This window comes from Actinopolymorpha sp. B17G11 (assembly GCF_040196095.1).
In the GTDB taxonomy this organism is placed as follows: domain Bacteria; phylum Actinomycetota; class Actinomycetes; order Propionibacteriales; family Actinopolymorphaceae; genus Thermasporomyces.
This window is the reverse complement of sequence record NZ_JBEFTW010000025.1, coordinates 57672-114270: the sequence shown is the minus strand read 5'-3', so window position 1 is coordinate 114270 and position 56599 is coordinate 57672. Positions and strand designations below refer to the sequence as shown.

The following is a 56599-nucleotide window of genomic DNA, read 5'->3' as shown; positions in this document are numbered from 1 at the left end:
GCGGCCGACCTAGCCCGGTATATCCGCACTTCATTGAGCGGCGGTTTCTTGAACACCTGCGGGCGCCGGACGTTCTCTGAAGGTCGACGGGCACTGGATCGCACCTGGCACGCATCTTGCACGGCACGGCCCCGGAGGTGAGGCTCATGGACGGGCAGACGTCCGATTCCGATGGTGGGTTGTCCGAGGCTGAGCACCGCGAGCTGCTGGCGCTGCTGCATCGCTACTGCTCGTACGATCTCGACCAGTGGGAGGCATGGCGGATGCAAACCGATCATGGCGAGGTCTATATCCACATCAGCCGACACCCGGCACCAGGCTCGTCACCTCAGTCATACGACGAGCTCCCATCGCCGACGTAATGACGCGTGCAGGGCGCCAGCTTGGAAGATGTGCGCTCACACCCAGCGTGGCTGAGTCGCGCTCACGAAGCAGGCGAGATGACCGCTGTTGACCGATGAGCGCCGAGACGTAGCCGCCACGTATGGCACGTATGTGGCACGCCGGTGCTCGACCGGCGGAAGCGGCAACAGGCGGCTGGCAAGGACCGCTCGGGGGGCACATCAGAGGTACGCCCCCGACGACTTCACCATGCGCTGCAGCTACGGTCGGTTCATGCGGCTTCTGGGAGGTTCCGCGAGTCCGATCGGCTGGTCGGTTCAGTATCTTGATGCATCCGTAGATGTTGTGCTCGACGCCGTGCGAGAGGTGCGCTCCGACCATCGCGTGAGCATCTGTCCGGCTCGGCCGTATCCGAGTGTGCTCGACCACCTTCCTCCATTCGAGTCGCCGTGGACGCGAGAGCTTGTGATGCCATGTGGAAACTGGTCCGCGTACCTCAACAACGACATCAACGGCGGCGACCCGACAGCGATCGGGCCCGCTGTTGCCCGCCGGCTCGGCGTTCGCTGCGTGGTAGTCCAACATGCGCCTCGATACGGCCCCGGCCACGAGGGAACCCAGCTATGGGTATCGGGTCCCGAGGGCGAACCGCCATTGATGTATGAGCGGACCATCGAAGCGGTGGCTACCGACGGCCGATGGGAGTGGCACACATCGGGACAGCCGTTCCCCTTCGAAGACGTGTCGCGCTATCGCTCGCGCCGAATCCGTGACCGGTTCGATCGACCGCTCTTGATCGAATATCTGCATCATCTCGGAATCCCCGCAGATGACGAAGCGGCGTACGGTCCCGGCATCGTCGTCCAGCAGCTGGTGGACTGGCCACGCCGGACAGTCTCCCTCGATCGAGCCCGAAGCGAGATCGGCCCATGACGACGCGCGAAGTCCCGGCGCCCAAGGATCGCGAACCCCGACTCACATATCCGTAGAGGCAGGCATCCTGATCCCGACCTGCGCGCCTGCGCTCGGACGCTCGTCGACCAGGTGCTCATCGTCGCTCGCCGGTGCAGGTCGTTGGGGTCACACTGGGGTCAACCTTGCCCGCTATCGCGGATGGCGCCGGAGATTCTGGTGCCTGTGCCAGTGCCGTACGGCGGCGGCGGTCTGACTCGCCCGCTGTTGAACAACAGGGCCGGGGGTGGAGCGCCTGGTGATCGACTCAGGGATGGATTGCCACCGGTACGGGTTCACCGCGAACGGCGTCGAGAACGGTGCGGCCCTTCAACGGCTCATCCAGTTGGGCGGTGGCTGTGCGATAGGCACCGACGGCCGTGCAAGCGACGCCCTTGGGTGGATCGGGCGCACGATCCTCGACGACGATCACCACAACCGCTGTGGTCGACTCCACCGCATCGGCGGTGTAGTCAGCTCCGCACGGCTGGTCGGCACCGCCGGGTGAGCCCGTGAAGAACACCTTCAGCCGGGTGTCGCTTACGGCGATCGACGCCGCCTCTGTCGACGGACCTCCTGGCCGTTTCCGTTCGGTCCAGCCCGGCGGGCTGACTGTGACGTCGGGGGTGGGATCCAGGGCCGGGCGGGTGAACCGGGCCGCGGTGCCAGCCAGCTGGTATTCCCACGCTGGAACGGTCGCGTCGCCTCGGCTGGTCTGGATCTGCGCCGTGACAGCGTGGGCACCGGTCACCTCCAACGGTTCACACGGGCGGAGATTCGCCCGGGCGGCCGTGGCCAGCAGCTCGAGAGTCTTGGTCGCTGACAGTCTTGGAACCCGCTGGCTGCCTCCCGTCCACCGGATCTCTGTCACGGGATGCGTGGTTGTCGGAAGCGACCCAGGTGCAGCGACCGTCACGCAGCCCGAGGTGATCTTGTCGAACACTTTCGGCTTCTGGTCGCCCCACTCACCGCTTGTCCCGGTCAGGTCGCCGACCGGCACGAAGCGCCGACCCCCGGAAGCGGCGACCGCCTTGTCCCACCGCGCCAGGAGCTTGTGAGCCTGCTGCAACGGTCGCTCGTCGACGGCCCGTCGAGGAGCGTCCGCCGAGGCCGAGCTGGTGTCATCCTGAACCCCACAGCCGGCCGCGACGCCGACGAGCAACACCACCATCGCCGCCATGGCAATGCATACGCCTCTACGTCTGAGCACGCCGGCTTACCTCCGCTGTTACGACGCTCTCCAGACGCACCGTCGCCTGGACAGGTTGCCTCGCTACGCATGGGTGGACAATCCGGCGCATCGTGGCAGCCCGATTGCGGCGACCACAGGTTCCCGCCGTCCTCGCAACTAGCCAGATTGAAGGCCGGAACGAAGCGGGTCAAGGGTCGAAGATCGCGCAGCGACGCCAACGGCGCCCTTGACGCGCGCAGTGGAGGCCCGAGACTGGCGTGCGAGGAAGGCGGGGCGGTCACGTCGGAGTGTTGCTCAGCCCAAAGCTGCCCACTCTGACGCTTCCGTTTCTCCCGCCCGGCGAGCCCGAGGACGGCCGCCCACGGCCGCCCGCAGGGCGGCAGCCGGGCGGTGCGCCGCGGCAGCGGCGCCTTGACCCTGTACAGCCAGAACCAGCAACACAGCCACTGGGCGCGTGGATAGCCGGGCGTTCGACCCCGCGTATTCCCCGCAACTACCCGTTTGTGGCCGCAAGTTACTGCACACGGCTGGACTCGTAGACGATCACTGCCGACGTCGGGACGGCCCAGCAGACCGGCCCTGACCTGCGGAAACGCTGGTGAGCGGAGGGCGTGGGATTCGAACCCACGTGGCGGGGGGTTACCCCGCCTAGCGGTTTTCAAGACCGCCGCACTAGGCCACTATGCGAGCCCTCCTGACCTGCGGATTTATCCCGAGAGCCTGGCTCCTCCCCGCCCCTCTGCCCGTGATCTGCCCGCAGTTGCGCCTCCACCCCGGGGCAGAGGCTCCGCTCGTCATTCTCCCATCTGACGGGTTCGGCTCCGGTACGTGGTCGATGGTCAAGGTGGGGTGATCCGGCGGCCGCTCCATCAACGCGTTCTTGGTCACCTCCGCACTGTCGATGCAGTTGGCATACACCGACCACATGATTCCGCGTCAAAGGGGAGGCGCCAGGTCGTCACCCAGCGCAGCGACTCGTGTCCGCCGCCGGATCTGGCCTGCATGGACTCCACCCGTTCCCGCTCGGGTGCGGGTCCCCATCGGCCTCACCCGTCCGCGGCAACGTTGCGTCCTCATGAAGAGCCGCGCTGGCGATAGACCCTCTGATCCAGGGAAACCTTCGCAGGTGAGCACCCCACCGAGCTGATCATCCGGGTGACACTCGCCGTACTCGCTCTTGTCGATCCGTTCACCCGAGCAGTGTTCTTCCGGATCCTGACCGAGCACGAGCCCAAGCGGTCCGGGAGTACGTCATCAAGATCATCGGCGCAGTGGCGATCGTTCTAGGCGGATCGGCTCTGATCGGTTGTATGGTCCTGGACCTGTTGGGCATCAGCTTGGCCGCGTACGGCGTCGCGGGAGGCATCGTGCTCGATCCGCAGCCGTTGAGTGCCGAAGACGCCATTCTGGTGCCCTAGGCCATCCCATTCATGGCGGCCCTACGTCAGCCACTGGCGCGTTTCATTTCCAGACCGCCGGATGCGGACCCCGCGCCTCATCTGACACGGCTGTTAGCCTCCGCAGCCGAGGGCGATGAAACCTTCGTCCGTACGCACGAAGGAGGACGATGACGAACCCGGCCCCAGCTACCGCACCAGGCACGTCCGCCCCCACCACGAACCCTGCGAGCCTTGACGCACTGCGCCGGCCGTCCGGAGGCTTCGCCATGGTGGCGCTCGACCAGCGCGAGTCGATGCGGGCGATGTTCGCCGAGCATCAGGACGGCAAGGTCAGCGACGCGCAGGTGACCGAGTTCAAGCTGACCGCCGGCCGCATCCTCGGGCCGCACGCCTCTGCGGTTCTGGTCGACCGGCAGTTCGCCCTCGACCGCTACCTCGACGACGGCATCCTCGGCCCGGACACCGCCCTCATTGCCGCCGGCGACAAGCTGACCGCCCGCAGTGACGAGATCGTCGGCGAAGCCGCGATCGACGAGGACATCGACCTACCCGACTACCGGGCCAGGGGCGTCACGGCGATGAAGCTGCTGGTGCTCTACCGCCCCGACGACGAGCCCGCGGCCCGCCTCGCGATGGTCGACCGGTTCGTCGAACGCTGCCGGAACGCCGGACTGCTGAGCATCATCGAACCGGTCTCCCGCCCGCCCCGAAGTCGCACGAACCCCTCGCGAACACACGATGGCATCCTCGCTGCGGCAGCTGAGCTGGGTGCCCGCGGCGCGGGCCTGTACAAGGCCGAGGTACCGCTGCATGGTGAGGGCTCCGACGATGACATCCGCCGCATGTGCGGCGCGCTGACGAGCCTGATCGCCTCGCCCTGGGTGGTCCTGTCCTCGGGCGTACGCCAGGACCGCTTCCCACGCGCTGTCGAGCTCGCGTGCAGCGAGGGCGCGTCGGGGTTCCTCGCCGGCCGGGCAGTCTGGCGGTCGTGCATCGGCCAACCGGACGTGGAGGCCGCCCTGCGAAACGACGCGGCCCCACGGCTCCAGCATCTCGCCGAGGTCGTCGACGCGGCCGTCACGAAGGGGTGACAGCCGGGCCCGCCAGCGAGGTCAGGGCGCTCACACGTCGAGCGCGATCCGGAGCATGGAGCCGATGCGTTCCATGACGTCATCCTCGACGACGTCGACCTGCTCGAGGCACGAACGCCGATACAACGCGTCGAGATGCTGCGGCGCCACCCATCCGTGCCGCGGCAGCTCCACGGCCAGCAGATGGCCGGGGTCGTCCGGGCTGACCTCCACGGCGAGGAACCAGCCCTGGTCAGGGGCGGCGTTGACGGCATCGGTGCTGACGACGACGATCAGCCGTTCGCGGTTCAGGCCCTTGGAGACGTACCGCCAGACCTCACCCCGCCGCACGGTAGGCGGCTTCCTCCGCCGAACGGTCCTCTTCGTCGCGCAGCTGCCGGTCGTCGCTGACCGGGCTCGGCGACTGCCACAGGGCGTAGTGGCAGGCGGCCCGGGACAGCCAGGCGGACAACGACATGTCGGCCTGCACCGCGGCCTTCTCCGCGAGCCACAGGGCGTCACCCGACATGCTCACGGTGATCTTCTTCGTCGTTGCCATATCCGGGACCATACCGATCGCCATACCCGACCGCCATCCCCGACATACGTCCGTACGCCTGAAAAGCGCAGAACCCTACTGCTTCGGCGTACTACAGTCCGCCCTCGCCGCGCGGAAGGCAGCCTCGGCGTCGTGGAAAGCATCGATGTTGACCGGGGCCTTCTCGTACGCCGCCAGCCAGAGCGTCGTCGCGGCGCCCGGGTCGAGATGACCGGAGCGCCGGTGAGCCATCGCGGCGAGGTGCGCCTTCCATTCGGCGACCGCGTTCCGGGCGGCCGAGAGCGCCTTGTCCGTCTCCTCGCCGAGCACCCGACACCCGTCGATGGCGCCCTGCTGTTCGGCCGTCATGTCCACCGCGTCGACGTCGGCGCACACCGCACGGACGTCCTGGTAGTCGGCAGCCGCCTGCTCGAAGAGCGTGACCCGGCCCGGCCCCGCGGTCCGCGTCTCGGTCCAGATCGCCTTGGTCTCGGCCTCGGTGTTCCTGCCCGCCTCGAGGTCGGCCATCGCCTGGATGTGCGCCGCCCAGTCGTCGACGGAATCATCGGCCGCCTCGACCGCGTCGACACCCACCCGGGCGGCCGATCGACACTTCTCGACTGCTTTGGCCGACGGACTCTCGACAATCGTCGCGTCCACGTCGCCACGAGACGTTTCGCGTGGTGCGGATCTGGTTGCCGTCGGACTCACCGTCGCTCCGGCATTTTCGGCCGCCCACGTGCCGATGCCGATTCGAGGTGCGAGGAGAAGCCAGCCCAATCCAGTCGCACCTGCCACAATCAGGACGCTGATCCCAATTGCCAGCCCTCTGCCCCGTTTGCGATGAATCGCTTTCCTACGCCCGCCTGCCACCAGATTTCCCTTTGCCCTGAAGCCGCTCCCGTGCTTGGGCAGATTAGAGGCTCATTAGGCCGGACAGAAGCCTGTAGGTCACGATAATGAGACGACGAAGCTTCGATTTCGTACCAAACCTGATCGTTATGGAATGTGGTTTTTACCAATAACCCGGCGAGCCTAAAGGCGATCAGCCCGGTTAAGGAAATTCCGAGGCAAATGACCGGAATTTCCTTAACCGCACGGAAACACGCAGGATCAGCGGCGGACGAGAAGATCCACGAACAACGGCAGGTGGTCCGACGCGTCGGTGGGCACGACCTCGGCGTGGCGGAAGACCAGGTCGCGGGAACCGAGTACGTAGTCGATCCGGCTCACCGGGTTCTCCACCGGGTACGTCGGGCCGGCACCCTCGCCGACCTCCGCCCACGCGTCGGCGAACACGTTCGTCAACGTCGCGATCTCCGGCGTATCCGGAAGGGCGTTGAGGTCTCCGGTGAGGAGGGTGCGCCGCGGGTCACTACCGAGCAGTTCGACGATCGCGGCCGCCTGCGCCTCCCGTTCGAGGTTGTCGTTGTGCTGAAGGTGGGTGTTGGCGACCCGCATCGCAACGCCACGGATCTTGAGGTTCGCGACGAGCAGACCGCGCTGCTCATGGTTACCGAACTTCGGAAGGTACGTGTTGCTCCACGAGGTGATCGGGGAGCGGGACAGGATCGCGGTGCCGTACTGACGGCGCTCCTGACCGGGCTCTGCCGGGTCGAGGTCGAGGTTGGCGCCGTAGACGGCGTACATGTCCAGTCGCTCGGCGAGCTCTCGCGCCTGGTCGGCGAAGTCGCTCCGCTCGCCCCAGTGCCGGTCGACCTCCTGCAGACCGATCACGTCGGCGTGCATCGAGGAGAGGACCTTCGCCGTGTGCGCGACGTCGAGAACGTCGTCAGGCCCGGCGGCGTGGTGGATGTTGTAGGTGGCGACGCGGATCTTCACCAGGTCGGAGTCCGTGTCTTGCGCGGCCGCCGATCCGGCGACAGGGCCGAGCGCGCCGGCGGCACCCGCGGCCATCACACCCACCATGGCGAGAACGCGCCTCCGGCGCAGCGTACGTCGTAGCACGAACGGCTCCCTTCACGAGCACGAGATGCGAGCGCCATCTCACCGCCCCCGCGAAGACACGACCTGAACGAACAAGTAACACTTCCTGACGAACAGCGCTCGGATTCCGGCACAAACTAACGACACCACGCAGGCGACGCGCGACACCTCGCAGACCAGGCCGGAGTTGGTCATCCGCGCCGCGCCCGCAGCAACCATGCCCGCCCCCGGGAATGATCACGCATGCCTGATCATTCCCCACGAGACCCCACGAGACCCGGCGAACCTGGCGTGCATCGTGGGGAATTGCCGAGCACGCGTGATCATTCCGCGCGGCGGGCCCCTGGGCACGGCGGCGCGCTACGACACGGCACTGGTCCGCCCGTGGGTGGTCACGGCGACAACGGTGTAGCTGTACGACGCATGTGGCAACGCGGTGGCGTCGCGGAAGACCTGACAGTCGGCGGGTACGTAGGTGAGGTAGGTGTCCGGGCCTGGCGGAAGGCCCTGCGTGGCCCCGCGGTAGATCCGGTACGCCACGACCGGACCGCTCGCAGGCTCCCAGGTGACGACCCGCGCGCGGGTGTCGTCGACGGTGACGGTGACGTTCTGCGGCACGCCCACCGGCGGGTCCGGCTGCGGCAGGACCGTCACCGACCGCGGCACGCCCGAGGGCGCCACCGTCTCGTGACGACCGTCGCTCGCGACCACGACGTACTCCACACCGCGCTCGGTCAGCGCCCACGCCGGCATCGCCGCGACGAAGGTCCGCGCCCGGCCGCGGACGTTGGGACACATCGCGACCTTGTGCCAGTCACGTTCGCCGATGATGCGGTAGCGCAGGTGTGCGCTGAGCTCACTCGCACCAACCCACCCAGCCCGGGCAGGTCGCGCACCATGTCCTGGTAGGCGACGATCGCCTCCCGGAACCCGCTCCCGTGCAGGTCCGCCCACGTCCTCGCGCCTGGCACGATCGCCCGCGCGGTCCAGTACGACTCCAGCCACCGCAGGAACGCCAACCAGTACGCCAGTTCGTCGTTGCCTTCCGCGCCGCCTGGCACGAGCGCGGCCAGGCGTTCGAACTCCGTGCGTACACGGGCGTAGCGTTCGGCGTACTCGCTCGCCCCCGGTTCACCGGCGAAGCCCCAGCCGTGGAACTCCGAGGTCTTCATGCCACCGCCCGCGAACCCGTAGACACCTGCGGCCTCCAGTGCCGACAGCGCCGCGGCGCCGGCATCCGCCACGTCGGCGGAGGCCGCCTCGGTCCCGGCCAGCGTCGCCGCCGCGAAGTCGCGGTAGAACCCCTCCGCCGGAACCACCGTGCCGGGTGCCTGCCACAGATCCCTTGCCAGGTAGGCGACATTGGCATCGGCCGCGCGTTCGCGCCACAGGATCCCGATCACGCCGTGCACGCCAGTCGCCCGCAGCTCCGGCAGCCGGCGCTCCATCAGCTCGACGGCCAGCTGTGGTTCGGACAGTCCGCCGTCGAACTCCAGCCACGGCACCGCCCACGCCTCCCGGTCGGCGGCGACCTGTGCCCACTCCGGTCGTACGGTCATGTCGTGCGGCATCAGCGTGGAGAACACCACGTCGCCCGGCACCGCCGCCGCCAGTTCCGGGAAGCGTTCCTCCTGGAACCACGACCCGGTGACCAGCCGCACCTGCGGTGCGCGCTCCGCCAGATGATCGCGGACGATCGTGTACGCCTTGGCGCCGTCGGCGGTCGTGACCTCGTTGACCTCGCTGAAGTAGAGCTGGACATGGCTCAGGTCGGGATAGGTGTCGAGGATGTCGTCCACCCGTCCGGTCAGCACGGCCGGATCCAGCGGGTCCATCTCGTCGCGCAACGCCTCCGGCACGATGTCGAAGTCGGTGCCGAGCACGACCTCGACCCCGCGTTCGCCGGCGTAAGCGATCACCTGCCGCAGCATCGTGGCCGCCTTGGCGTAGGCATGGTCGCGCGCGTCCGGCTGGCTCGCCACGTCGCGCGCGGCGTCTGAACCGAGGACGTCGAAGGGCAGCAGATCCCCCGCCCCGAACGCCAGGTCGTCGGCCCGGCTCGCCGCGAGTCCCCACCGCTGGTGGTCGACCGAGGTGTCCAGCCATGCGTCGTAGCGGGCGTGACCGTCCTCGTCGCGCGCCGCGCAGGCGAACGGCTCGTTGATGTCCTCGCCGGTGTAGCCGCCCTGGTAGCAGTGCAGGACCAGAGTGTTCATCCGGAGCTTCACCAGCTGGTTGACGTACCGCTGGAAATCCTCGAGGGAGTACGCCGACGGCCCGTTGAGAAAGTCGTGCCAGGGCAGCAGGCCACGCCTCTCCACCGCCGGCTGCTCGGTGAGGTCGAGGTCGCGCACGACGAACGCCTCCGGACGCACCGCCTCCGCCCCGGGCTGGCCAGCGCGGCCTGCGCTGTCAGCGCGGTCCGGGCGGTCCGGGCGGTCTGCGGCGACGTCCGGGTCGTCTGCGGCGACGTCCGGGTCGGCCGGCACCCGCGGCGGCAGGACGTCGCGGCTCAGCAGGAAGCGGACGCCGTACTCCTCCAGCAGCCGGTACGCACCATAGAACGTGCCCAGCGGGCTCCCGCCCATCACGGCGATCACCGGGCGCGGGCCCGCCAGCGTGGCGGTCCGGATGACGTAGCCCTCCGGCGCGGGTGCCTCCGGTGGCAGCGCACCCGCCTCGACGAGAGCCGCGATCACGGCGTTGGAGTTCCGGTCGCCGACCGCGAGCACGGGATCGGTCCCGTCGTCCGGATAGGGCCCGATCTCCATCGCCTGGCCGGTCAGGTGGTACAGGTAGCGCCGCAGCTCCGCCGCCGCCAAGCGCTCGCGCTCATGAGCGTGTTCGCCGACCACGATCACCGCTTCGGTCCCCTCCCTGGTGACGTACATGGGACAGACAGTGCTGTGCCTTGGGCAGTGCTGTGCCTCGGAGCCCCTCCCGGGTTCAGCGCAACGACGCCGGATCCACCGGTGTACCGAGGCGGGCCGACTCCCCGCCGGCCAGGGCGAGGGTCAGCGCCACCAACCCGTCCTCGGCGGTGACCCGCGACTCGGCGCGCCCCTCGAAGGCGGCGACGAACTCCGCCAACTGCTCGGCGTACGGATCGACCGCACCGTCGTCGGCGTAGACCACGTCACCCGCGCCGTCGGTCACCACTGCCGACGGCTTCGAGTCGAACCGCAGCACGCCTTCGTCGCCCTCGATCTCGAACGTCGACCGCAGCTCGGTGCCGGGTACGTCCCAGATCCCCGTCACCTCCGACTCCACCCCGCTCGCGTGGGTGAGCGTGGCAGAGGCGTGGACGTACTCGTCGGGGCCCGCGCCTGGCTCCGACGTCGTGAGGGGCTCGGACCGGCCGACCACGTGGGTCACCTCGCCCGCCACCCAGCGGGCGAAGTCGAGGTCATGGATGGCGAGGTCGACCAGCACGCCGCCGGACCGTGCGACGTCGACGAACCAGGTCCCGCGACCCGGGCTCGCATTGATCCGGAAGAACCTCAGCTTGCGGAGCGCGCCGATCCGGCCGGAGAGTACTGCCTCGCGGGTGCGTACGTACGCCGGGAAGAAGCGCAGCACCTGCGCGGGAAACAGTCCCACTCCCGCCGACCGGCAGGTCTCGATCATCGCCCGCCCCTCGGCCGGCGTCCGCGCGAGTGGCTTCTCGCAGATCACGTGCCGGCCCTTGGCCGCCGCCTCGAATGCCCACTCGGCATGGGTGTCGGTCGGCGTGCAGATGTCGACGATGCTCACCCGGTCCAGCAACTCCGCCAAATCGGCGACCGCGGTGATCCCGTGCTCGGCCGCGAACGCCTCCCCACGGCCCCTGTCACGGGAATGCACGACGACCGGGATGCCGAGTCGCTGCCACGCGACCGTGTGCTGGTTGCCCATCAGGCCGGTACCGACCAGCCCGACGCACGGCGTGGTTTCCGTCATGCGGCCTCAGCTTAGATGAGTGATTCCGCTCCGAATCAGTCCTCCGGAGTGCCGGGCAGCGGTCATCGGCCAGCACCGGCGGCGCCGGCGTGCGCCGGTCCCGGGCCGTGAGGCAGTTCGTCGTCGACGAACCTCGGCCGCGCGGCCAGCAGCCCCGCGGCCATCTGCGGAAGGACCAGTACCAGGAGGAACCCGATCGGGATCGTCCACCCGCCGGTCACCTCGAACAGTGCCCCGAGGGCGAGCGGACCGATGGCGGCGATGAGGTACCCGATGCTCTGTGTGAACGCCGACAGCGGGCCTGTCACGTCGTACGACCGCGACCGCAGCCCGATCATCGTGAGCGTCAGCGGGAACGCGCCGCCGCCCAGCCCGAGCAGCACCACCCACGCCACCGCACCGGCCCGGGGCGCGAGCAGGAGTCCGGCGTAACCCACGAGGAACGCCACCCCGCACGCCCACACGAGAATGCGCTGGTCAGGGAGCCTGGCCGCGATCGTCGGGAACGCCAGCGAGAGCGGGATCCCCATCAGCGGCAGGACCGCCAACAGCAGACCCGCCGACGCCGCCGAGACACCGGAATCACGGAAGATCTGCGCCAACCAACCGAACGCGGCGTACGCCTGAAGGGACTGCAGACCGAAGTAGAGCGCCAGCGACCACGCCAACGGCGAGTGCCGGAGGTCGGCGAAGCCGCGCTTCCTTCCGTTCCTACGACGGGAGTCGCGGTGGCCACGCGCTCCACCGAACACCAGCAGCCAGCCGACCAGCGCGACACCGGCTATGACCGCCCAGACGCCGAGACCGGACCGCCAGCCACCGAGCGTCGCGGCGAGCGGCACCGTCAGCGCCGCCGCAATCGCTGCCCCCGCCGCCATCGACGTCGTGTAGGCGGCCGTGGCGAGGCCGACCCGCCGCGGGAAGTACTCCTTGACGAACGCCGGCAGCACGACGTTGCCGACCGCCATGCCTGCCAGGGCGAGCGTCGTGGCCAGCAGGAACACAGTGCTCCACGGCACCACGGCCCGGACCGCCTGGCCCACCACCACGACCGTCAGCGCGACCGTGAGGACGTTGCGGGCGCCGAACCGGCGCGCCCACCCGGCCGCCACCGCACCGAACGCCGCGAAGCACACCAGCGGCAGGGTGGTGAGCACACCCGCGACTGTCGGCGTCAGGTGGAGGCCGCCGCGGATGTCGGCAAGAAGGGCACCGACACTGACGACCGCCGAACGAAGATTGAACGCCAGCAGAACGACCGCCGCGAGGAGCAGCCAGCCCGGCCACGCCTTCACACTCCCGGCGGGACGAACGCCCGCCGCGGGGACGCCATCCCCTGCGGCGTCTGGGGATTGAGCGGCGTCTGCCGCGTCAGCGGCACCTGCCGCGTCAGCGGCACCTGCCGCGTCAGCGGCGTCGTCCGCCTCCGGGGCGGAGTTCACTTGTGCTGGCAGGGAGGGTGCGGGGACTCGCGGCGATAGTGACACGTGGTCCCACCCTATGGCGTCACTCCAACCCAGCAGGTGGCGGCCGCATCCTCGGACAAACGCGTTGGCGGTGCCGCAGACCCGGAACGGGTGGTCAGGAACGTCGCGCCACGCGGGACAGCCGGAGCCGACGTACGACGTCGCGGACGACGAGGGCGATGAACCGGGTGTTGGTCACGGCGTACCGCCCGAAGAGCCGGCGCGGCTCCTGCGCCAGCCGGAACAACCACTCCATCCCCAGCCGCTGCACGGTCACCGGAGCGCGCCGGAGCTCACCCGCCAGGACGTCGAAGCTGCCGCCCACGCCGATGCAGACGGGTACGCCGGTGGACTCCGGTCCGGCGACGACGACGCGTTCCTTCGCCGGTGTCGGCATCCCGACGAACAGCACGTCCGCGGCGCTACGGCGGATCTCGGCGAGGATCGCCGGCTCCTCCTCGGGTGCGTAGTAGCCGTTCCGGAGCCCGGCGACCTGCACGCCTTCAGCACGGAGACGTTCGCCGAGGCGGGTGACGACGTGTTCGCGGCCGCCGAGCAGATAGATGCGCCAGCCCGCGTCGCGCGCCAGCCGCAGCACCTGCTCCATCAGGTCGATGCCGGCGACGCGTCCGGGTAGTGGCTGCCCCAGCATCCGCGCCGCCCAGACGAACGGCTGCCCGTCCGACCCGACGAGATCGCCGCGTTCGAGGAGGGCGAGATAGTCGGGGTCGTCGTTCGCGCGTACGACATTGGCCGCGTTGACGCACAGATGCGTGCCCGGCCCACGTGCGGCGATCCGTTCCTCGACCCAGGCGAGGGTCTCGTGCATGTCGACGGCGTCGACCGGAACACCGAGGATCCGCATCCTGCGTCCCTCGCTGACCAGTGCCATCCTCGCCGCCCTTGCCTGTCGCGCGCCCGCGGACACCCTAGATGTACCGGTCGACGACGGCGAACCGGCGGTGGGAAAGCGTGGGATTACGCTGGCGTACGGCTTCCACCCGGGCCGCGTCGATCTCGCCGACGCAGCTGCCTGGCTCCTCGCCCAGGCTCGCGACCACCACGCCCATCGGGTCGACGACCATGCTCCGCCCGCAGTACGCCGGCGGGGACTGGGCCGCCGCCGCGACGTAGCAGGTGTTCTCGATCGCCCGGGCCCGCAGGAGGGTCGACCAGTGGTCCTCCTTGAGCGGCCCGCGCATCCACGCCGCCGGGACCACGAGGACGTCGGCACCGTCATCGGCGAGTGCGCGGGTGAGCTCGGGAAACCGCAGGTCATAGCAGGTGAGCAGGCCGAGCCGATGGCCCCCGAGGGGGACGATGACCCGCTCGCTGCCGCCCGACACCAGCCGGTCGGACTCGCGGTAGCCGAACGCGTCGTAGAGGTGGATCTTGCGGTACGTGCCCATCAGCGAACCGTCGGGCCCCAGCGCGACCAGGGTGTTGTACGCCCGCGCGCGATCATCGTCACAGGTCTCGAACATGCCGGCGATCACCGCGGCGCCGAGGTCCTTCGCGAGCCCGCCAAGCGCCTGGACGAACGGACCGTCGACCGGCTCCGCGGCGTCGCCGAGCGACGTGTCCGGCGTCCCGAAGTCGTACATGCTCGCCTCCGGGCACACCACCACATCTGGCGCCGCCCACGCCGTGGCCCGGGCGAGGCGTCGGATCTCCGCGAGGTTCTCGGCCTTGTCGAGGCTGGCACGGAACTGCAACAGGGCAATACGCACGTACGCCAGTCTGCCCGGTGAGGGTGAAAGACTCGACCCGTGGGCGACCAGGGAACCGCGGACTTCGACGTCGTCGTTCTCGCCGGTGGGACGGCGCGACGGTTCGGCGGCGCGGACAAGGTCCTGCTGCCCGTGGCTGGCCGGCCGATGCTGGAGCGGGTGATCGGTGCCGGTGCGGCGGCGCGGACGGTCGTGGTCGTCGGACCGCAGCGCCCGCTCCCCACTGGCGCGCCGACCGTGCGGTGGACCCGGGAACGGCCGGCCGACTCCGGCCCCCTCGCGGCCGTGGCCGCCGGCCTCGAACTCTGCGGTTCGGCGATCGTCGTCATCCTGGCGGGCGACATGCCGTTGCTCGACTCCACCGTCGTACGCCAGCTGGTTCAGGCCGCGCGCGAGGCGTCGGATGTCGACGGGGCCGTCCTCGGCGACGCGGAGGGGCGGCGGCAGCTCCTGGCCGGTGCGTACGTCCGCGACTCGCTGCGTCGCGCCCTAGCCGCCATCGGCGATCCGCGCGACCTGCCGATGCGCCTGCTGCTGGACGAGCTCCGTCTCGCCACCGTCCGCGACCCTCGCGCGGCCCTCGACTGCGACACCCCCGAGAACCTCGCCCGCGCCGACGAGATGGCCACCAATCCCCTGTCCGCTCCGCGCCGGTGGGAATGATCACGTATGCGTGATCATTCCCCACAACACGCGGCACATTCGCCGTGCATCGTGGGCAATTGCCACGCATGGTGAAGGCTTCCCACCGGCGGGACGGCTGAGATCGAACGAAAGGGTTGACCGTGCTCACCGACTGGGTCCAGGAACTGTCCACGGCTCTGGATATCACTCCGCCATCCGGCCCGCCCGACCCGTCCCACCCGTCCGACCCGGACGCCGACCTCGTGAACCTCGTCCTCGACCTTGCCCGAGACGCGGCGCATGCGGTCGACCGGCCGGCGGCGCCCTTGACGACGTTCCTCGTCGGCTATGCGGCTGCCCAACGTGGCGGCGGGTCCACGAGTCTCGCCGCCTGCGCCGCCGTCGCCCGCGACCTCGCGGCCACCTGGGAACACCGGGCGGTGGGTGGCACCACGGAGTCCTGACCTCGGCTACTGTCGTCCCGCCATGTCCACATCCCGCCTGTCCAGCGTGTCGTCCGCGTCGGCCCGCCTGCCGGACGTTCGGCTTCCAGCCGCCTACGTGTCGCCGCTGCGTCAGATCGGGACCAGGATCGTCGCCGCCCTCGTCCTGCTGATGCTCGTGGTTCTCGTCGTCTACCTCGGCCGTGACGGCTACCGGGACAGCGGCGACCCCGAAGGTCAGCTCAGCCTGCTCGACGCGTTGTACTACGCAACGGTCAGCCTCACCACCACCGGCTACGGCGACATCACGCCGGTGACCCCCGGCGCGCGTCTCGTCAACATCCTGCTCGTCACGCCGCTGCGGGTCGCGTTCCTGATCGTCCTGGTCGGGACCACACTGGAGGTGCTGGCGACGCGGAGCCGCGAGCAGTGGCGCATCTCGCGATGGAGGAGTCGGTTGCGCGATCACACAATCGTCGTCGGATTCGGTACGAAGGGCCGCAGCGCGGTCGACACCCTGGTCAACGGCGGAATACCGCCCGAGCAGATCGTCATCGTCGACCCGCAGCAGTCCGCCATCAACGAGGCCAACGCCGCCGGGCTCGGCGGCATCGTCGGCGACGCCACCCGTGCCGACGTCCTGCGCCGGGTCGAGACGCAGACGGCGAGCCGGGTCATCGTCACCACCCACCGCGACGACGCCGCCGTCCTGGTCACCCTCACCGCCCGCCAGCTCAACCCCGACGCCACGGTCGTGGTCGCGGTCCGCGAGGCAGAGAACATCCCGCTGCTCCGGCAGAGCGGCGCCGACATCACCGTCACGTCCTCGGACGCGGTCGGCCGGATCATGGGCCTGTCGACGGTGAGTCCGGCACTCGGCGCCGTGCTCGAGGACCTGCTCACCTACGGCGACGGCCTCGAAGTGGCCGAGCGCGCGGTGCTGCCCCGCGAGGAGGGCTGCTCGCCGCGCCAACTCGACGACGTCGCGGTGGCCGTCGTCCGAGACGGCGAGGTCTACCGCTACTACGACCCCACCGTCTCCCAACTGCTGCGCGGCGACCACGTGGTCGTCGTACGCCCGGCCCAGGAACTGCCCTGGGCGCCGCGACCAGGCGCCAACGGCGACGACGACGCGATCGCGCCCGACGAGGAGGGGGATGGTCCGGGCCGGCCGGGTTCGTCGACCGACGACCGTCCCAGTCCGGGGAGCTGATCGATGATGCGGGCAGTCGTGGCGACCGGCACAGGCGGTCCGGAGGTCCTCACCGTCGCCGAGGTGCCAGATCCTGCACCCCCAGGCCCCGGCGAGGTCGCGATCGCGGTCACGGCGGCCGGCGTCAACCGCCCCGACCTGGTGCAGCGTCAGGGCAACTATCCGCCGCCGCCCGGCGCGTCCGAGATCCTCGGCCTGGAGTGCTCCGGCCGGGTCGCCGAGGTCGGCCCAGACGTGCAGAACCTCGCACCTGGTGCCGAGGTGTGCGCCCTGCTGGCGGGCGGCGGCTACGCCGAGCGGGTCGTCGCATCCGCCGGTCTGGTCCTCCCCCGCCCCGAGGGCGTCTCGCTGGTCGAGGCCGCGGCACTTCCCGAAACCGTCTGCACCGTCTGGTCCAACGTCTTCATGCTGGCCGGCCTGCGTCCCGACGAGACGCTGCTGGTCCACGGTGGCGCGAGCGGGATCGGTACGACGGCGATCCAGCTCGGGCGCGCCCTCGGTGCCCGGGTGCTCGCCACTGTCGGCGGTGCGGAGAAGGCCGCACGCTGCCTGGAGCTCGGCGCCTCGGCGGTCGCCAGCTACCGCCAGGAGGACTTCGTCGAGTTCGTCCGGCGTGAGACCGATGGCCACGGTGCCGACGTGATCCTCGACATCGTGGGAGCTCCGTACCTTGCCCGCAACCTTGACGCGCTGGCCACCGCGGGACGGCTGGTCGTCATCGGGCTGCAGGGCGGTCGCCGGGGCGACATCGACCTCGGCACGCTGCTCGCCAAGCGGGGCGCGGTCCTTGCGACCACGCTGCGTGGACGCCCGCTCCCGGAGAAGGCCGCGATCGTGGCCAGCGTCGCCGAGCACGTCTGGCCGCTGGTCGCGGACGGCCACCTCCGCCCGGTGATCGACCGGGTTCTTCCGCTCGACGAAGCCGCCGAAGCCCACCGCGTCCTGGAGGCGAGCGAGCACGTCGGCAAGGTCCTTCTCGCCGTCGCGGCAGGCTGAGTGCGCGCTCGGACCGGATGATCCAGTCTGGGTGGCTTGTCGGAATTCGGTCAGATTCTGGTGGCCTCGGGGAAACCGTTCGGGCGGTTCGCCGCGTCGTAGCCAGATAGCCATGGCACGCCGTGCCACTCCCGTCGCGCGCGGTGTGGCCGCACGGGACGCGTACGCGATGCCAGGTAGTTCGGCAATGAGGGAGGCAGGCGACCGATGAACATCGACCACGCACTGAGGGAACGCCGGCTCGCCCGCATCCGGATCCGCGCCGAGGTGGCCCGCAGGCGTTCCGAACGCATGCGCACCGGACAGCGAGCGGGCGGCCGGTCCGCTGGATCGGTCCGTACCTACACACCCGGTGGTTCTCCGGGATCGGGCTCCTGACCTGGGCAGGCGTCAGCTCTGACCTGGGCAGTTCCTACCGTGGCGTCCTCGTCGAGGGGGCCGTCCTCGCATTGCGTACGACATGGGGTAAGGATGGGGCCATGACCGATGCTCCCCAGAGCCCTGGCGTCCCCCACGACGAGGACAGCGACGGGCAGGACAAGCAACGCCGCGACGAGTCTCCCCGCGTCATGATCGTCGGTCCGGACGGCATGGCGGTGGAGGGTCCGCCCGCCAAGGAGTCCGACGGCGACGACGAGGAACGCTCGGTCACCGACCTTGTCGAACAGCCGGCCAAGGTGATGCGGATCGGCAGCATGATCAAGCAACTGCTCGACGAAGTGAAGGCCGCCCCGCTCGACGAGGCGAGCCGGCAGCGGCTACGCCAGATCCACAAGTCGTCCATCTCCGAACTCGAGAAGGGCCTCGCCCCCGAGTTGGTGGAGGAGCTGGAGCGGCTGTCGCTACCGTTCGACGAGGGTACGGTGCCGAGCGAAGCGGAGCTTCGGGTCGCGCAGGCGCAGCTGGTCGGTTGGCTCGAAGGCCTCTTCCACGGGATCCAGACCGCGTTGTTCGCGCAACAGATGGCGGCGCGGGCACAGCTCGAGCAGATGCGGCGGACGCTGCCGCCGGGTACCCCGATCCCCCCGCAGATGCAGCCGCCGGCCGACCACGACCGCCCGGGCGGCATGTACCTCTAGACGGTACGCAGAGGCTGAGGCCTCGCTCATACCGTCGAGAAGCCGAACAGCTTGTCGAGGACGGCTGCGACGCCATCGTCGTCGTTGCCGGGGCACCGGCGCTCGACCGCTGCCAGCACGTCGGGGTGCGCGCCGGCCATGGCATAGGCCGTGCCTGCCCATGACAGCATCGCCAGGTCGTTGGGCATGTCACCGAACGCCACCACCTCCTCCGCCGAGACACCCCGCTCGGCGCAGAACGCGGCAAGGGTGGTCGCCTTCGACACCCCGGGCGCGGAGATCTCGAGCAGTCCGGCACCTCCGGAGTACGTCAGCTCGGCCAGGTCTCCGGCGACCTCACTGGCCTTGGCGAACAGCACGTCCGCGTCATGCCCGTTGTGCTTGGCCAGCAGTTTGACGGCCGGCTGGCTGCCGAACAGTTCCGTGACCTCTCCGACAAAGGTCTGGCTGGCGAAGTCGCCGAGTGGTTCGTACGTCTGCTCGTGACCGAACGTCTCACCGAACTCCACCCCGAAGCTCACCCCGGGTATCGCCGCCCGAATGGCGTCGACGACCGCGAGCCCGATCTCGGGAGCGAGAGGATAGCTGTCGACGACGCTCTCCTTGTGCAGGTCGTAGACAAGGGCTCCGTTGGAGCAGACCGCGATGCCGCGGTGTCCGGTGGCGTCGGCGATGTGGCGGAGCCACCGGGGCGGCCTGCCGGTGGCGAACACCACCGTGGTGCCGGAATCCTCGACGCGGGCGAGGGTACGGCGGGTCCTGGGCGACACCGTTCCGTCCGTACGCAGAAGAGTGCCGTCGAGGTCGCTCGCCACCAGCCGAGGCCGACCGGCGCTCGGGGGGCGGTGCGGGCGCAGAGGTGGCGACGACATACCCCCATCCTGTCAAGTACGGAAACCCGCTCCGTCCCGGACCTGGCCGCGGGAGATCACAGCTACCGTTGCCGGCGTGGGATTCGAAGGGTCATACCTGTGGCGGCTGCGGCAGAAGGTCGGCAACGAGCTCCTCCTCCTTCCGGGTGCTGAGGTCCTGGCCTTCGACGACGCTGAACGCTTGCTGCTGATGCGGCGTGCGGATACCGGGCGATGGTCGGTGCCAGGCGGTTGCGCTGAGCCTGGTTCTACGTTCGCGCAGACGGCGATCCGTGAACTCGAGGAGGAGACCGGCCTTCGCGCCGATCCTTCTGGTCTCGAGCCGTTCGCCAGTGTTTCCGATTCGACGACGACGTACCCGAACGGTGACAAGGTGCAGGCGTTCGTCATGTGTTTCGCTGTCTTCAGGTGGACCGGCGCGCTGACGCCGTGCGATGGTGAGGCGCTGGAGCTGAGCTTCTTCGCGCCGCAGGAACTGCCCGACGATCGGAACCCGTACGTCGACGAGGCGCTCTCCCTATGGAACGCGTACCGGAAGAACGGACGGTTCCAGGCCTGCTGAGCTGGCAGCGCGTCAGCTGACGGCCCGCTCCAATCGGGCGGCTGCCTTCGGCGCCACCTCGTCGGCGACCTCGCGTGCCTCGTCCTCGCTGGTCGACCAGACGTAGACGGCACTGACCAGGTCGCCCCTGCGCTGGTAGACCGCAAGGTAGGAGTAGTCGGTACCGCTCTTCCGGCTGTCCTGACCACGCCACGCGAACGCGTCGCCGAGGGTACCGGTCGGCGGATCGACCACCTCGACGTCCGCCATCTCGCCCTGGCTGTGCTCCCAACCGTCGCAGCCCCCGACCGCCTTCTTGATCTCCGCGAACGCCGCCTTGCCCTTGCCGGGCTGGTAGGCGACCGCTTCGTTGCTCACCACGAGCTCGGCCACGTTCGCCGACTTCCAGAAGAAGTCCTGGTTGCGGGCGAGCCGGTCACCATCGGCCGCCGACTTCCGCGCGCAGATGTCGTTGGTCGGTGCGTCGAGGGAGTCGTCCTGGTCCTGGACCTCCACCTCGCGGCCGACGTCACCTTCGCCCAGCACGATGACACCTATCGCGGCCTTCAGCTCCGCCGCGGTCATCTTCCGTTCGGGCTTCGGCTTGTCACCGACCGGCTTCGCCGCTGGCTTGTCGGACCGGGAGGCGGTCTCGGGAGACCCCTGCTCGTCCGAGCTGCAGCCGGCCAGCATCACCACACCGACCGCGAGCACGGAAAGGACATATCGGGTTCTAGGCACGGGTCGGCACTCTAACGAAGATCCGCCGAGCGCCGACAGGCCCGGGCCGCCCGCGGTGCAAATGACCACGCTACCCATGCCTGTGCAAGCCGGAACAGGTGTCGGTACCTGTCCAACGACCAAAGGCATACCCAGCGTGGTCATTCGCGGCTCTCCTGCGAAGCGCGTACGCACTGTCACGGTGAGCCATGGGCCTCCACACGAGGAAACACGGGCTCGGGCGTCGGCAGTTCCCCGCCCGGACCGACGATCCTGGTCTGCGCCACCAGGCGTCCGGCGATCTCCGGCGTGAACGGTTGGAGTTCGACGGCGAGGGCCCGAAGCGCCGCCACCAGAACTCCGAGCACCGTGTCGAGCCGTAGTCCCGCGTCGCCGTCGCCGCCGCGTTCGGCTTTGGCCAGCAGCCACGGTGCGGCCTGCTCGACGTACCGGTTGGCCGCATTGACCACCGTGGTCACCGCAGCGGCCGCACCGCGCAGGTCGAACCGCTCCAGCGCGGCGTCGATCCGCGCCGGTAGTTCGGTACACGCGGACAGCAGCGGCTTCGCGTCGGTGTCGGCGTACCCGCCCTCAGGAGGCGGCGGGACGACCCCCTGCCGGTAGCGGTGCACCATGCTCACCACCCGCTGGGAAAGGTTGCCGATCCCGCCCGCCAGGTCGCGGTTGGCAGCGTCGACCAGGCGTTGAACCGTGAAGTCGGTGTCGCCGACCTTCGGCACCTTCGCGACGAGCCACCAGCGCACCGCATCCGTACCGAAGTCGGCGGCGAGCTGCGCGGGGTCGACGATGTTGCCGAGCGTCTTGCTGAGCCGGCGCCCGTTCGCGGTGAGGAAGTCGTGGACGAAGATCTCGTGCGGCAGCGGCAGTCCGGCCGACAGCAGCATCGCCGGCCAGTAGACCGCGTGGAAGCGCAGGATGTTCTTGCCGATCACGTGGACGCGCCGGTCGCTCTCGCGCCACCAGGTACGAAACGCGTCCGCGTCGGGACCGGTGCCGTAGTCGAGCGAGGTGATGTAGTTGCCGAGCGCGTCCCACCAGACGTACATCACCTGGGTCGGATCGTCGGGCACCGGAACGCCCCAGCCACGGGTGCGTTCGGCCGAACGCGAGATCGAGAAGTCCTCCAGACCGGCGGCGACGAACGCCCTGACCTCGTTGGCGCGCACGGCTGGCTCGATGCGGAGCCGCCCGCTGCCGAGGAGATCCGCCAGCTGGTCCTGGTAGCGGGACAGGCGGAAGAACCAGTTCTCCTCGCTGACCAGCTGGGGCGCGCGCTCATGGTCGGGGCAAAGGCCGTCGACCAGTTCGTCGGGCGTGTAGAACTGCTCGCAGCCGACGCAGTAGAGCCCTTCGTAGTGGCGCCGGTAGAGATCGCCCGCCTCCGCACACGCCCGCCACAGCCGCTCGGCGCCGGGACGATGACGCGGGTCGCGGCTGGTACGGATGAAGTCGTCGTACGACAGGTTCAGGGCATCGCGAAGCGACTCGAACACCGCCGCGTGGTCGTCGACGAACTCCTGCACGGGCACGCCGGCCTGCTCGGCAGCCTGGACGTTCTTGAGGGCGTTGTCGTCGGTCCCGGACTGGAGCCGGACCTGCTCACCGCGCAGGCGGCGATGTCGAGCGAGGACGTCCGCCTGGACCAGCTCCAGGGCGTGCCCGAGATGCGGGTCGGCATTGACGTAAGGAATCGACGTGGTGACGTAGTACCGCTTCGGTGCGGTGGACATCGGGCTTCCTTTCACGGGTGGTGCTCGCGAGAGGGCGCCGGCCACAGACTTTGCGGTGACATGAGAAAAGGCCCCTCCGCGAGGGGCCTTCGGGCAGTGAGTACGGCACGTAGGCGGCCCCTAGCGGGGCCGCATCATCTCCTCGGCGCCGGCGATGCGCGCCGGGCGTGGACTGTGGTGCCGGATGGTCATGGGGTGAGAATACCAGCCGGCTGAGGGTTCGCCCGCTGGTCCAGCGGACGGAGCGAGGACATGGGGACGGAGCGAGGGTGAGGGCGAGGGCGAGGGGACGGCGACCCAGCGCCCGTACTGCGTCACGCCAGCGATCGGGCGAGGTCGGCCAACCAACGCTTGGAGTCCGCCGCCGAGCGCAGTCGCACGACCCGCACCCCGGACGCGCTGAGCTCCGACAGCCGGCCCGGCAGTTCACGGCGATGCCGGCGGTGTGACTTGACCGCCCACACCAGAAGCGAGTTCCGGCCGAACAGGGCGGCCCAGTGCTCCCGGTTGCCGTTCCACAGCTCGGTCCGGCGAACGATGCGTACGACCGTCCGCCGGACGATTCTGGGGACGATCACCCACAGCGGCAGGTCCAGCCAGACCACGACGTCGGCCTGGGGCCACAGGCTTCCGCTCACCCGATCGATGTAGTTGCCGTCGAACACCCATCGCGGCCGCCGGGCGAGCTCCTCGACCGCGCTGGTGAACTCCTCAACCGGCCGCGGTGACCAGTTCGGTCCGTGAGCGAGACTGTCCAGCTCGACATGATCGGCGCCGATGAGTGGGGCGACCTCACCGGCAAGTGTGGACTTCCCGGTACCGGTGGTGCCCAACACCACCACCCGGCGCGGGGACTGCGGCTCCGCAGCCTCGTCCGCCTCCCGCCGACCCACCGCCATCGCTTGTGCTCTCCTCGCTCTCCTCGCCCCACCGGTGCCGTACGTGCCTCCTCGAGAGGAGCGTACGGGCCGTCAGGAGCGCGACGTTCCGGCACTTGCGGCAGCGAGGAGCTCCAGGGCGTGCCGCGCGTGCGCGGACAGGGTCACTCCACCGAGGTCATCCGGGGCGACCCAGGTCGCTCCGTCGGTGCTGGCGTCCCCCTGCTCGGCCCGGAGTGTCCCGCCGACGATCGTCACCTGGTAGAGCAGACGTACGCCATGGATCGAGACCCCGTCGCTGTCGTAGACGTTGGCATGGACGCCGAGCAGGGCCTCGACCCGTCCGGTGAGACCGGTCTCCTCGGCCAGCTCCCGGAGTACCGCGTCGCCCGGGTCCTCACCGTGCTGGACCCCGCCGCCGGGGAGGGTCAGAGTGCCGGGCGTACGCGACCGTCGCGACATCCGGCACAACAGCACGCGCCCCGTTTCGTCGATGGACAGGGCGTACGCACCGACCCGCTGCCGCCGCGCAGACATGGGGTCACCTATCCCCGTCACTCGCTCCGGTCACCTTTGCCGTGCGACGGGTGTTCGGCGACGAAGACTCCGCGCTGCGGCACAATGATCACCAGCCCGTCGTCCGCGAGAAGGCGGACCGCCTTCCGCACGGTGTCTCGGGCGAGGCCGAACTCCTGCACCAGCCTGGCCTCCGAGGGGATCGCACGGCCCGGCCGATAGTCCCCGCGGTCGATCCGCGCCCGCAGGATCGATGCAAGCTGTCGGTACGGCGGCACCATGTGGCCATGGTCGATCTCGGCGTCCGGTCCGAAATCCATGCCTGCAGAAGTTAGGCGTCTGGCCACGATGCTCCCCCTCCATCCACGTGCCTAGACGTGGCTAGCTCAGCTCAGCTTACGGTGCTCGCTATCGGTGCGGCGGCTGGTTGACCTGCCCGACCCCGACGCCGGCCCTCGGTCCCGGCCGCCGTACCGACCTACACCGCGAGGAGGCCGAGCAGTGCGCTGGAAGCTGGCGACATTCCTGACCTACGCCGGCCGCCAGGGGCGACCATGATCATGCGCGGACAAGCGGGCGGTTCAGGCGACGAAATTCCCCGACTTCCCGCGCATGATCATGGTTCAGCTACGCCGACATCTGGTCCGCCTCAGGCCCCTGGGAGGCCGAAGCCCTTCACGCTTCAGGGAGTGGGGACGTCGGCGAACCAACGGCGCAGCTCGACGGCCACTCCGTCCTCGTCCAGGGGCGCGGTCACGTGGTCGGCGGCCGCCAACGCCTCGGTCGCGGCGTTGCCCATCGCCACCCCGCGCCCGGCCCATCGCAGCATCTCGACGTCGTTCGTCCCGTCGCCGATGGCGAGCACGTCCTCGCGCCGGACCCCGAGCCGTTCGGCCACCTTCGCAAGGCCCGTCGCCTTGCTGACACCCTCGGGCGCGAGGTCGAGCCAGGCCGTGAAGCCGATGTAGTACGCCACACCGTGGACGCCGACCCGTTCGATCACCTCGAGGAAGTGCTCGGCCTCGATCGACGGCTCCCGCAGGATCACGCGGGTCACCGGGTCGGCAATCAGGCGTTCCAGAGGTTCGACGCTGAGCTCACCGGTGAGTTCACCCGGCGGGAACGGCGCGTTGACCCGGTATCCCACGCCCAGCTCCTCGACGGCCACCAGCACGTCCGGGAGGTGGGAGAGCAGCATCCGCAGGACCGGCGCCGCGTCGAAGGTCACGACGTCGACGAGTTCGACGTCCGGGCCGGCGGCCAGGCCCGGGTTGCCCCGCTCGATCGGGTGAGGGCGCCCATCGGGCCCGGCAGCGGGAGCGCCGTCCGGGTGCAGACGTACCGTCACCGCACCGTTGCTGCACACGAGGTACGGCAGCGACAGGTCGAAGTGCAGCGCGAGCGGCCTCGTCGCCGTGAGCCCGCGCCCGGTCGACAGAACGACGTACGCACCAGCCTCGGCCGCATGACGTACGGCAGCGTCGACGGCGGGCGTGATCTGATCCTGCACGTCGACGAGCGTCCCGTCGATGTCGAGCGCCACCAGGCGCGGTCGCCACGCCCAGGGCGGGTGGTCCGGGTCACGGTCGCTCGTCACGCGGGCCGTCACGCGAGCGGCTCCAGGTGGCTCCGCCCACCGAGGAACGGCTGCAGCGCCTTCGGGACGCGGACGCCTCCGTCGGCGTCCTGGTGGTTCTCCAGGATCGCCACGATCGTCCGGGTGGTCGCCATCGCGGTGCCGTTGAGCGTCGCCACGTGCCGGGTGCCGTCGTCGGTACGGAACCGGACGCCGAGCCGACGGGCCTGGAACTCCGTGCAGTTCGACGTCGACGTGACCTCGCGGTACCTGCCCTGTGTCGGGATCCACGCCTCGATGTCGAACTTGCGGGCGGCACTCGCGCCGAGATCGCCGGCGGCGGTGTCGATGACGCGGTAGGGCACCTCGAGCCTGTCCCAGAACTCGCGTTCCCAGGCGAGGATCCGCTGGTGCTCGGCACGTGCCTCGTCGGGATGGACGAACGAGAACATCTCGACCTTGTCGAACCAGTGCACGCGGATGATGCCCCGGGTGTCCTTGCCGTGGGACCCAGCCTCACGACGGAACGACGGGCTGAAACCCGCGTAACGCAGCGGGAGCTGGTCGGCGGCGAGGATCTCGTCCATGTGGTACGCCGCCAGCGGGACCTCCGACGTGCCGACGAGATACAGGTCGTCGCGTTCGAGCTTGTAGACGTCCTCGGCGGCCTGGCCGAGGTAGCCGGTGCCCTGCATCGCCCGCGGCTTCACCAGGGACGGCGGGATCATCGGCGTACACCCGTAGCTCATGGCCTGGTCGACCGCCATGTTGATCAGGGCCAGCTCGAGGAGGGCACCGACGCCGGTGAGGTAGTAGAACCGCGAGCCCGATACCTTCGCGCCGCGTTCGATGTCGATCGCGCCCAGCACCCGCCCCAGCTCCACGTGGTCCCGCGGCTCGAACCCCTCCGCGGTGAAGTCGCGCGGCTGGCCGACCTCGTCGAGCACGACGTAGTCGTCCTCGCCGCCGGCCGGCACCTCCGGTTCGACAAGGTTGTCGATCTGGAGCATGAGTCGGTCGTACGCCAGGGCGGCCTCGTCCTGCGCGGCCTCGGCCGCCTTCACTTCGGCGGCGAGCTGCTTCGCGCGCGCCAGCAGGGCCTGCTTCTCCTCACCGGCAGCCCGCGGGATCTGTTTGCCGAGTGTTTTCTGTTCGGACCGGAGCTGCTCGAACGCGGCGATCGACGACCGCCGGCGCTCCTCCGCGGCGAGCACCTCGTCGACCAGCTCGACGGAGGCGCCACGGCGCCGCTGACTCTCGCGTACGCGGTCAGGGTCTTCACGGAGCACCTTGGGGTCGATCACGCCTCGAGATTAACCGGGAGTACGGGAGGGTCCGCCACCGGTTTCCTCTCCGCGTGGCGACGGGCGGGTACACCTGGTGCGACCCGGCGTGGCGGCACTGCCTACCGGACGGTAGACATTGCTTCCGTGGACGCGGGTGTCGGACGTCGCGGTGGCTGGGAGAGGTCATGAGACCGCCGCATGTCGCGACTCATCGCCGTGGCCCGACTCGCCATGGCTTGTCCGGCATTGACCTGGCCGGCGGTGGCCTGAGCGGCATCGGTGCGCCGGTGGCGATCTGTGTGGGCGGCGTCGGTTTCGTCGTCCTCCTGGTCCTCGTGCAGTCCGGCTGGGCGCCGCTCGTGGGGATGGACCGGAATGTCGCGTCCGAGCTGCCCGCCGATCTCGCCGCGAATCCCGCGCTTGTCGGGCTGTTCATCGTGGTCCAGGAGCTGACGCAGCCGTGGGTGCTGCGCGGAACCGTCGTGATCGTGGCCGCACTCCTCATCCGGCGAGGGCGCGCCCACCAGGACACCATCGACCGGGGCCTCACCCCGCAGGCCTTCGTCCGGCAGGACCTCATCCGGCTCGGCTGGTGGCTCGTCGCCGTCGTCATCGCCGGCGCCGGTGCGGAGTACGTCTTCAAGTCCGCCGTCGCGCGTCCACGCCCGCAGGTCTCCGACCGACTCGTCGAGATCGACGGGCACGGCTTCCCGTCCGGGCATGCGCTGGGTTCGGCACTGTTGGTCGGCGCACTCCTCATCGTCGTGTCGCAGCTCAACGTGACCCGCCGCCTGCTGATCACCCTCTGGACCTCGGGCGCCTGCGTGGTCGTCCTCGTCGGCTTCGACCGCGTGGTCCTGGGTGTCCATCACGTCTCCGACGTCCTGGCGGGTTGGTGCCTGGCGGCGGCTCTGCTGGGGGCGACGACCGCGGCGTTCGGGATCGGCCGGGCCCGTACGCGGATCACGCGCCGGCGCGGACGCTCGCGACAGCGGGTCGCCGTGATCGTCAACCCGTCCAAGATCGACGACGCCGCGGCCTTCCGCGCACAGGTCGAACGCCACGCCACCCGCGAAGGATGGGCGACACCGCTGTGGTTCGAGACCACCCGCGACGACCCGGGCCAGGAGATGATCCGCGCCGCCGTCGACGCCGACGTCAAGCTGGTGATCGCGGCGGGCGGCGACGGGACGGTCCGCGTGGTGTGCGCCGGGCTCGCAGGTACCGGCGTACCCCTCGGGATCGTGCCGGTCGGCACCGGCAACCTGCTCGTCCGCAACCTCGGCCTGCCGCTGGACCGAGCGGCCGCGCTCCGGGTGGCGTTCACCGGGCAGGACCGGCCGCTGGACCTGGTCCGCGTCGAAGGCGACGGCGTACCGGCCGACCGGTTCGCGGTGATGGCCGGGCTCGGCCTCGACGCCGCGGTCGTGGGTGAGGCACCGCCGAAACTCAAGGCGCGGATGGGGTGGGGGGCCTACGTCGTGTCGATCGCGCGGAACCTGTCGTTCCCCGCGGTGCGCGCGGAGATCTCCGTCGATGACGAGTCGCCGGTCCGGCTCCGGGTCCGTACGGTCCTGATCGGCAACGTCGGCACCTTGCATGCCGGGCTGTCGCTGCTGCCCGACGCCCGGCCGGACGACGGGATGCTCGACGTGGTGGCCGTGGCGCCTCGCCGGCTGACCGACTGGCCGGGGCTCGCGTGGCGCGTCGTCTCCAGGTCAGCCGCCCAGGACGACCGGCTGCGCACCTGGCGCGGTGAACGGGTCGTCGTACGTTCGGTCGAAGCGTGTCCGCGGCAGCTGGACGGAGACGTCATCTCGACCGGTCACGAGCTGCGCTGCGAGGTGGAACCCGGCGTCCTCCTGGTCCGAGTTCCCAGGCGCGCAAACTTCTAGGGATCCCGCAGGACCTGCCGAGCCTCGTCGTACGCGGACTCGGTGAGGAGCTCGGCCAGGCGGTCGGGCTCGAGGAGGATCACCGTCAGCGCGTGCCGCTGGTCCCAACGGGCGGCGGCGTGGGCGAGGGCGCGGGCGAGACCTTCGCCTGTCGCGGCGTGGGCGGCCCCGCCTTCGTCGACCCACCAGTCGACCTCCTGGCCGTCGACCCGGAGGTCGTCGTGTTCCCACCATCGAGTGGGTACGCCGGGAACCAGGATGCGCGCCGCCTCGGGTACTTCCCGTTCGGCGCGCTCGTCATCGTCGTCGACCGCACCGGCCGCCGCCTCGGACGCCAGTGGCAGGTCGAGCAGGTCGGCGAGCCGTTCGGCGGCCGCGGCCGGCGCGACGACCTGGCCACCCAGATCGGTCCGCTGCATCCACATCGGACCGTCGACGACTACGGCGGCGGAACTGTCGACCACCCGAGTGCCGCTCGGGCCGGTTCCCGGGGGGTCGGTGAGGACGCGGACCTGTCGTGGCGGGGTCGGGCGCGCGTCGTCCGTCGGCGGCGCCAGGTCGGCGAACTGCGCCCAGAGCGCCAGCATGGTGGTCGCCGACACCTCGAGCGACGGATCGCTGAGCCGATCCAGGAGCGTGTGTATACCGGTGGGATCCAGGTCGGCGATCCGGCCCACCAGGCCGAGCGCGCGCCGGACACCGGTGTCCAACTCGGCAACCCACCCCGGCGGCGGGGTCAGCAGGGCGGCAACGGCCGGGTCGGCGTCCGGATCGGCGAAGTCGGTCAGCGGTACGCCGTCGATGCGGACGTGGCGGCGTAACCACCAGGCCGTGTAGGACAGCGCGGGGGTCGCGGCCCGATCCGGCCGGGCGACTGCGTGCACGCGGACCTGCTCGGTCAGGGCCCGTCGGGTGGCGCGTTCACCGGCGAGCAGCCGCAGGGTCCGCGGCCAGGCGTCGTCGCGTACGAAGTCCAGGTCCCGGACGGCGACCACCTCGTCGATCCGCGCGGCGGCGGGTCCGCCTCCCTCGCCCCGGCCCCGGTCGCCAGCCGCGCTCGACGCAGCGTCCAGGGTCTCGCCGGCCCATGCATCGATGTCGTCGAGTTCGGCGAGCTCATCCGGGAGTACGTCGAGATGGACGTCGGACGCGGTCACCACGCCGAGCGTCCTCGCCACCCCGACGGCCTCGAGGACGTCAGGACCCCACCGGTCGAGGAGTTCTGCCGCGACCGGCGTGAACTCCTCCGGGTCCAGCACCGCCTCGGCCTCGGAGCCGGGCAGGACCAGCGCGTTCGCCGCCGCCAGGTGGCCGCCCGCGTCGGACAGAAGCAGCTCCCCCAACCACGGCAACTCCCCCGGGGACAGTTCACCGGCGGAGGTCGCGGCGGCCACCAAGGCGAGTACGCCCTCGGCGACGGTCGAGTCGTCGGACTCGGCCGCGTCATGGACCGCCGCCTGCACGGCACCGTCCTCGAGGAGGACGCGCGGGCCGGCCCGCTGGGCACCCAGGCGTTCGAGGACGCCCGCTGCCGTACCCGTCGCCGCCTGCGGATGGACGAGTCGGAGTCCCGACGACGCCAGCAGGCCGAGCGCGTCATCCGACAGGCCGCCGTCGGCCGCGGTGCGATGGGTGTCCAGGCCGAGCGCCTCGTCCGGCAGGAGCAGCCCGCGCGCACCCCGGACGATGCGGCCGTCGGCCAGTGGTACCGACAGCGCGCCGAGAGCCTCCCGGCGTACCGGATCGGCGACGGTCGACCCCAACGCGGCGTAGAAGTCCCGCCACCACTCCGGCGGATGCGCGGCCGCGACACCGGAGAGCTCCTCCACGATGTCGGCCAGGGAGAGCCGTCGTACGCCGAGGGCGTCGTGGGCCGCCCGGTCACCGCGGCGCTCGGCCACCAGCCCCGCCATGAGCGGCGCCAGCGCCCGGACCACCTCGTCGTCGGCACCCTCCACGACGACCGCGTCTCGGGCCCGGATCAGCGTGTGGTCCTCGACGGTACGCAGCAGCGGGGTGTCGGGAAGCCGGCGCAGTATCGCCTCGCGAATGGCGCCGTCGAGCCGCCCGGCCGGCAGGCCCACGGGCACGAGGTGGATCACGCTCTCGCCTGCCTCGGCGCGGGTGTGGGCCAGGTCCGCGTAGGCGCGCGCCGCCTCCTCCACCAGCCGGTCGGTGAGCGGGCCCTCCGCGACATGGCGCCGGGTCGGGTCGAGCGGGAACGACGCCAGCAGCATCGCGGGCAGCGACAGCGGCTCGTCGGTCGGTGTGGGCGCGTGGACGACTGCGGGCAGATCGCCGGAGCGCGCGCCGATGCCCGCTCCACCGGCGCTCGGGCCGGTCACGCTCGGGCCGCCGAAGGGATCCACGGTCGTGGGCGTACGCGAAAGAGCCCACAGCACGGTCCACGACGGCCGGCTCCGCTCCTCGGTCGGGCGGTCGGCCAGCAGCTCCGCACGTTCAGCCGGCGTCCAGACGCCGCTGGCGCGGTGGGCGTGCCACCGCTCGCCGACGCCGGTGAGCACCCGCACGCCGTCGCCGTCCTCACCCCCACCACGGGCATCCGCACGACCGGCATCCGCACGACCGGTCTCGCCGGGGTCGATCTCGATCCGGTCCAGGTGCGGCAACGCGAGGAGCAGCGCGTCGTCGGCCTCGGCCAGCAACCGGCGTACCAGGTCAGCGGCCGCCTCGTCGCGCAACGGCAACAGCACGGCGGTGTCGAAGCCCTCCGGCGGCTCGCCGTCCGCGGCAAACGGCAGCCTCAGCACGGGGACGTGCCCGTCCCGGCGGCGCTGCTCGGCCGCCAACCCTGGGGCGGCCTCCCCGGCCTCGGCGACGAGGGCCGCGGTGTCGTCGCGGGAGAAGCGGACGCCTCCGGTACGGGAGACGATCGTCGGTTCGTCCGTCACGGCCAACACCGCCGCGAAGCCCACGCCGAAGCGACCCACGGTCAGATCCAGACCGGACGTCGGAGGGGTCGAGTCGGGCCCCGGCGTCGGGGACTCGTCCCGCTTCGCGGAAGCCCGGAGGGTGGCCAGCGCCTCGACACCGGCGGTGCTCAGAGGCGCACCGGTGTTCGCCGCGATGAGGACCGGACCGCCCGACTCGGCACGCGTCTGCGGATCGTCACGAAGCGTGAGCCTCATCCGACCGGGTACGCCGGCGCGTGCGGCCGCGTCGGCGGCGTTCTGGGCGAGCTCGACGACGAGCCGGTCGCGGTAACCGCCCAGCGCCAGGTCCTCCTCGGCATTGGCGTCCTCCCGGAACCGGACCGGCGAAGCCGACCAGGCAGCGAGCACCCGGTCGCGGGTAGCTGCCGTCGCGAAGGGATCAGTCACCCGGGTGATTATTGAACCTTTGGCGGATTCGCGCCCGTCTATCGCTGGCCAGCAGGGGTCGGCGCGCTGCGGATCAGGGGACCGCACCGCCCATGCGGCGTCGCACCCGGGCCGTTCTACTAGCCATCAGACCGGCACTCGCCGCCGTCGGGTCCCCAGAAGATCACCCAGGTCTCGAAGTCGGCGCTGAAGTCGACGAAGCGATGCTCCACGCCCGCCTTGACGAACAGCACGTCGCCCGCCTGGCAGAGCGTCTCCACACCGTCGTTGACGAACCGACTCGTGCCGCGACTGACGAGGTAGAGCTCGTCCTGGGGATGCGGGCTCTGCGTGTCGACGCCACGCGGCGCGAACAGCTCCACCCGCATCGAGCCATGCGCCAGGGCGACGACGAACGGCACGTCGCTCGTGGCCAGCGCCTGTCGCAGATCCGCGGTCCGTGCCTGCCACGCCTCGTCCCGCGCCCTCTCTTCCCGCATCAGTGCTCCTTTTCGGGACGCAGGTCGCCGTCTGTGTCGTGGACCCTATCTCCGCTGATGAATGGGCAATCGCGGGCGAGAGCGAGGACCTCCAGCAGGGCGTCGTACCGCTGGTGGGTCGCGCCCTCGGGCACCGGTCCACCGAGTTCCTCCGCGCCCGCGAGCGGTGTGGCGAACCGGCGCAGCGCTTCGCGGAGAAGCATCGGGACGACCAGCGTACGTTCGGTCGAGGTCAGCGCTCGGCCTTCGTCGTACGCCGCCACACTCGCCCGGACCTGGTCGACGTCGAGGCCACCGGAACGGCGGTGGCCACCAGGATGGACGGGGCCACCAGATTGGTCGGAACCACCCGGATGGACGTGGAACCAGTACAACGCCGACCCCAACCCGAACAACGCGGACTCGTGGTACGGCGTGAAGTCCACGATCGCCACCACCTCGTCGCCGTCATAGAGCACGTTGTCGGGTCCGATGTCGCCGTGGACGAGCTGCCGAGGCAGGGCGGCGATCTCCGGCGCGGCGGCCGCGAGCAGGGCCAACCCTTCCGCGACTGTGTTCGGATCGACCCACCTCGGCGCGTGGTCCCGTACCAGCCGAGGCAGGTTCTCGCCCAGGTACGTCGGCGACACGACGCGCGTCCAGAGAGTGTCGGCGGTCAGCCAGGCGACGGGGACCGGATCGACGGGGACCGGATCGACCGGCACGTGATCGGCGGTCAGCGGGATCGTCGCCAGCGCTTCGTCGTACGCCGCGAGGTGGCGCATCGCCCGGTCGGTCTGCCGGCGATTCGGCCGTTCGGTCATCACTGCGGTCAGGAACTCCTGGACGCAGTGGCCCGACGCGCTCACGACTGCGCCTGAGGGAGTGCGGAAGAGCCGCGCCTGTCTCACGCCCCGAGCGTTGAGGGCCCGCTCGACCACGGCGTACAGCTCCCAGTCGGGCACCCGGTAGACCGGCTTGACGACGAAGCTCCCCTGCGGGGTGGCGAGCTTGACGACCTCCGCACCCCCGCCGCGGAGCGGCTCGGCGGCGACCGGCGTACCGAGCTCGAACTCGCGGGCCACCCGCTCGAGCAACCCGGTCTGGAGACCGCTGGTCGGGCATGATCGGGAGTCATCCACACCGGCGATGCTCCCAGAACCGCTCGGCGAGCCATTTCGGCCGGCTGCCCGTAGGCGGACATCGGTGACAGTCGTACGTCATCAGGAGGCGATATCCTCCGGTGGAACGCACCGGCCGACGAGGGAGATGACGCGTGGTACGGCGGATCGTGCTGGGAGCGTTGATTCTGGTGGTGGCGAGCGCGCCGCTGACCGGTTGCGCGAACACCCCGATCACTCCCGGCTCGTCGAAGTCCGAGAAGACGCCGAAGGCGACCTCTACTCCGTCCTCACCCGCACCATCGGCCGACGCCACGTCCGAGGGCGCCGAGATCGAAGCGGTCCGTCACTACAACGACGTCTTCAACCGCGCCTTCGCCACCCTCGATCCCGATCCGCTCCTGGCCGCCGCGAGCCCTGACTGTACGAGCTGCCAGGGGACGGCCGACGTCATCACCAAGCTCGACAAGGCCGGTGGACGCTACGACGGCTTCGAGCAGAAGATCGACAAGATCGCCCTCATGTCGAAGGGCGACCGCCCGATCGTCCAGGCCGAGAGCAGCCTCAGCGCTTTCGACCTCGTCCCGCGCGCCGGCGCCAAGCCGGAGCCACAGAAGGCCAGGCGGTTGTTCCTGACGTTCGAACTGGAGAAAAGAGGGGACTCGTGGACCGTCGCGCAGATCACCCAGGGCTAGGTGACCGCACCCCGTTCACAGGCTTCAGCTTCGGGTTCACCTCGCTCGCGCGCGCTCGCAGGTCCCGGTTGCGGCGGTCTCGCACGCTGGGTTCCCGCTCACAAGCGTCCCGATCACACGGGACCCACTCGGTCCGGGCGGGTGCGCTGGCGACCGGCCTCCTCACGGCTCTGGTCCTCGTGCTGAGCGGTCTCGTCACCGCACCTGCCGCCGCGGAAGTCTGCGAGAACGGCCGCGACCCGGTGACCGGACAGTGCCAGATCGGGATCCCCACGCCCGACCCCGATCCCGACCCGGAGCCCGGCGGCGAGCCGGCTCCCGAACCGACCCCGGGTCAGACGAAGACGGCCCACGACTACCGCAATCCCTGCGACGAGGTCGGCGTCGGTTGCGGTGTGCTCGCACCATGTCCAGGTGACGACCCGGTGCGTTACAACCACTACGTACGCCAGGAGATGTGGAACGGAAGCGCCTGGGTCCCGCAGGGTCCGTGGCAGCTGCAACCGCCGCCGGTCTGTATGCCGGACCAGGAGCCTGCCCGGCCGACCGAGCAGCAGGTCATCGACGCAATCGTGGAGTTCGGGCTGCCGGGCGGCCGGACCGAGCTGAACCCGCCGGGCGGGCGCACGCTGATCAACCTGCCGACCAACTTCTACACCACCCGCGGTGCCATCGATCCATTCAACCTTCCCGTCGGCCCGTTCACGGTCCAGGTCAGAGCGACACCGGAGTCCTACGAATGGCACTTCGGCGGTGGTGAGTCCCGGACCACGTCGACGCCGGGCGCGCCGTACCCGGACGGGACCGTCCTGCACACGTACGACACGACGGGGACCTACCAGGTGTCGGTGACTGTGCACTACCAGGTCGACTGGCAGTTCGGCGGGGACGGCTGGCAGACGATCGCCAACCCGATCCAGGCGCAGGACAGCCCGTCCGTCGACCTCACAGTGGTCGAGTCGCGGGCCGTGCTCCGCAAGAACTGATCCCGACCCGCCTCACCCGGCCCGCCGAGCCTGACGAGCCCGCCGAGCCTGACGGCGAATGACCACGCTGAGCAGGTCTTTGGTATCCGGCGGGGCGTCGATGCCTAGCTCGGATACCACACGCCTGCTCAGCGTGGTCATTTGCGCATCGCCTGCGCCCCCAGGTGACCGGCCACCTTTCCTCGCCGTGTCCGCGGCGGCGGTTGTGTGGTTCGGGGTTACCGGCCTTCCTTGAGTTGGGCGAGCCATGAAGCCGCGCTCTCGAAGTCGGCGTCGGTCGTTCCCACCCGCAGGTTGGGTCGGGCGCCGTCGGCGCGAGGATAGGACCCGAGGAAGCGAACATCGGCGCACACCCGACGCAATCCCATCAACGCCTCTCCGACCCGCGCTTCGGCAACGTGCCCCTCGCAGTCGATCGAGAAGCAGTAGCGCCCGAGGCCGTCGCCGGTCGGCCGGGACTCGATCCGGGTCAGGTTCACCCCGCGTACGGCGAACTCCTCCAGGATCTCCAGCAACGCGCCCGGGTGGTCGTCGCGGATGAACGCCACCATGGACGTCTTGTCCGACCCGGTGGGCGACGGTAGCGGGCCGGGCCGAGCGACGAGAACGAACCGGGTCACGGCGTCCCGCACATCCTCGATCTCCTCGGCGAGCGCCACCAGCGGATAGTGCTCGGCGGCGATCGGCGACGCGATCGCGGCGTCGAACTCCGAGCCCGGTTCGGCGACGGCGGCAGCCGCGACGGCATTGGACGACGCGAGCATCACCTCGGCCTGCGGCAGGTGCGCCGCCAGCCACCTGCGGCACTGGGCCGCGGAGTGCGGGTGCGTGGTGATCCGCTTGCAGTCGGCGAGCTGCGTGCCAGGGCGGGCGAGCAGAGCGAACGACACGGGCAGCAGGATCTCGCGGGTGATCACGAGGTGACCGCCGGCGAGGGTGTCGAGGGTGACCGACACCGCGCCCTCGACGGAGTTCTCGATGGGGACGACGGCCCCTTCTGCCTCTCCGTTGCGTACGGCGTCGAGCGCGGCGGGCACGGTGGCGAGGGGGATGGGATCCACCCGCGCGATCTCCGGCAGGGTCCGCAGGGCGGCCTCGGTGAAGGTGCCCTCGGGCCCGAGGTAGGCGTAGCGCGGCGATGGGGTTCCGGTCACGCTGTCGAGCGTAGAGCCAGCCGCGAGCCGCGCCCGCATCGACCCGCCCTCGTACCTCGTCGTGTCGCCACACGATTGGTCTGGCTCACAGGCGCCTGATCAGCTCGGGCGTACGCACCAAAGCGTCCCTAGCGCCCGGAATCCTCACGCCGGTCTCACGAGGACCCCTCACACGAACCTATTGGATCAAGGCGCCCCTCATCGCAACGCCGATTGGATCAAGGCGCCCCTCACCCGAACGCCCGTTGCGCGATGGCGCCCCGCACCCAGACGCCGATTGCCAGAAGGTGCCCCTCATCCCAAAAGAACAGCCGCGCGGGCCCGGGCCGGGCGCGGCCGACCAGGCTCGCCCAGCGCCGCCGAAAGGGAAACGCCGTCGTTCAGCGAGCGGCGATCTCGTCGACGTGTGTGACGTTGGCGCGGTTGTCGGCGTCCTCGCTCGCGCTTCCCGCGAACCACGCGTCGAGGATCTCGCCCAGCAGCGGTTCGGACACGACCCGCAGACTCAGCGCCAGGACGTTGGCGTCGTTCCAGCGCCGAGCGCCGTCGGCGGTGTAGGCGTCGGCACACAAGGCGGCCCGCACGCGCGGCACCTTGTTCGCCGCGATCGACGCACCGGTACCGGTCCAGCAGCACACGACCGCCTGGTCGGCCCGCCCCTCCGCCACGTCACGCGCCGCCGCCTCGCTGGCCCACGCCCAGTCATCGCGTTCGTCGGGGTTCAACGCCCCGTGCGCGACGACCTGGTGGCCGCGGCGGCGCAGCTCGTCGGCGAGGCGGACCGCAACACCTGCGGACATGTCGGAGGACACCGAGATTCGCATGTGTACGACGCTACCCCGGACGCCGGAATCAGCAGGGCCGCTCGTCAGGCCTCGGACTCGGTCTTGTCCCCGGACCAGTCGAGGTGGAAGGTGCCGTCCGCGTCGACCCGACGGTACGTATGGGCGCCGAACAAGTCCCTCAGCCCCTGCACCAACGCCGCCGGCAGCCGGTCACGCCGCAGGCCGTCGTAGTAGGCCAGCGCGGCGCTGAAGCCCGGCACCGGGACCCCCGCCGTCGCCGCGACCGACACCACCCGGCGCCAGGACTCCTGCCCGTCGCTGACCGTCTTCGCGAAGTACGGGTCGACCAGCAGCGACGGCAGGTTCGGGTTCTTTCCGTACGCCTCGCGGATCCGGTCGAGGAACCGCGCCCGGATGATGCAGCCGCCGCGCCAGATCGTGGCCATGTCGCCGAGGTCGATCTCCCAGTCGTAGGTCTGCGATCCCGCCCGGATCATGTCGAAGCCCTGCGCGTAGGCGACGACCTTGGAGGCGTACAACGCGCGGCGTACGTCGTCGATGAAGCTTTCCGGCTTGCGGTTGGTCGGCTTCCGCGCGGGCGGTGGCGCAAGCGCCTCCCGGGCGGCTGCCCGCTGCTCGGCGTGGGCGGACAGCGACCGCGCGAAGACCGCTTCGGCGATGCCCGACACGGGCGTGCCGAGGTCGAGGGCGATCTGCACGGTCCAGCGACCGGTGCCCTTCTGCTCGGCCTCGTCGAGGATCGCGTCGACCAGGGGTCCGCCGGTGCGCGGGTCGGACGTGGCGAGGACCTCGGCGGTGATCTCGATGAGGAACGACTCGAGGTCGCCTTCGTTCCAGCTCCGGAACACCTCGGCCAGCTCCTGAGGCGACCGGTCGAGGACGGTACGCAGCAGGTCGTAGGCCTCGGCGATGAGCTGCATGTCGGCGTACTCGATGCCGTTGTGGACCATCTTGACGAAGTGCCCGGCACCGTCGGGGCCGACGTGGACGCAGCACGGTGTGCCGTCGACGTTGGCCGCGATGGACTCGAGGATCGGGCCGAGCGTTTCGTAGGACTCGGGTGTGCCACCCGGCATGATGCTCGGGCCGTTGAGCGCGCCTTCCTCGCCGCCGGAGATGCCGGTGCCGACGAAGTGCAGGCCGCGTTCCCGCAGCGCGGACTCGCGCCGCCTGGTGTCGATGAAGTGCGCGTTGCCGCCGTCGACCACGATGTCGCCGGGCTCGAGAAGGTCGGCGAGCTGGTCGATCACATCGTCGGTGCCGGCGCCGGCCTGCACCATGACGATCACCGTGCGCGGCCGCTTCAGGGAGGCCACCAACTCGTCGAGGGAGGCGGCCGGAACGAACCGCCCCTCGTCGCCGTACTCCGCGACCAGCGTGTCCGTGCGCGTCTTCGTCCGGTTGTGAACGGCAACGGCGTGGCCGTGACGTGCCAGGTTGCGCGCGAGGTTACGGCCCATCGTGGCGAGCCCGGTGACCGCGATGTCGGCCAGCTGATCCCCCTGCGAGGCGGCCGCCTCGCCGCCGCTGCTCGCCACCTCGGGGGACTCGGTCGTCGTCTCCGTCGTCTCCGTCATGCCACGATCCTCTCGCCTTCTAGGCCTGGATGCGTAGTCGGGTCGGCGCGACACCGGGCCGCTGGTCGAGAGTGATCGGGTCTGTACCCGGAGTGATGCTGCCGAGGATCGAAGGAGCGCTCGCACCCGTACACGCCGGCACCGTCGCCGGAATCCCCTTCGACGTAAGGAATCCGAGCAACGCGAACGCGTACGCCTCCTTCGCATCGGCGGGCAGCCCGAGGTCGTCGATCGGGCGTAAGGACATGCCGGGATCGGCCAGGATGCCGATGCGCCGCATCAACCACGTGTTGCGTACGCCGCCACCGGACACGAGCAACTCGCCCACGCCGTGTTCCTCGCACTCCTCGGCAACCACGATCGCCGTGAGCTCCGCCAGCGTCGTCATGAGGTCGGGTGGGGAGACGTCGGGGAACGCCGACAGCTTCGCGTCGAGGTAGCCGCCGTGGAACAGTTCCTTGCCGGTCGACTTCGGCGCCGGTCTCCCGTAGTACGGCTCCTCGAGCAGGGCACCGAGCAGCTCCACGACCACCTGACCGCTGGCGGCGTGCCGGCCGCCCAGGTCGTACGGCTGGTTGAAGTGCCGCCGCGCCACCAGGTCCATGAGCGCGTTGGCCGGGCCGATGTCGTAGGCGAGGACGCCGCCGTCCGGTCGTACGACAGTCATGTTGGCGATGCCGCCCAGGTTGAGCGCGGCCTTGGGTGCCGTACCGGGCGGCATCAGGAGGACGTCGAGGATGCTCACCAGGGGCGCGCCCTGGCCGCCCTTCGCGATGTCGCGGGCGCGGAGGTCGGACACGACGGGTGCGCCGGTGCGTTCGGCGATCCAGGCCGGCTGGCCGAGCTGGAGCGTGCCCTTGGCGGCGCCGTTCTCGATCCAGTGGAAGACGGTCTGGCCGTGGGAGACCACCAGATCGGCGTGTCCACCGGCCAGCTCGTCGATCCCCCGTGCGGCGGCGGCGGCGAACGCCTGGCCGAGCAGCGTGTCCAGCCGGCAGACGTCGTCGAGGGTCACCTTGGCGGGAGGGAGTACGCGGTCGATGAGCTCCCGTGTCTCGGCGGTGTGCGGGTGCTCCAACGCACCGAGTGGCGTGAGGACGACCTCCTCGCCGTTGACGCTCAGGTCGGCCACCGCGACGTCGATCCCGTCGTACGACGTGCCGGACATGAGGCCGATCACCCGGCTCGCGGACTCCGGTGGAGGCCCGGGGGCGGGCTTCGGCGTGGGCGAGGGTGAGGGCGTTGGCGTGGGTTGTGGGGTGGGCTCGGGTTCGGGCCACGGCGGAGGCCCGGGAGGAGGCTCGGCTCCAGGTGGTGGCGTCGGCTCCTGCCCAGGTCGTCGGGTGGGGGCGGCTGGCTCGGGCCCGGGCGTGGGGGCGGGCGCTGGCCATGGCGTCTGCCCAGGGTCGGGCTCAGGCCATGGCGTCTGCCCAGGCTCGGGCTCAGGCCATGGCGCCTGCCCAGGCTCGGGCTCGGGCCACGGCGGGGACCCTGGACCAGGCTCGGGCCACGGCGGTGTCCCGGATGATGCGGGCAGGCCCGGACGGGGACGAGGCGCGTTCCCTGGCGCGATGCCATCCATGCGGGCCATCCAACCGGGCGAGCCCCCATGAACGCCAACCGGGCGAGGCCCTGGTTCGGCGGTAGTGGTACAGGTCTGCTCCCACCCCTGTCGTGCGTACGCCTCGATGCTCACCATGCGTGGCTGGCAGACGTACGTAGCGTAGGCAGTTATGGCCTGCGCTGGCCGTCGAGGTGCCGGCGAAGGAACGGGATCTGGATCGGCGACAGGACGCCCTCGTCGAGCTCCGCCGGTGGGACGACCCGGCTGGCGAGCTCCCACCCCTCCGTGTCGGTCCAGGCGGCGTCGACGCCAACCGATCGGCTGCGGGCGGTGCCACCGAAGATCAGCTGGACGCCGTCGGGATAGGGGTACGCATAGCCGTCCGGGCGCGGGCCGAGGTGGGCGAGGTGGACGAAGCCGAGGTAAGTGAGCGTCTGCGGATCGAGCTGCCAGGCGGTCTCTTCCGCGATCTCGCGGACGACGGCCTCGGTCATGGTCTCGCCCGACTCGAGTCGACCGCCGGGCAGGACGTGCTGTTCCCGGCGGTTCTCGCAGACGACGATGCCGCCGGGGGCGGTGACGATGCAGCGTACGGACGTCACGAGCTCGTCAGGCACCCGCGCCGTCGTGAGATACGCCGAGAACTCCAACGGAAGCGTCCCGGCGCCCCACACCTCGCGATGCGTTGCGGCAGGCCGGTGCCGGGCGAGGACATCCAGGAGTTCCGGGTGGCGACCAGTTGATCCCTGCGTCATGACGCCCCCTCTACGTCCCCGCGTGTCCGTCCATACCTGCGGTAGCAGAGCTTCGGAAATACGCCCGCGGAGAAGCCGGACGTCGTCCACCATCGCGGAGCTCACCCAGCCGCCGACGACTCCCTCAGGTCGCCTCTGGACCGCCGTCTTCCTCGGCGACATAGGTGCCGCGGCCCGGAACGACGAAAAGAACTCCGTCAGCGACGAGCATGCGAATAGCTCTGTGCACGGTGGTCCGCGCCACACCGTACTCCGAGGCGAGTCGCTCCTCCGCCGGGATCGCTCGGCCCGGAGTCCAGTCACCGCGATCGATCCTCGCGACGATGATCCCGGCCAGCTGCTTATACGGCGTGAGCGGTGCGCCGTGATCGATGGTGGCGTCAGGATCCATTCGATGAACCTACGTATCGCGCCCTGTCGTACTCCCATGCGCTACCGAGCGACCATGAGCGCTACCGGTCGCTACTGGTCTAGACGTACGACTACTGAAGGCGTTACAGTTCGAATCCTCGGCAGGAGGGCGGGCGACCTGGAGGCGGGCCGCCCGCGTTCCTTCGATACGGGGAGGCGATACGAGTGGGCTGGCGAATCTGCCTGTGGCTGGTGTGCGTGACGCTCGGCCTGCTGCTGACGGCGGTGGTCCGATGACCCGCGAACCGATCGACTCGGGACGACTGGACTGGATCTGGAACGGTGAGCTAGGCGAGCAGGGCTACACCGACCTCGACCTGGAGACGACCAGCCGCGTCCTGTCCCGCGTATGTCCGACCTGCGCGGCAGGCGTCGGCGAGTGGTGCCGGACACCGGGCGGCCACGTGCTCGACCACCTCGACCTGCAACACCTCACGCGACGGAGGTTCGAACTGAGCCCGCGCCAGCCGAGGAGCATGCTCAAGCGGCTCGACGGTCTGGCCCGAGTTGTTGGAGGTCTTTCGGCATAGAAGCCGGAAAACCTCCAACAACTCGGGTGGCGGGCGGAAGCCCAGCGGAGACCATCGGCTCCGTCGAGACGTCAGGGCTTGGGGAGCCAGTCGGCGACGAGAGAGCGCTCCTGCTCCAACTCCTCGGTCGTCACGCGCAGCCGCTCCTGGGCCTCCGCGTCGTGTGTCAGGCCCTCGACGACCCGCCACTTCGTGCCGTCGGACGTGACCGGGAAGCTGAACGACAACCCTTCCGGTACGCCGTACTCTCCACGACTCAGCACGGCCATCGACGTCCAGTCGCCGGCCGGCGTACCGCCGTGCAGGGCCTGCACCGAGTGGACGATCGCGTTCGCCGCCGACGCGGCCGAGGACGCACCCCGTGCCGCGATGATCGCCGCACCACGCTTCTGGACCGTCTCGATGAACTCCCCACGCAGCCAGGCGTGGTCGTCGATCACCTCGTGCGCTGGGCGGCCGCCGATCCGGGCGTTGAACGCGTCGGGGTACTGCGTCGCCGAGTGGTTGCCCCAGATCGTGACGTTGCTGACGTCCGCGATCCGCACGCCGGCCTTCTTCGCGAGCTGCGCCTTCGCGCGGTTCTCGTCCAGCCGGGTCATCGCGAACCACCGGTCGTCGGGGATCTCCGGCGCGTGCGCACGCGCGATCAGACAGTTGGTGTTGCAGGGGTTGCCGACGACGAGGATGCGTACGTCGTCGGCGGCCTGTGACGCCAGCGCGGTCCCGATCGGTCCGAAGATGCCGGCGTTGGCCCCGAGCAGGTCGCCGCGCTCCATGCCCTGCTTGCGCGGCATCGCGCCGACCAGCAACGCCCACGACGTACCGTCGAACGCCGTGTCCCGGTACGCCGTCGCCACGATGTCGTGCAGCAGTGGGAACGCCGAGTCGTCGAGTTCCATCGCCACGCCCTCGAGCGCGGGCATGGCCGGCTCGATCTCGAGCAGGCGCAGCACCACCGGAGTCCGTGGCCCGAAGACCTCGCCGGAGGCGATCCGGAAGAGCAGCGGGTAGGCGACGTTGCCGGCCGCTCCGCTGATGGTCACGTGCACAGGGCGTACGACAGAAGCATCGGACATGTCCGTGAGACTAGCCGGCACGTCCTGGCACGAGCGCGAGGGCCCTCCCGGCCGCGCGGCGACGCACCTGATGGTCACGACCCGCGACCGTGAGGCCCAGGTTTCCGGCGAGACCTTTCCGGTAAGGCCACACTTCGGGTGCGACAGCCAAACTCCTGCGTCTTGGCCGGAAACGAAGTCTGCGCCACCCAATGTGCCGTGGCGGGATCTCTCGCCGATGATCAGAATCAGGGCGCGGAAATGAAGCAGCTCTTCAATGTCGTCGCCATTGGCTTGGCTCCGTTGTTCCTTCTCGCTGGAACGCCAGAGGCGCCCGGCACCATCGAGCCGCCGGAGCGCCAGGCCGCCCAGCAGAGGGCCGGCCCAGCAGCGGGCGAACACACCTTCACGGCGAGCTACCACGGTGACGGCTGCGCCCCCTCGGATTCGGATTCCTTCACGGTCGTGGTCACGCACAAGGTCCGAAGCAACCCGCATCCCGAGCCGACGTACGTACTCGCGGGCATCAGGTCGATGGCCAGTGAGCGGCCGGCAGCAGTGCCCGCCCGGAAAAGCGGAAGGCTGGCCGAGATGTTCGGCTACGGCTTCCTGGCCTCGATGGGGGTGGCAGGTGTCCTGCTCGTCGCGGTGCCCGCCTATCGCAGCCGTCGCCGCCGGAACGCCTGACCGGGGAGGCTACTCGGGCTCATGAGGCGTGGCCCCTGCATACGTGTGGAGGGAGCCCGCCAGGGCCCGGACCGCGTCCCGTAGTTCCGCCGGCCGCCTGATCACGAACGGCCAGCCGAGCCCGGCCAGCATCTGGGCCACGCCATCCAGCCGCTCCGCCCGGAGCGTCACGACCACGCCACCAGCCGCGCCGGAGTCGTCCACTGGAGCGTCGCCACCCACACCTGGTCTGGCCACATCGGGCCCGCCCGCCAGTTCGGTGAGGGTGGCCATCGACGGCGGGAGTCGGCGGCGGACCTCCGCGAGCGGTGCCCGCACGACCACCTCCACCTCGTGGGTCCAGGGCACCCGCGCCAGCGACCGGTGGACATGGTCGACGGCGTCGAAGTCGGCCGGCGGCGTAAATCCCTCGGCGCGGACCTCGACGTCCGCGATCCGATCAACCCGGAAGGTACGGATCTCGCCCCGCCGGTGATCGTGGCCCGTGACGTACCACCGGCCACCCTGAACAACCAGGCCGTAGGGGTCGAGGTCGCGGACGCTGCGTTCGCCGGCTCTCGATGCGTACGACATCCGCACCCGGTGTCGCTGGTGCGCGGCGGTGGCGAGCCGCAACACGACAGCCGTCGGCGGGGCGTGACCGGGGCGCGGTGTGAGCCCGAATCCCAGTGTGTCGGGCACCGCGGTGATCTGGTCCCGCAGCGCGTCGGGCAGCACCCTGGTGATCTTCGCCAGCGCGCTCTCGGTGGCGACGGCGCTGGTCGTGGTCGCGACACCGGCCGCCCGCGCCGCGAGCAGCCCGAGCACCACCCCGGTCGCCTCGTCGTCGGTGAACATCAGCGGCGGCAGCTTGTAGCCAGGTCGCAGCCGGTAGCCGCCGTACCTCCCGCGATCGGCCTCCACCGGGATCCCGAGGTCGGCGAGCCGGGTGGCGTACCGCCGGACCGTTCGCGGATCCACGCCCAGCCGCTCGGCCAGGTCGACCCCGGTCAGCCGGTGGTGGGCCTGGAGTAGTTCGAGCAGGGCGAGGATCCGGGTCGTCGGGTGCTGGCTCTCGATCGTGGACACGGAGACAAGAATGCCGTGCAATGCGGGCGGAGTCGGTCCGGATTAACTCCTACGGTACGTACAGACCGTCCGCCAAGGGGCGACAAACCGGAAGGGAAGCCCGACATGGCTACATACGTCCTCGTTGCCGGCAACTGGCTCGGCGGCTGGGCCTGGGCCGACGTGACCCGCCACCTGCGCGCCGCCGGCCACGACGCCCATCCCGTCACGCTGACCGGGGTCGGCGACCGGGTGCATCTGGCGTCGTCCACGGTCGACCTGGACACGCACATCAGCGATGTCGTCCACACGATGGAGTACGAAAACCTGCACGACGTGATCCTGGTCGGGCACAGCTACGGCGGGTTCCCGGTGACCGGCGCGGCCGACAAGGTGCCCGACCGGCTGGCGCGGGTGGTCTACGTCGACAGTGGCCCGCTACCGGACGGGTCGTCACAGCTGGACACGCTCGGGCCCGAGGGACGAGACGCCATCCTCGCGCGGATGGGAGCGGACCCCGACGACGGTTGGCGCGAGCCGCTTCCGACCTGGGCAGCGGTCGAGGCGGACGGCACCGGCGGCGGACTCGACGAGGCCGCGTGGGCGCGGATCGCGGCCCGCGCCACTGCCCAACCACTCGGCGCCAACGCGCAACCGCTCCACCTGGTCGACGACAAGCGCCGGAACGCGATCCCCCACACCCTCATCACCTGCCTGTTCCCGCTGGAACAGGTGCGGGCCATGATCGCGGCGAAGCATCCGTTCTTCGCCGCCTTCACCGCCGACCAGGACTGGTCGTACGCCGAACTGCCGACCGGTCACTGGCCGATGTTCTCCGAACCGGAGCAGCTCGCGCGCATCCTCGACGACCTCAGCGGCCGGTAACCCCAGGAAGCGAGGTGCCGTACCGGTCGCCCACCGGCTCCGGGAGACCGTCGAGCTCCGCCAGCGCGTCGGCCGGCAGCTCGAGGTCGCCGGCCCCGGCGTTGTCCTCGAGGTAGCGCAGCCGCTTGGTCCCCGGGATCGGCACGACATAGCGGCCCTGCGCGACAACCCAGGCCAGCGCCACCTGCGCCGGCGTGGCACCGACGCGTTCGGCGACCGCACGGACACCCGCGACGATCGCCTGGTTGGCCTCTGCCGCGTCGGCCTGGAAGCGCGGCATCTGGCGCCGCATGTCGCCCTCCGGCAGATCCTCCGCCGAGGCGATCGCACCAGTGAGGAACCCTCGCCCCAGCGGCGAGAACGGCAGGAACGCGATGCCCTGCTCCTCGCAGTACGGCACGACATCGGCGAGCTGGCCCCGCGTCCACAACGACAGCTCGGACTGCACACTCGCCACCGGGTGGATCGCCTGCGCCTGTTTGATGTCGTCGACGTCGACCTCGGACAGTCCGATCGCCCGCGCCTTGCCCGCCGCGACGACCTCGGCCATCGCGCCCCAGGTTTCGGCGAGCGGTACGGCCGGGTCGATCCGGTGGAGCTGGTAGAGGTCCACGTGGTCGACACCGAGCCGGGCGAGGCTGCCGTCGATGGCGCCCCTGACGTACTCCGGCCGGCCGTTGCGGTGCATCGCGCGGGCGCCGTCGGTGAGCAACCCCACCTTCGTGGCGAGCACGACCTCGTCGCGGCGACCAGCCAGCCCTCGGCCGACCAGCTGTTCGTTCGAGTAGGGGCCGTAGACGTCGGCGGTGTCGATCAGCGTGACGCCGAGGTCGATGGCCCGGTGGATGACGTCGAGGGAGGTCGCATCGTCGCGACCCGCCTCGTCGTACGCCCAGGACATGCCCATGCAGCCGAGGCCGATCCAACCGACTGGTACGCCGTCTGCGCCAAGAGTGGTTGTCCGCATGTCACCCATCATGGTCGTACGACGGCTCAGGCGAACGACCACCCCGAACCGGCGTGGCCTGGCCAGCGGCGAACGCCGCCGCCAGCAGGCACAGCGCCGCCGGTGAGTAGAACAGCCCGACGCTCAGCCCGGTGATGACGACGCCGGCCAGCGCCAGGACGGCGATCGTCCACAGCACCGGCACGTGAAGCGCCGTGGGAAGAAGGGACGTCGCCACGGCAAGAACAGTCACGACAACCGGCGTGCCCAGGACGACGGCCGTACCGACCACACCGACGCCGAGGTCGACCGTCCCGCCCATGAGCGCCAGCCCTGCCACGACCGTCATGACGACGACGTAGCCGAGGGCGATGATCCGCAGCCACCAGCTCACGCCTCCCGCCCGGCGACGCCACCCGGCCGACCGGCCGAGCAGGGCGAGTACGCCGAACATGACGACAGCGAGGCAGGTCAACACGATCGTCACCACGGGTCGACCTCCGGAGTTCCACGGGCGCGGTCCGCCCGAGCACGTCAGCCGACGTCGGCCGCCAGGTAGTTGCCGTCCTCGTCCACCTCGCCGGCAGCCCAGGCATCGACCCACTCGCTCACCAGATGCAGCAGGAACAGGTGCATCTCCTGCGTACGCGCCGTCGTCATGGACGTAGCCAGCAGCGCCAGGTCCGCGTACTGGACTGCTTCACCACCGTCACCCGCCGCGAACAGGACCGTCGTCGCACCGGCGGTCCGCGCCGCCTCCAGGCCCTTGACGACGTTGACCGAGCGACCGCTGGTGGTGAATCCGACGACCACGTCCCCGGGACCGGCCAGCGCCGTCACCTGGCGGGCGAACACCTCGTCGAACGTGTAGTCGTTGCCGATGCAGGTGACCACCGAGGGATCGACCGTCAGTGCGACAGCGGGCAGTGGCCGACGCTCACGGCGGTAGCGACCGATGAGTTCGGCGACAAGATGCTGTGCGTCGGCCGCACTGCCACCATTGCCGAACGTGTATGCCCGGTTACCACTCTCGAACGCCTGGCACAGCTGCCGGCCGACGTCCTCGACCGAGGGAAGCAGAGCTTCGACAGCTCGAGCGGTCTCCAGATGGTCAGCAACCTGCCGGGCAAGCAGATCACGCATCTCGCACCTTCCACAACGTTTCTGCGGGCAGTGGTGCCCGGCTTCTGGAGGCTATCGCGCAGGGACCCGACCTACCTCCGCGTCCACGTCCAAACGGATCGCCCCGCCCATAACTGGACAGTTTGATCGGTTCAGCTCGTCTCGGTCTCGGTCTCGGTCACGGTCATCGTGTCGGTCACGGCCCACTCGGCTCGCTCGGGTCCTCGAGCAGGTTGGCCGCGACGACCGGCTCGCCCGCGGCCGTGGGGACGAGGAAGGTCCTGATCTCGTGCGGCCCGAAATCCGCCTCGACCGTACGCCCGAGGAAGGGCAGGTCCAGCCGCATCGTTCCCGCCACCCCGGTCGACTCGTACGCCCGCACCACGACGTGGCCGCCGCCCTCCTCGGCACGCTTGACCACGGTGGGGACCACCGGACCGTCGGACACCGCCACGAACGACGCCGTCGGCGGGCGCGTGCCGGCGTGGAACGACTCGTACATCGCGACCGGACGCTGCGCCAGTTCGGCGGCGAGCCGGACAACGCCGGCCGCCCCCCAGTCACCGGCATGCGGCACCAGCAGGTACCGGAACTGTTGGCGACCCTGGTCCTGGAAGCTGTACGGACTGGCCGGGCCGAGCTGGTCGGCGTCGAGCTCCCGCGGCTCGTGCCAGGCATAGACCGGGCTGCGGGCCGCGGTGATGCCGATGTCGCCGGTGCCCTCGGCTGCGTCGGACGTGTCGGGGACCGCGCCGGACGTATCGGGGACCGCGCCGGCGGACGTGTCGGGGACCGCGCCGGCGGACGTGCTCACGTCGTACGCGGACTTCGCGTCGTTGATCACCGTCAGCCCGGCGCGGGAGCCGTCCGGCAGCTCACCGGTGACGTCGACCCACGTCTGCCCGGGTTCCTCGGCGCCGTCGGCGGGGCGTTCGAGATGGCCGTACGGGATCTCGTAGGTCGCGGTCGGCCGGCGCAGCGCGGTGGGAAAGCGCAGCTTGAGGAGCTTCAGGCGTTCGTGCCAGTCAAGGGTGACGCGAACCTCGAGATGGCGGGCGTCCGCTGCGAGGACCAGCTCCTCGACAAGAGTGGAGGCGCCGTACGTGCTCTCGATCCGCACGATCGAGCGGACCGGGCCGTGCTCGACGAGGCGTACCGACCGAGCGGTGAACGGCGTGCCCGGCTTGGCGTAGGACACGACGCGGTGTCCCCAGGTGTCGGTCGGGTCGTCGGTGACGACGGTGTGCGGGCGGTTGACGCCGTGGGCCAGGTCACGCCCGGTGCTCTTGTCGACGAGGCTGCGCAGCCAGCCGGTGGTCGGGTCGACCTCGACGCGAAGGTGCGCGTTTTCCACGACGGTCTGCGAGCCCGGATCGCTGGGACTGGCGGCACTGGGGCTGGCGGCACTGGGACCGGCGGCGCTGGTCGGAGCGTCGCCGGGGCAGATCCGGTAGAGGCGGTACCCGAGCGGCGGCAGGTCGACAGGGAAGACCAGTCGGCGGGGGTTGGACGTGGTGGCGAGCGCCTGGGCGTACTGCACCGGCACCGGACGACCCTCCGCGTCCTCGACGCGCCCGCGTTCACCGCTCAGGCCGAACTCACACTCGACGTACGTACGCACCGCCCACGGGTGCGGGTTGAAGACCATGACCGGCTGGTCGCCCTCCCGGAACCGGACGTCCACGTCGCGCGCCAGGGTCTGCAAGGCGAGGTTGACAGTACGCCGGGCGATCGAGCGGGCCTCGCCGAGCTGGTCGCGGGCATCGTCGTACGCCGGCTCGATCGACGTGCCGGGCAGGATGTCGTGGAACTGGTTGAACAGCACCTGCTTCCAGGCGTGCGTGAGTTCCTCGTGGGGGTAACGCGTGCCGGCGACGTGAGCCGCGACGGTCGCCCACTTCTCGGCCGTCATCAGGGCGTGCTCGGCACTGCGTACCCACGCCTTGATGCCCGAGTGCGCGGCGTAGCAGCCGGCCGCGTGGTGCTGAAGGTCGCCGCGCCAGGTCGGGATCTCGGCACCGGAGTTCTTGACATCCTCGACGTAGGCGGGCGGGCTGGACAGGCGCAGTTCGCCATACGCACCGAGCTCGTCGAGCCGGCGGATGCTGGCGAGGTTGGCCTTGGTCGGCCCGCCACCATGGTTGCCGACGCCGTAGAACACCATCGCCGTGGTGAGGCCGGGCGGCAGTTGGGCGATCGCCTTGTCCGTGTGGTAAGCGATGTCGGCGCGAGGACTGCAGTATTCGTGGGGGATGCGGTAGGCCAGAACCCGCGACCCGTCCGGCGACTCCCACCAGAACGGGTTGCCCGCAAGCTCCGCCTCGTGCGGTCCCGGGCGGAGGAAGCAGTAGGCCTCCATGCCCTGCTGGCGCAGGATCTGCGGGAGGTTGGCGTGGTGGCCGAACGGGTCGGCGTTGAGGCCGACGGTCGCCGCGACGCCGAACTTCTCCCGCAGGTAACGCTGACCGTAGAGCCCTTGTCGTACGAACGACTCGCCGGTCGGCAGGTTGCAGTCGGGCTCGACCCACCAGCCGCCGACGTTGACCCAGCGGCCCTCGGCGACGCGCTTGCGGATCGCCTCGAAGAGGGTGGGATCGCTTTCCTCCACCCAGGCGAGCAGGGCAACCTGGTCGCAGGTGAAGACGAAGCGGGGATGCTCGGCCATCCGGTCGATCGCCGAGGCGAACGTCGCGCGCGCCTCGGCGAAGCCCTCGGGCCACTGCCAGAGCCACACGGGATCGATGTGGGCGTTGCCGATCATGTGCAGGATCCGGTGCGGTGCGGCGGCGGGCCTCGGCATGGACTGGCACTCCTCCTTCATGGCTGCGGATCCCGTCTGCCCGACGGCGTGGCGATCTGGAATCGTTACCACGTTGAAGGTACGGGCGCCTGTCGCTCACAGTCAAACGCTGCAGCAGAGCTCGCGGGGCGGCCTTGCACCCGGGAGAGCCCGCGAATGACCACGCTGAGCACCGCGAATGACCACGCTGGGCACCGCGAATGACCACGCTGGGCAGGTGAATGTCATGGTGACAAGGCGTCGATGCCTGGATTTGGTTCACAGGCATGCTCAGCGTGGTCATTTGCAGCGGCGGCACAGGTCAGCGGGCAACCAGGGCCGGCCGGACGTAGGTCAGGAACTCGTGCGGCTCGACGCGCGGCGGCGGCCGAGCCGGGCGGTGGAGCCGCGCTCGATCAGCGGACAGTCGAGGCGGATGGTACGCGGCCTGCCAGGCTTGCCCATCCGGTTCACCAGCTGACGCGCGGCCCGGGCCCCGACCTCAACCGACGGCTGGCCCACCGTGGTGATGCCGGGCTGGACCATGCTCATCCACGGCGAGTCGTCGAACGCCACGAAGGACAGGTCGTCCGGAATCCGCAGCCCGAGCCGGGTCGCCTGCCGCCACACGATCTCCGCGACCAGGTTGTTGGCCGCGAACACGGCCGTGGGGCGGCGCCGCTTCGACAACAGCTCGGTAACTTCCTTCTCGATGCGTTCGGGATCGAAGCCGCACGACACCACCGCGTCGTCGCCGGCAGGCCGATCCGCCTCGGCCAACGCCTGCAGGTAACCCTTCGCGCGGCCCGCACCCGTCGTCCACCCCAACTCGTCGGCGATCAGGGTGATCCGCCGGTGACCCAGCTTGATCAGGTGCCGGGTGAGGTCACGCGCGGCCGTGACGTTGTCGACGAGGACGGCGTCGCACTCGCCCCGGCAGTACTGCCGGTCGATCTCGACCACCGGTACCCCCTGCCGCACGATGAACCGCGTCGCCGCGGCCGAGACAGGCGTCAGCAGAACTCCCGCCACCCGCATGGCGAGGAACGTCCGCGCCGCGTCCATCTCCTCCAACTCGCTGCCGGCGTCGTCGACCAGGAGGATCGTGTAGCCCTGCGCGCGCAGGACACCGCCGGCCCCTGCCGCGACCTCCGCATAGAACGGATTGCGCAGATCCGACACCAGCAGGCCGACCGTGGGAGTGCGGCGCGCCTTCAGGCTCCGCGCGTTGGCGTCGGGAACATAGCCCAACTCCTCGGCGGCCGCGTCCACCCGGGATTTCACGTCTGGCGCCGCATAGCCACGACCGGTCAGTGCACGCGACGCGGTCGAACGTGACACGCCGGCATGCGCGGCGACATCGGCGAGGGTGATCCGAGCCGGGACATCTGACCCTGCGGTGGTACGCCGCTTCGCGTGGGTCACGCCACCTCCCAACGAGCGAACCGCGACCAGTCGCGGGTCAGGAAACACGCGTCGGGAGTCCCGCGCGCAAGGAATATCAACGGACCGTAGCCAGTGTTCGGCAGGAGCGTCAACAACGCTTCAGTATGGAGTCGGCGCGTCGCCCCTCATATCTGGTCCGCGCTCGACGTGTGCGGTGCCATTACCGGCCCGGAATACACCAGGCGTGACACCCCAGTGCCGGCGGAACGCGGTGGTGAAGTGGCGCACATCGGGATATCCGCACGAACGCGCAATCTCCGTAATCGACGGCGGCCTTTTCGGTACGGCCCGTTCCAGGAGTCGCTGTGCGGCGATCTCCAACCGGAGCCGGACGAGAAATCCGTGGACCGTCGTACCAGTGAACGCACGAAAGACACGGCCGGCGTGGCGCTCGCTCAGATGCACCTGTGCCGCCACATCGCGGACCGCGACCGGCCGGTCATAGTTGTCCTGCAGGTACCGCACCATCGTGCGCGCCACCTGTTCGTCGCGGGCCGGCAACGCCGCCTCGGGACTCGGGATGAGGGTCGGGTCGTCCACGACCGCGCGCGCCGTGTCGATCACCAGCATCCCGGCAAGCCGGTTGACGATTTCACCGAACGCCGGACCCGGCTGGGTCGCCTCGCGGGCAAGGAGTTCGAGTAACGCGGGTACCCGTACGGCGGATTCGGAAAGGACCGGCGTCGCCGGACTCGCGAAGGTTTCGAGCAGCCGGCGTCCGTGATCGGTCATTTCAGAGTCGTGAGCGGTCAACCCGGTGCCGGGACCGGGATCGAGACGGGGACGGGCGTGCCGCTGCGTCGTTCGAACGGGCGCGGGAATGAGGGTGTAGGACCAGAAGTGCAGGCAGAGTGGATCATCCGTACTCGAGATGATCTCGTGGACATCTCCAGGCCGGGCAACGAACAATGTGCCGGAATCGACGGTGTACTCCCGCTCGCCGGTACGGAAGAGCCCGCTTCCGGAGTACGCATAACAGATCTCGAAGAATGAATGCGTATGCAGAAAGTTTCGCCACGGGCGCGGTTCGTAGAAACCCCAGTAGAGGAATTCGGCGCGGTGATCTGCGACATCCACCCCAATTCGTACAGAATGTAGGAATTCGATATCTCCCCCGTCGTACGCCAATACCGGACCGTCCGGCTCCCGGGCCGGCAGGTGCGTCGCGGACCGGTCCGGGACCGGAAGGTCCGGTGTCAGGGAGTTGACGGTGTCGCCAACCGGAACCGCACTCACGGCGAGACTTCGCTCCGACAGGTCGGGTCCACACCGCGGAGGATCATGCCCTGGCCGAGCGAGTTCGTGTGCATGTCCGTGGTCGGCGGGTCCTCGGGATCGCGGTACTGCACGAGCAGCGTCGTCCGCGCCTGGTCGGTCGTGTTCACGCCCGACCCGTGCACCGTGAGGTAGGTGAAGAAGAGGACGTCGCCCGCCTCCGCCTCACAGGGCACCGACTTCTCCAGCGGCCACTCCGAGAACGGCAGGTGGAAACTGCCCTCGGACGCGTGCGCCAGTGGGCCGTTCTTGTGGCTGCCCGGCACCACCCGGACGCAGCCCTTCGCCAGCGGAGCGTCGTCGAAGTGGAAGATCGCGGCACCCATCGAGTGCTTCGCGTGCGGGAAGAACGGGTGGTCCTGGTGCAGCGGGAAGGGCGACCCCTTCTCCGGTGGCTTGATGAACAGCTTCGTGTGGTGGAGCTGCACATTCGGGGTGCCCATCACCGCCGCGGCCACGTCGGTGAACCGCGGATCGATGATCAGCCTGGCGAACGCCGCCGCGTAGAACTGCACGTCGTGGCAGTGCTTGAGCTCCGTCTGGTTGCCCATCGCCAGCTCTCGGGCGCTGCCCCAGGTGGGGTCCGCGTCCCGGTTGAGACGCTTGATCAGGGCGTGGGACTCCTCGCGGTACTGCGCCGCCTCGGCCTTGTCGAGCAGGCCCTTGACGAGGACGAAGCCCTCCTCGGCGTAGGACGCGGCATAGGACGCGAGCTGTGCATCGTCGACCATGGTTCCTCCCGGCTCTCCCACCTCGTCTCGGAGGTGGTGACGTCGTGCTACGTGCCGACGTCCCGACCGTAGGCGCGCACGGCGTTCAGGTCGCTGGGCCTCGACAGACATCCTTGTTGAGGAAACGGACATGGACGAGTGGTACGCCGGAGTCGGTCACCGGCCTACCGGGCACATGTCGGCGCCGGCACTGCCGCGCGGGGCGGTCGCGCGGGGCGGTCGCGCGGGCCTACGGCGCACCTCGGCGCGGGGCGTCGGCGCGGGCGGGCATTCGCATGCTGGGTGACCGCAGCTTGTCCCGGCGCTGCTTGACCGGCGGGTACACGCTCTGCTTGCGTACCGGCCGTGAGCAGGTTGGTCTTCGTCGGATCCGTGAACGCCGACACCATCGCCGTCGTGCCCCGACTCCCCGGTTCGGACGAACGACTCCTCGCCGACGCCGTCATCCATGCCGGAGGAGGAAACTCGGCCACTGCGGCGGTCACGGCGGCGCGGCTGGGCGGTGACGTGGCATTCATCGGGCCGGTTGCCGCGGACGAGCAGGGCGAACGGATCCGGGCCGACCTCGTTCGTGAAGGCGTGGACACCAGCGGACTGGTCCCTGTCCCCGCAGGCACGGGCGGTGCGAGCGTCGTGCTGGTGGACCGGTCGGCGGGTACCCGGGCGATCTGTACGCGGCCGCTCCCGGCATTCGGCATTCCGGACACTCAGCGCTCTGCCCGCGACCTCATCACCGGTGCGCGGTGGGTGCACTGTGATCACATCGGGTGGGCGGCAGTCCGTCCGCTCCTCGACCCTTCCGCGGCGGACGGACCACGGCTGTCTGTCGATGCGGGCAACCCGATCCCCGGGTTCGCACCCTCCGGAGTCGACCTCTACGGGCCGACAGTGGTGTCGCTGCGACGTGCGTACGGCGATCTTCCCGTGCCGGACCTGCTCGCCCGGGCGCTCGACGACGGCGCCCGTTGTGTGGTCGCCACCGATGGTGCGAGGGGTGCCATTGCCGCCGGAGATCCGTACGCCAGCGAACCGGCGAGTGCCAATGGAGATCGCCAGGGTGACACGCGGGACGAGCCGGTGCACGTTCCCGGCTTCACGGTTGACGTGGTGAGCACGCTCGGCGCCGGTGACGTGTTCCACGGCGCTCTCCTGGTCGCTGTCGACCGCGGGCTCGACCTCCCAACCGCCTTGCGGTACGCGAACGGCGTCGCCGCTCTGTCGTGCCGCGCCGTCGACGGACGTTCCGGCGTACCCACCGATGCCGAGGTGACGGCCTGGCTGACTCGGGGCCCAGACTGACCCGAGGCCCAGACTGACCCGAGGCCCAGACTGACTCGGTGCTCGGGCGTACCGATCCGGCGACGCGGAGCGTCAGAGCAGTCACGCAGGAGCTGATGGTTTCCGGGTGCCGGAAGCCATGTTTCGAAAGGGCGTCCGAGTCCGGACAACGGCACCACGGCCGTTCGTTCACCCGCCCTAGGCTCGACCCGCCGACGCACCACGCACGACGCATCCACCGGGACAACCCGAACGCTGACAACGCACCGGGTCTCCAGCGTTCCGAGAGGAGCACCAGCGATGGCCATCGACGCCAGGCTCGCCGCAGATCCGTACAAGCTGACGGCCGACGGGATCAAGGAACCACCCACGGGTTGGGGCGCGAGCCTGCGCTACCTCGGCCCCGGACTCATTGTCAGCGCCTCGATCGTGGGATCGGGTGAGCTCATCGCCACCACGACGCTCGGCGCCCAGGCGGGCTTCGCGCTGCTGTGGATGGTCATCATCTCGACCACTGTCAAGGTCGCCTTGCAGGTCGAGCTGGCGCGCTGGACGATCTCGACCGGCGAGCCTGCGCTGTCGGGCTACAACCGCGTCCCGCCACGGTTCGGCCGGATCGGCTGGATCAACGTCCTGTGGGTCCTGCTCGCCCTGTCGAAGGTGCTGCAGTTGGGTGGCATCGTCGGTGGTGTCGCGGTCGCCTTGAGCATCCTCATGCCGTTCGGCGACCCATTGGGTACGACGTCGCTGGCGATCTGGACCGTGATCATCGTCCTGGGCACGGTCACGCTGCTGTATTCCAATCGCTACAGCCTGATCGAGCGTGGCGCGTTCGTGCTCGTCGTCGTGTTCTCGGTCCTCACCGTGGTGATCGCCTTCGGTCTACCCTTCACGCCATTCGCCTACGACAGCAGCGAGATCCTTGGCGGGTTGGCGTTCCGCATTCCGGCCGGCGCGGTCGGGGCGGCGGTGGCGATGTTCGGCA

57 protein-coding genes and 1 tRNA gene (2 of these 58 only partly in view) are annotated in these 56599 nt (G+C 70.0%); 20 read left to right on the top strand and 38 right to left on the bottom strand.

Going from position 1 to position 56599, the window contains the following annotated elements:
- Together ABN028_RS23510 and ABN028_RS23505 are read left to right on the top strand one after the other, a co-directional pair.
- Nucleotides 1-80, top strand: partial view of a hypothetical protein gene (locus ABN028_RS23510; protein WP_349698127.1) — the 3' portion only. Its footprint begins 295 nt before the window's first position; only the last 80 of its 375 coding nucleotides appear in the window; the start codon falls outside the window, past its left edge; its stop codon occupies nucleotides 78-80.
- A 66-nt stretch (nucleotides 81-146) separates the two neighbouring features.
- Entirely contained in the window at nucleotides 147-362 is a 216-nt protein-coding gene (locus ABN028_RS23505) for a hypothetical protein (protein ID WP_349698126.1), read from the top strand.
- A gap of 1199 nt (nucleotides 363-1561) precedes the next feature.
- Here the strand turns inward: ABN028_RS23505 and ABN028_RS23500 are convergent.
- On the bottom strand, nucleotides 1562-2503 hold the full coding sequence (locus ABN028_RS23500; RefSeq protein ID WP_349698125.1) for a hypothetical protein: 942 nt from the start codon (nucleotides 2501-2503) through the stop codon (nucleotides 1562-1564).
- A 585-nt stretch (nucleotides 2504-3088) separates the two neighbouring features.
- Nucleotides 3089-3180: transfer RNA gene (locus ABN028_RS23495), tRNA-Ser, on the bottom strand.
- 460 nt (nucleotides 3181-3640) lie between these two features.
- Here ABN028_RS23495 and ABN028_RS23490 point away from each other — a divergent pair.
- The 3 genes from ABN028_RS23490 (at nucleotide 3641) to ABN028_RS23480 (ending at nucleotide 4976) form a co-directional block, all read left to right on the top strand.
- Nucleotides 3641-3772 (top strand): hypothetical protein, encoded by a 132-nt coding sequence (locus ABN028_RS23490; protein WP_349698124.1) that lies wholly within the window; start codon nucleotides 3641-3643, stop codon nucleotides 3770-3772.
- Nucleotides 3757-3903 carry a hypothetical protein gene (locus tag ABN028_RS23485; RefSeq protein WP_349330450.1) on the top strand — a complete coding sequence of 49 codons (147 nt, stop codon included), beginning with the start codon at nucleotides 3757-3759 and terminating at the stop codon, nucleotides 3901-3903. The genes ABN028_RS23490 and ABN028_RS23485 overlap by 16 nt, the downstream gene beginning before the upstream one ends.
- A 149-nt stretch (nucleotides 3904-4052) precedes the next feature.
- Nucleotides 4053-4976 carry an aldolase gene (locus tag ABN028_RS23480; RefSeq protein ID WP_349698123.1) on the top strand — a complete coding sequence of 308 codons (924 nt, stop codon included), beginning with the start codon at nucleotides 4053-4055 and terminating at the stop codon, nucleotides 4974-4976.
- A 30-nt stretch (nucleotides 4977-5006) separates the two neighbouring features.
- On the opposite strand, the gene ABN028_RS23475 is transcribed toward ABN028_RS23480, so the two are convergent.
- From ABN028_RS23475 to ABN028_RS23430, 10 genes are all read right to left on the bottom strand, one after another.
- Nucleotides 5007-5306, bottom strand: coding sequence for a hypothetical protein (locus ABN028_RS23475; protein ID WP_349330448.1), 300 nt, complete (start codon nucleotides 5304-5306; stop codon nucleotides 5007-5009).
- Complete coding sequence (locus ABN028_RS23470; RefSeq protein ID WP_349330447.1) at nucleotides 5293-5514, bottom strand: hypothetical protein; 222 nt, start codon at nucleotides 5512-5514, stop codon at nucleotides 5293-5295. The genes ABN028_RS23475 and ABN028_RS23470 overlap by 14 nt, the downstream gene beginning before the upstream one ends.
- 75 nt (nucleotides 5515-5589) lie before the next feature.
- A complete protein-coding gene (locus ABN028_RS23465; RefSeq protein WP_349698122.1) occupies nucleotides 5590-6153 on the bottom strand; it encodes a hypothetical protein in 564 nt (187 codons plus the stop codon).
- Nucleotides 6154-6606: 453 nt separating this feature from the next.
- A complete protein-coding gene (locus tag ABN028_RS23460) occupies nucleotides 6607-7461 on the bottom strand; it encodes an endonuclease/exonuclease/phosphatase family protein (RefSeq protein WP_349330445.1) in 855 nt (284 codons plus the stop codon).
- Nucleotides 7462-7800: 339 nt separating this feature from the next.
- Nucleotides 7801-8193 (bottom strand): fibronectin type III domain-containing protein, encoded by a 393-nt coding sequence (locus tag ABN028_RS23455; RefSeq protein ID WP_349698121.1) that lies wholly within the window; start codon nucleotides 8191-8193, stop codon nucleotides 7801-7803.
- Nucleotides 8175-10331: a beta-N-acetylhexosaminidase family protein gene (locus ABN028_RS23450; RefSeq protein ID WP_349698120.1), complete on the bottom strand. Its 2157-nt coding sequence runs from the start codon at nucleotides 10329-10331 to the stop codon at nucleotides 8175-8177. The genes ABN028_RS23455 and ABN028_RS23450 overlap by 19 nt, the downstream gene beginning before the upstream one ends.
- Before the next feature lie 55 nt (nucleotides 10332-10386).
- Nucleotides 10387-11379 carry a Gfo/Idh/MocA family protein gene (locus ABN028_RS23445; protein ID WP_349330443.1) on the bottom strand — a complete coding sequence of 331 codons (993 nt, stop codon included), beginning with the start codon at nucleotides 11377-11379 and terminating at the stop codon, nucleotides 10387-10389.
- Nucleotides 11380-11441: 62 nt separating this feature from the next.
- Nucleotides 11442-12866 (bottom strand): MFS transporter, encoded by a 1425-nt coding sequence (locus ABN028_RS23440; RefSeq protein WP_349698119.1) that lies wholly within the window; start codon nucleotides 12864-12866, stop codon nucleotides 11442-11444.
- 94 nt (nucleotides 12867-12960) lie between these two features.
- Complete coding sequence (locus ABN028_RS23435) at nucleotides 12961-13737, bottom strand: WecB/TagA/CpsF family glycosyltransferase (protein WP_349698118.1); 777 nt, start codon at nucleotides 13735-13737, stop codon at nucleotides 12961-12963.
- Between the two features lie 37 nt (nucleotides 13738-13774).
- Nucleotides 13775-14575, bottom strand: a complete 801-nt coding sequence (locus ABN028_RS23430) for a carbon-nitrogen hydrolase family protein (protein WP_349698117.1) — start codon at nucleotides 14573-14575, stop codon at nucleotides 13775-13777.
- A gap of 39 nt (nucleotides 14576-14614) precedes the next feature.
- Between ABN028_RS23430 and mobA the strand changes: the two genes are divergently transcribed.
- The 6 genes from mobA (at nucleotide 14615) to ABN028_RS23400 (ending at nucleotide 18930) form a co-directional block, all read left to right on the top strand.
- On the top strand, nucleotides 14615-15238 hold the full coding sequence (gene mobA / locus ABN028_RS23425) for a molybdenum cofactor guanylyltransferase (protein ID WP_349698116.1): 624 nt from the start codon (nucleotides 14615-14617) through the stop codon (nucleotides 15236-15238).
- Nucleotides 15239-15360: 122 nt separating this feature from the next.
- Nucleotides 15361-15663, top strand: coding sequence for a DUF6457 domain-containing protein (locus tag ABN028_RS23420; protein WP_349698115.1), 303 nt, complete (start codon nucleotides 15361-15363; stop codon nucleotides 15661-15663).
- A 22-nt stretch (nucleotides 15664-15685) separates the two neighbouring features.
- Nucleotides 15686-16855, top strand: coding sequence for a potassium channel family protein (locus tag ABN028_RS23415; RefSeq protein WP_349698114.1), 1170 nt, complete (start codon nucleotides 15686-15688; stop codon nucleotides 16853-16855).
- Between the two features lie 6 nt (nucleotides 16856-16861).
- Complete coding sequence (locus tag ABN028_RS23410; RefSeq protein ID WP_349698133.1) at nucleotides 16862-17851, top strand: NAD(P)H-quinone oxidoreductase; 990 nt, start codon at nucleotides 16862-16864, stop codon at nucleotides 17849-17851.
- Between the two features lie 207 nt (nucleotides 17852-18058).
- A complete protein-coding gene (locus ABN028_RS23405; protein WP_349330437.1) occupies nucleotides 18059-18229 on the top strand; it encodes a hypothetical protein in 171 nt (56 codons plus the stop codon).
- Nucleotides 18230-18420: 191 nt separating this feature from the next.
- Nucleotides 18421-18930 (top strand): bacterial proteasome activator family protein, encoded by a 510-nt coding sequence (locus tag ABN028_RS23400; protein ID WP_502877623.1) that lies wholly within the window; start codon nucleotides 18421-18423, stop codon nucleotides 18928-18930.
- A gap of 26 nt (nucleotides 18931-18956) precedes the next feature.
- On the opposite strand, the gene ABN028_RS23395 is transcribed toward ABN028_RS23400, so the two are convergent.
- On the bottom strand, nucleotides 18957-19802 hold the full coding sequence (locus ABN028_RS23395; RefSeq protein ID WP_349330436.1) for an HAD family hydrolase: 846 nt from the start codon (nucleotides 19800-19802) through the stop codon (nucleotides 18957-18959).
- Between the two features lie 76 nt (nucleotides 19803-19878).
- Here ABN028_RS23395 and ABN028_RS23390 point away from each other — a divergent pair, with 76 nt between their 5' ends.
- On the top strand, nucleotides 19879-20364 hold the full coding sequence (locus tag ABN028_RS23390) for an NUDIX domain-containing protein (protein ID WP_349330435.1): 486 nt from the start codon (nucleotides 19879-19881) through the stop codon (nucleotides 20362-20364).
- Between the two features lie 12 nt (nucleotides 20365-20376).
- Here the strand turns inward: ABN028_RS23390 and ABN028_RS23385 are convergent, their stop codons facing one another.
- The 7 genes from ABN028_RS23385 to serS form a co-directional block, all read right to left on the bottom strand.
- Complete coding sequence (locus tag ABN028_RS23385; protein ID WP_349698113.1) at nucleotides 20377-21084, bottom strand: hypothetical protein; 708 nt, start codon at nucleotides 21082-21084, stop codon at nucleotides 20377-20379.
- A gap of 176 nt (nucleotides 21085-21260) precedes the next feature.
- Nucleotides 21261-22814, bottom strand: coding sequence for a methionine--tRNA ligase (gene metG / locus ABN028_RS23380; RefSeq protein ID WP_349698112.1), 1554 nt, complete (start codon nucleotides 22812-22814; stop codon nucleotides 21261-21263).
- A gap of 314 nt (nucleotides 22815-23128) precedes the next feature.
- On the bottom strand, nucleotides 23129-23713 hold the full coding sequence (locus tag ABN028_RS23375) for a P-loop NTPase family protein (protein WP_349698111.1): 585 nt from the start codon (nucleotides 23711-23713) through the stop codon (nucleotides 23129-23131).
- 72 nt (nucleotides 23714-23785) lie between these two features.
- Complete coding sequence (locus tag ABN028_RS23370; protein ID WP_349698110.1) at nucleotides 23786-24229, bottom strand: NUDIX hydrolase; 444 nt, start codon at nucleotides 24227-24229, stop codon at nucleotides 23786-23788.
- Nucleotides 24230-24246: 17 nt separating this feature from the next.
- The gene (locus ABN028_RS23365) at nucleotides 24247-24528 is read right to left on the bottom strand and encodes a GntR family transcriptional regulator (RefSeq protein WP_349330430.1); all 282 of its coding nucleotides are present in this window, start codon (nucleotides 24526-24528) and stop codon (nucleotides 24247-24249) included.
- Nucleotides 24529-24890: 362 nt separating this feature from the next.
- The gene (locus ABN028_RS23360; RefSeq protein ID WP_349698109.1) at nucleotides 24891-25817 is read right to left on the bottom strand and encodes an HAD family hydrolase; all 927 of its coding nucleotides are present in this window, start codon (nucleotides 25815-25817) and stop codon (nucleotides 24891-24893) included.
- A complete protein-coding gene (gene serS / locus ABN028_RS23355) occupies nucleotides 25814-27088 on the bottom strand; it encodes a serine--tRNA ligase (protein WP_349698108.1) in 1275 nt (424 codons plus the stop codon). Before serS ends, ABN028_RS23360 begins: the two co-directional genes overlap by 4 nt.
- A gap of 167 nt (nucleotides 27089-27255) precedes the next feature.
- Here serS and ABN028_RS23350 point away from each other — a divergent pair, with 167 nt between their 5' ends.
- Nucleotides 27256-28965: a bifunctional phosphatase PAP2/diacylglycerol kinase family protein gene (locus tag ABN028_RS23350; protein ID WP_349698107.1), complete on the top strand. Its 1710-nt coding sequence runs from the start codon at nucleotides 27256-27258 to the stop codon at nucleotides 28963-28965.
- Here the strand turns inward: ABN028_RS23350 and ABN028_RS23345 are convergent.
- From ABN028_RS23345 to ABN028_RS23335, 3 genes are all read right to left on the bottom strand, one after another.
- A complete protein-coding gene (locus ABN028_RS23345) occupies nucleotides 28962-32306 on the bottom strand; it encodes a sacsin N-terminal ATP-binding-like domain-containing protein (protein ID WP_349698106.1) in 3345 nt (1114 codons plus the stop codon). The two genes, ABN028_RS23350 and ABN028_RS23345, sit on opposite strands and share 4 nt — an antisense overlap.
- Nucleotides 32307-32425: 119 nt before the next feature.
- The gene (locus ABN028_RS23340; RefSeq protein ID WP_349330425.1) at nucleotides 32426-32785 is read right to left on the bottom strand and encodes a cupin domain-containing protein; all 360 of its coding nucleotides are present in this window, start codon (nucleotides 32783-32785) and stop codon (nucleotides 32426-32428) included.
- The gene (locus ABN028_RS23335; protein ID WP_349698105.1) at nucleotides 32785-33906 is read right to left on the bottom strand and encodes a phosphotransferase enzyme family protein; all 1122 of its coding nucleotides are present in this window, start codon (nucleotides 33904-33906) and stop codon (nucleotides 32785-32787) included. The genes ABN028_RS23340 and ABN028_RS23335 overlap by 1 nt, the downstream gene beginning before the upstream one ends.
- A gap of 134 nt (nucleotides 33907-34040) precedes the next feature.
- Here ABN028_RS23335 and ABN028_RS23330 point away from each other — a divergent pair, with 134 nt between their 5' ends.
- Both ABN028_RS23330 and ABN028_RS23325 read left to right on the top strand, forming a co-directional pair.
- The gene (locus tag ABN028_RS23330; RefSeq protein ID WP_349698104.1) at nucleotides 34041-34580 is read left to right on the top strand and encodes a hypothetical protein; all 540 of its coding nucleotides are present in this window, start codon (nucleotides 34041-34043) and stop codon (nucleotides 34578-34580) included.
- The gene (locus tag ABN028_RS23325; RefSeq protein WP_349698103.1) at nucleotides 34550-35566 is read left to right on the top strand and encodes a PKD domain-containing protein; all 1017 of its coding nucleotides are present in this window, start codon (nucleotides 34550-34552) and stop codon (nucleotides 35564-35566) included. Before ABN028_RS23330 ends, ABN028_RS23325 begins: the two co-directional genes overlap by 31 nt.
- A 218-nt stretch (nucleotides 35567-35784) precedes the next feature.
- Here the strand turns inward: ABN028_RS23325 and pheA are convergent, their stop codons facing one another.
- The 6 genes from pheA to ABN028_RS23295 all read right to left on the bottom strand — a co-directional run bounded on the left by pheA (nucleotide 35785) and on the right by ABN028_RS23295 (nucleotide 41813).
- Nucleotides 35785-36720, bottom strand: a complete 936-nt coding sequence (gene pheA / locus ABN028_RS23320) for a prephenate dehydratase (protein WP_349698102.1) — start codon at nucleotides 36718-36720, stop codon at nucleotides 35785-35787.
- 380 nt (nucleotides 36721-37100) lie between these two features.
- Nucleotides 37101-37544: an RpiB/LacA/LacB family sugar-phosphate isomerase gene (locus tag ABN028_RS23315; RefSeq protein ID WP_349330420.1), complete on the bottom strand. Its 444-nt coding sequence runs from the start codon at nucleotides 37542-37544 to the stop codon at nucleotides 37101-37103.
- 44 nt (nucleotides 37545-37588) lie between these two features.
- Nucleotides 37589-39103: an NADP-dependent phosphogluconate dehydrogenase gene (gene gnd, locus ABN028_RS23310; protein WP_349698101.1), complete on the bottom strand. Its 1515-nt coding sequence runs from the start codon at nucleotides 39101-39103 to the stop codon at nucleotides 37589-37591.
- Between the two features lie 19 nt (nucleotides 39104-39122).
- Nucleotides 39123-40283, bottom strand: a complete 1161-nt coding sequence (locus ABN028_RS23305) for an anhydro-N-acetylmuramic acid kinase (protein ID WP_349698100.1) — start codon at nucleotides 40281-40283, stop codon at nucleotides 39123-39125.
- Nucleotides 40284-40834: 551 nt separating this feature from the next.
- A complete protein-coding gene (locus tag ABN028_RS23300; protein ID WP_349698099.1) occupies nucleotides 40835-41422 on the bottom strand; it encodes an NUDIX hydrolase in 588 nt (195 codons plus the stop codon).
- Between the two features lie 124 nt (nucleotides 41423-41546).
- On the bottom strand, nucleotides 41547-41813 hold the full coding sequence (locus tag ABN028_RS23295; protein WP_349330416.1) for a GntR family transcriptional regulator: 267 nt from the start codon (nucleotides 41811-41813) through the stop codon (nucleotides 41547-41549).
- A 253-nt stretch (nucleotides 41814-42066) separates the two neighbouring features.
- Between ABN028_RS23295 and ABN028_RS23290 the strand changes: the two genes are divergently transcribed.
- Nucleotides 42067-42363, top strand: coding sequence for a zinc finger domain-containing protein (locus tag ABN028_RS23290; RefSeq protein WP_349698098.1), 297 nt, complete (start codon nucleotides 42067-42069; stop codon nucleotides 42361-42363).
- A gap of 71 nt (nucleotides 42364-42434) precedes the next feature.
- Here ABN028_RS23290 and ABN028_RS23285 read toward each other — a convergent pair whose 3' ends face one another.
- On the bottom strand, nucleotides 42435-43439 hold the full coding sequence (locus tag ABN028_RS23285; protein ID WP_349698097.1) for a malate dehydrogenase: 1005 nt from the start codon (nucleotides 43437-43439) through the stop codon (nucleotides 42435-42437).
- Between the two features lie 240 nt (nucleotides 43440-43679).
- On the opposite strand from ABN028_RS23285, the gene ABN028_RS23280 reads away from it, so the two are divergent.
- Nucleotides 43680-44105 carry an Ig-like domain-containing protein gene (locus ABN028_RS23280; RefSeq protein ID WP_349698096.1) on the top strand — a complete coding sequence of 142 codons (426 nt, stop codon included), beginning with the start codon at nucleotides 43680-43682 and terminating at the stop codon, nucleotides 44103-44105.
- A gap of 9 nt (nucleotides 44106-44114) precedes the next feature.
- Here ABN028_RS23280 and ABN028_RS23275 read toward each other — a convergent pair whose 3' ends face one another.
- On the bottom strand, nucleotides 44115-45173 hold the full coding sequence (locus tag ABN028_RS23275) for a helix-turn-helix transcriptional regulator (protein WP_349698095.1): 1059 nt from the start codon (nucleotides 45171-45173) through the stop codon (nucleotides 44115-44117).
- Between the two features lie 105 nt (nucleotides 45174-45278).
- Between ABN028_RS23275 and ABN028_RS23270 the strand changes: the two genes are divergently transcribed.
- Nucleotides 45279-46037, top strand: coding sequence for an alpha/beta fold hydrolase (locus tag ABN028_RS23270; RefSeq protein ID WP_349330411.1), 759 nt, complete (start codon nucleotides 45279-45281; stop codon nucleotides 46035-46037).
- Here the strand turns inward: ABN028_RS23270 and ABN028_RS23265 are convergent.
- The 7 genes from ABN028_RS23265 to ABN028_RS23235 form a co-directional block, all read right to left on the bottom strand.
- Nucleotides 46024-47004, bottom strand: a complete 981-nt coding sequence (locus ABN028_RS23265; RefSeq protein WP_349698094.1) for an aldo/keto reductase — start codon at nucleotides 47002-47004, stop codon at nucleotides 46024-46026. The genes ABN028_RS23270 and ABN028_RS23265 overlap by 14 nt on opposite strands.
- Before the next feature lies 1 nt (nucleotide 47005).
- Entirely contained in the window at nucleotides 47006-47473 is a 468-nt protein-coding gene (locus tag ABN028_RS23260) for a hypothetical protein (RefSeq protein WP_349698093.1), read from the bottom strand.
- Between the two features lie 44 nt (nucleotides 47474-47517).
- A complete protein-coding gene (locus ABN028_RS23255; RefSeq protein ID WP_349330408.1) occupies nucleotides 47518-48126 on the bottom strand; it encodes a D-sedoheptulose-7-phosphate isomerase in 609 nt (202 codons plus the stop codon).
- A 175-nt stretch (nucleotides 48127-48301) separates the two neighbouring features.
- A complete protein-coding gene (locus ABN028_RS23250; protein ID WP_349698092.1) occupies nucleotides 48302-50905 on the bottom strand; it encodes an alpha-mannosidase in 2604 nt (867 codons plus the stop codon).
- Nucleotides 50906-51238: 333 nt separating this feature from the next.
- Nucleotides 51239-52309, bottom strand: a complete 1071-nt coding sequence (locus ABN028_RS23245) for a LacI family DNA-binding transcriptional regulator (protein ID WP_349698091.1) — start codon at nucleotides 52307-52309, stop codon at nucleotides 51239-51241.
- Nucleotides 52310-52429: 120 nt separating this feature from the next.
- Nucleotides 52430-53566, bottom strand: coding sequence for a helix-turn-helix domain-containing protein (locus tag ABN028_RS23240; RefSeq protein WP_349698090.1), 1137 nt, complete (start codon nucleotides 53564-53566; stop codon nucleotides 52430-52432).
- Nucleotides 53563-54336 carry a phytanoyl-CoA dioxygenase family protein gene (locus ABN028_RS23235; protein ID WP_349698089.1) on the bottom strand — a complete coding sequence of 258 codons (774 nt, stop codon included), beginning with the start codon at nucleotides 54334-54336 and terminating at the stop codon, nucleotides 53563-53565. Before ABN028_RS23235 ends, ABN028_RS23240 begins: the two co-directional genes overlap by 4 nt.
- Nucleotides 54337-54681: 345 nt before the next feature.
- On the opposite strand from ABN028_RS23235, the gene ABN028_RS23230 reads away from it, so the two are divergent.
- Complete coding sequence (locus tag ABN028_RS23230) at nucleotides 54682-55635, top strand: carbohydrate kinase family protein (RefSeq protein ID WP_349698088.1); 954 nt, start codon at nucleotides 54682-54684, stop codon at nucleotides 55633-55635.
- A 279-nt stretch (nucleotides 55636-55914) separates the two neighbouring features.
- Nucleotides 55915-56599: the 5' portion of an Nramp family divalent metal transporter gene (locus tag ABN028_RS23225; protein ID WP_349330402.1), read on the top strand. It continues 713 nt past the right edge of the window; only the first 685 of its 1398 coding nucleotides appear in the window; its start codon is at nucleotides 55915-55917; its stop codon lies beyond the right edge, outside the window.

What these genes read in the sequence shown, in the direction of transcription:
- ABN028_RS23400 (WP_502877623.1), top strand. Translation starts at nt 18,421, where the DNA reads ATGATCGTCGGTCCGGACGGCATGGCGGTGGAGGGTCCGCCCGCCAAG.
- ABN028_RS23300 (WP_349698099.1), bottom strand. Translation starts at nt 41,422, where the DNA reads ATGACGCAGGGATCAACTGGTCGCCACCCGGAACTCCTGGATGTCCTC.
- ABN028_RS23415 (WP_349698114.1), top strand. Translation starts at nt 15,686, where the DNA reads ATGTCCACATCCCGCCTGTCCAGCGTGTCGTCCGCGTCGGCCCGCCTG.
- ABN028_RS23285 (WP_349698097.1), bottom strand. Translation starts at nt 43,439, where the DNA reads ATGTCCGATGCTTCTGTCGTACGCCCTGTGCACGTGACCATCAGCGGA.
- ABN028_RS23280 (WP_349698096.1), top strand. Translation starts at nt 43,680, where the DNA reads ATGAAGCAGCTCTTCAATGTCGTCGCCATTGGCTTGGCTCCGTTGTTC.
- ABN028_RS23505 (WP_349698126.1), top strand. Translation starts at nt 147, where the DNA reads ATGGACGGGCAGACGTCCGATTCCGATGGTGGGTTGTCCGAGGCTGAG.
- ABN028_RS23375 (WP_349698111.1), bottom strand. Translation starts at nt 23,713, where the DNA reads ATGGCGGTGGGTCGGCGGGAGGCGGACGAGGCTGCGGAGCCGCAGTCC.
- ABN028_RS23455 (WP_349698121.1), bottom strand. Translation starts at nt 8,193, where the DNA reads ATGCCGGCGTGGGCGCTGACCGAGCGCGGTGTGGAGTACGTCGTGGTC.
- ABN028_RS23435 (WP_349698118.1), bottom strand. Translation starts at nt 13,737, where the DNA reads ATGGCACTGGTCAGCGAGGGACGCAGGATGCGGATCCTCGGTGTTCCG.
- ABN028_RS23450 (WP_349698120.1), bottom strand. Translation starts at nt 10,331, where the DNA reads ATGTACGTCACCAGGGAGGGGACCGAAGCGGTGATCGTGGTCGGCGAA.
- ABN028_RS23255 (WP_349330408.1), bottom strand. Translation starts at nt 48,126, where the DNA reads ATGCGTGATCTGCTTGCCCGGCAGGTTGCTGACCATCTGGAGACCGCT.
- ABN028_RS23480 (WP_349698123.1), top strand. Translation starts at nt 4,053, where the DNA reads ATGACGAACCCGGCCCCAGCTACCGCACCAGGCACGTCCGCCCCCACC.
- ABN028_RS23365 (WP_349330430.1), bottom strand. Translation starts at nt 24,528, where the DNA reads ATGGATTTCGGACCGGACGCCGAGATCGACCATGGCCACATGGTGCCG.
- metG (WP_349698112.1), bottom strand. Translation starts at nt 22,814, where the DNA reads ATGTCCACCGCACCGAAGCGGTACTACGTCACCACGTCGATTCCTTAC.
- ABN028_RS23235 (WP_349698089.1), bottom strand. Translation starts at nt 54,336, where the DNA reads ATGGTCGACGATGCACAGCTCGCGTCCTATGCCGCGTCCTACGCCGAG.
- ABN028_RS23405 (WP_349330437.1), top strand. Translation starts at nt 18,059, where the DNA reads ATGAACATCGACCACGCACTGAGGGAACGCCGGCTCGCCCGCATCCGG.
- ABN028_RS23370 (WP_349698110.1), bottom strand. Translation starts at nt 24,229, where the DNA reads ATGTCTGCGCGGCGGCAGCGGGTCGGTGCGTACGCCCTGTCCATCGAC.
- ABN028_RS23315 (WP_349330420.1), bottom strand. Translation starts at nt 37,544, where the DNA reads ATGCGAATCTCGGTGTCCTCCGACATGTCCGCAGGTGTTGCGGTCCGC.
- ABN028_RS23445 (WP_349330443.1), bottom strand. Translation starts at nt 11,379, where the DNA reads ATGACGGAAACCACGCCGTGCGTCGGGCTGGTCGGTACCGGCCTGATG.
- ABN028_RS23265 (WP_349698094.1), bottom strand. Translation starts at nt 47,004, where the DNA reads ATGCGGACAACCACTCTTGGCGCAGACGGCGTACCAGTCGGTTGGATC.
- ABN028_RS23410 (WP_349698133.1), top strand. Translation starts at nt 16,862, where the DNA reads ATGCGGGCAGTCGTGGCGACCGGCACAGGCGGTCCGGAGGTCCTCACC.
- ABN028_RS23295 (WP_349330416.1), bottom strand. Translation starts at nt 41,813, where the DNA reads ATGGATCCTGACGCCACCATCGATCACGGCGCACCGCTCACGCCGTAT.
- gnd (WP_349698101.1), bottom strand. Translation starts at nt 39,103, where the DNA reads ATGACGGAGACGACGGAGACGACGACCGAGTCCCCCGAGGTGGCGAGC.
- ABN028_RS23350 (WP_349698107.1), top strand. Translation starts at nt 27,256, where the DNA reads ATGAGACCGCCGCATGTCGCGACTCATCGCCGTGGCCCGACTCGCCAT.
- ABN028_RS23270 (WP_349330411.1), top strand. Translation starts at nt 45,279, where the DNA reads ATGGCTACATACGTCCTCGTTGCCGGCAACTGGCTCGGCGGCTGGGCC.
- ABN028_RS23340 (WP_349330425.1), bottom strand. Translation starts at nt 32,785, where the DNA reads ATGCGGGAAGAGAGGGCGCGGGACGAGGCGTGGCAGGCACGGACCGCG.
- ABN028_RS23290 (WP_349698098.1), top strand. Translation starts at nt 42,067, where the DNA reads ATGACCCGCGAACCGATCGACTCGGGACGACTGGACTGGATCTGGAAC.
- ABN028_RS23395 (WP_349330436.1), bottom strand. Translation starts at nt 19,802, where the DNA reads ATGTCGTCGCCACCTCTGCGCCCGCACCGCCCCCCGAGCGCCGGTCGG.
- ABN028_RS23470 (WP_349330447.1), bottom strand. Translation starts at nt 5,514, where the DNA reads ATGGCAACGACGAAGAAGATCACCGTGAGCATGTCGGGTGACGCCCTG.
- ABN028_RS23250 (WP_349698092.1), bottom strand. Translation starts at nt 50,905, where the DNA reads ATGCCGAGGCCCGCCGCCGCACCGCACCGGATCCTGCACATGATCGGC.